The 55,893-nt window shown below is 63.7% G+C and carries 50 protein-coding genes and 1 tRNA gene (1 of these 51 only partly in view); 20 read left to right on the top strand and 31 right to left on the bottom strand.

Annotation, left to right across the window (positions count from 1 at the left end):
- Nucleotides 1–613 carry the 5' portion of an MOSC domain-containing protein gene (locus ACE191_RS08980; RefSeq protein ID WP_400191862.1) on the bottom strand. The gene continues 206 nt to the left of window position 1, outside the view, so the window shows 613 of its 819 coding nt (coding positions 1–613); the start codon lies at nucleotides 611–613; its stop codon lies beyond the left edge, outside the window.
- A gap of 111 nt (nucleotides 614–724) precedes the next feature.
- Between ACE191_RS08980 and ACE191_RS08975 the strand changes: the two genes are divergently transcribed.
- A complete protein-coding gene (locus ACE191_RS08975; protein WP_400191861.1) occupies nucleotides 725–1,525 on the top strand; it encodes a DUF3667 domain-containing protein in 801 nt (266 codons plus the stop codon).
- Between the two features lie 95 nt (nucleotides 1,526–1,620).
- Here the strand turns inward: ACE191_RS08975 and ACE191_RS08970 are convergent, their stop codons facing one another.
- From ACE191_RS08970 to ACE191_RS08955, 4 genes are all read right to left on the bottom strand, one after another.
- Entirely contained in the window at nucleotides 1,621–2,580 is a 960-nt protein-coding gene (locus ACE191_RS08970; protein WP_400191860.1) for a YitT family protein, read from the bottom strand.
- 262 nt (nucleotides 2,581–2,842) lie between these two features.
- Nucleotides 2,843–4,504 (bottom strand): S8 family peptidase, encoded by a 1,662-nt coding sequence (locus ACE191_RS08965; RefSeq protein ID WP_400191859.1) that lies wholly within the window; start codon nucleotides 4,502–4,504, stop codon nucleotides 2,843–2,845.
- Between the two features lie 749 nt (nucleotides 4,505–5,253).
- A complete protein-coding gene (locus ACE191_RS08960) occupies nucleotides 5,254–5,739 on the bottom strand; it encodes a hypothetical protein (protein WP_400191858.1) in 486 nt (161 codons plus the stop codon).
- 104 nt (nucleotides 5,740–5,843) lie between these two features.
- The gene (locus ACE191_RS08955; protein ID WP_400191857.1) at nucleotides 5,844–6,254 is read right to left on the bottom strand and encodes a MarR family transcriptional regulator; all 411 of its coding nucleotides are present in this window, start codon (nucleotides 6,252–6,254) and stop codon (nucleotides 5,844–5,846) included.
- A 420-nt stretch (nucleotides 6,255–6,674) separates the two neighbouring features.
- Here ACE191_RS08955 and ACE191_RS08950 point away from each other — a divergent pair, with 420 nt between their 5' ends.
- The 3 genes from ACE191_RS08950 (at nucleotide 6,675) to ACE191_RS08940 (ending at nucleotide 11,493) form a co-directional block, all read left to right on the top strand.
- Nucleotides 6,675–9,275: a PIG-L family deacetylase gene (locus ACE191_RS08950; protein WP_400191856.1), complete on the top strand. Its 2,601-nt coding sequence runs from the start codon at nucleotides 6,675–6,677 to the stop codon at nucleotides 9,273–9,275.
- 347 nt (nucleotides 9,276–9,622) lie between these two features.
- A complete protein-coding gene (locus ACE191_RS08945; RefSeq protein WP_400191855.1) occupies nucleotides 9,623–9,763 on the top strand; it encodes a hypothetical protein in 141 nt (46 codons plus the stop codon).
- Nucleotides 9,760–11,493, top strand: a complete 1,734-nt coding sequence (locus ACE191_RS08940) for a sodium:solute symporter (RefSeq protein WP_400191854.1) — start codon at nucleotides 9,760–9,762, stop codon at nucleotides 11,491–11,493. Before ACE191_RS08945 ends, ACE191_RS08940 begins: the two co-directional genes overlap by 4 nt.
- A gap of 128 nt (nucleotides 11,494–11,621) precedes the next feature.
- Here the strand turns inward: ACE191_RS08940 and ACE191_RS08935 are convergent, their stop codons facing one another.
- From ACE191_RS08935 to ACE191_RS08905, 7 genes are all read right to left on the bottom strand, one after another.
- The gene (locus ACE191_RS08935) at nucleotides 11,622–12,500 is read right to left on the bottom strand and encodes a DUF2911 domain-containing protein (protein ID WP_400191853.1); all 879 of its coding nucleotides are present in this window, start codon (nucleotides 12,498–12,500) and stop codon (nucleotides 11,622–11,624) included.
- A 145-nt stretch (nucleotides 12,501–12,645) separates the two neighbouring features.
- Complete coding sequence (locus ACE191_RS08930) at nucleotides 12,646–12,891, bottom strand: hypothetical protein (protein ID WP_400191852.1); 246 nt, start codon at nucleotides 12,889–12,891, stop codon at nucleotides 12,646–12,648.
- Nucleotides 12,892–12,895: 4 nt separating this feature from the next.
- Nucleotides 12,896–13,399 (bottom strand): hypothetical protein, encoded by a 504-nt coding sequence (locus ACE191_RS08925; protein ID WP_400191851.1) that lies wholly within the window; start codon nucleotides 13,397–13,399, stop codon nucleotides 12,896–12,898.
- Between the two features lie 7 nt (nucleotides 13,400–13,406).
- Entirely contained in the window at nucleotides 13,407–13,910 is a 504-nt protein-coding gene (locus ACE191_RS08920) for a YcxB family protein (protein ID WP_400191850.1), read from the bottom strand.
- Between the two features lie 57 nt (nucleotides 13,911–13,967).
- The gene (locus ACE191_RS08915) at nucleotides 13,968–15,818 is read right to left on the bottom strand and encodes an ABC transporter ATP-binding protein (protein WP_400191849.1); all 1,851 of its coding nucleotides are present in this window, start codon (nucleotides 15,816–15,818) and stop codon (nucleotides 13,968–13,970) included.
- Between the two features lie 101 nt (nucleotides 15,819–15,919).
- On the bottom strand, nucleotides 15,920–16,393 hold the full coding sequence (locus ACE191_RS08910; RefSeq protein ID WP_400191848.1) for an energy transducer TonB: 474 nt from the start codon (nucleotides 16,391–16,393) through the stop codon (nucleotides 15,920–15,922).
- Between the two features lie 98 nt (nucleotides 16,394–16,491).
- Nucleotides 16,492–18,012, bottom strand: a complete 1,521-nt coding sequence (locus tag ACE191_RS08905) for a sodium:solute symporter (RefSeq protein ID WP_400191847.1) — start codon at nucleotides 18,010–18,012, stop codon at nucleotides 16,492–16,494.
- 213 nt (nucleotides 18,013–18,225) lie between these two features.
- Here ACE191_RS08905 and ACE191_RS08900 point away from each other — a divergent pair, with 213 nt between their 5' ends.
- Nucleotides 18,226–18,480 (top strand): hypothetical protein, encoded by a 255-nt coding sequence (locus ACE191_RS08900; RefSeq protein ID WP_400191846.1) that lies wholly within the window; start codon nucleotides 18,226–18,228, stop codon nucleotides 18,478–18,480.
- Nucleotides 18,481–18,725: 245 nt separating this feature from the next.
- On the opposite strand, the gene ACE191_RS08895 is transcribed toward ACE191_RS08900, so the two are convergent.
- Together ACE191_RS08895 and ACE191_RS08890 are read right to left on the bottom strand one after the other, a co-directional pair.
- Nucleotides 18,726–19,223, bottom strand: a complete 498-nt coding sequence (locus ACE191_RS08895) for a ferritin-like domain-containing protein (RefSeq protein ID WP_400191845.1) — start codon at nucleotides 19,221–19,223, stop codon at nucleotides 18,726–18,728.
- 195 nt (nucleotides 19,224–19,418) lie between these two features.
- Entirely contained in the window at nucleotides 19,419–20,438 is a 1,020-nt protein-coding gene (locus tag ACE191_RS08890; protein WP_400191844.1) for an MBL fold metallo-hydrolase, read from the bottom strand.
- A gap of 264 nt (nucleotides 20,439–20,702) precedes the next feature.
- On the opposite strand from ACE191_RS08890, the gene ACE191_RS08885 reads away from it, so the two are divergent.
- Both ACE191_RS08885 and ACE191_RS08880 read left to right on the top strand, forming a co-directional pair.
- Complete coding sequence (locus tag ACE191_RS08885; protein WP_400191843.1) at nucleotides 20,703–21,437, top strand: Bax inhibitor-1/YccA family protein; 735 nt, start codon at nucleotides 20,703–20,705, stop codon at nucleotides 21,435–21,437.
- Between the two features lie 99 nt (nucleotides 21,438–21,536).
- On the top strand, nucleotides 21,537–22,196 hold the full coding sequence (locus ACE191_RS08880) for a hypothetical protein (RefSeq protein WP_400191842.1): 660 nt from the start codon (nucleotides 21,537–21,539) through the stop codon (nucleotides 22,194–22,196).
- Here the strand turns inward: ACE191_RS08880 and ACE191_RS08875 are convergent.
- Nucleotides 22,144–23,397 carry an MFS transporter gene (locus ACE191_RS08875; protein ID WP_400191841.1) on the bottom strand — a complete coding sequence of 418 codons (1,254 nt, stop codon included), beginning with the start codon at nucleotides 23,395–23,397 and terminating at the stop codon, nucleotides 22,144–22,146. The two genes, ACE191_RS08880 and ACE191_RS08875, sit on opposite strands and share 53 nt — an antisense overlap.
- 17 nt (nucleotides 23,398–23,414) lie before the next feature.
- Entirely contained in the window at nucleotides 23,415–23,648 is a 234-nt protein-coding gene (locus ACE191_RS08870; protein WP_400191840.1) for a hypothetical protein, read from the bottom strand.
- Between the two features lie 340 nt (nucleotides 23,649–23,988).
- Between ACE191_RS08870 and ACE191_RS08865 the strand changes: the two genes are divergently transcribed.
- The 3 genes from ACE191_RS08865 (at nucleotide 23,989) to ACE191_RS08855 (ending at nucleotide 27,563) form a co-directional block, all read left to right on the top strand.
- Nucleotides 23,989–25,326: a hypothetical protein gene (locus ACE191_RS08865; RefSeq protein WP_400191839.1), complete on the top strand. Its 1,338-nt coding sequence runs from the start codon at nucleotides 23,989–23,991 to the stop codon at nucleotides 25,324–25,326.
- Nucleotides 25,327–25,653: 327 nt separating this feature from the next.
- A complete protein-coding gene (locus ACE191_RS08860) occupies nucleotides 25,654–26,709 on the top strand; it encodes a sensor histidine kinase (RefSeq protein ID WP_400191838.1) in 1,056 nt (351 codons plus the stop codon).
- A 53-nt stretch (nucleotides 26,710–26,762) separates the two neighbouring features.
- Nucleotides 26,763–27,563, top strand: a complete 801-nt coding sequence (locus ACE191_RS08855) for a LytR/AlgR family response regulator transcription factor (RefSeq protein ID WP_400191837.1) — start codon at nucleotides 26,763–26,765, stop codon at nucleotides 27,561–27,563.
- A 241-nt stretch (nucleotides 27,564–27,804) separates the two neighbouring features.
- Here the strand turns inward: ACE191_RS08855 and ACE191_RS08850 are convergent, their stop codons facing one another.
- Complete coding sequence (locus tag ACE191_RS08850; RefSeq protein ID WP_400191836.1) at nucleotides 27,805–29,658, bottom strand: M61 family metallopeptidase; 1,854 nt, start codon at nucleotides 29,656–29,658, stop codon at nucleotides 27,805–27,807.
- 87 nt (nucleotides 29,659–29,745) lie between these two features.
- On the bottom strand, nucleotides 29,746–30,399 hold the full coding sequence (locus tag ACE191_RS08845; protein WP_400191835.1) for a methyltransferase domain-containing protein: 654 nt from the start codon (nucleotides 30,397–30,399) through the stop codon (nucleotides 29,746–29,748).
- A 102-nt stretch (nucleotides 30,400–30,501) separates the two neighbouring features.
- Here ACE191_RS08845 and ACE191_RS08840 point away from each other — a divergent pair, with 102 nt between their 5' ends.
- The 3 genes from ACE191_RS08840 (at nucleotide 30,502) to ACE191_RS08830 (ending at nucleotide 32,219) form a co-directional block, all read left to right on the top strand.
- Nucleotides 30,502–31,221 carry a phosphatase PAP2 family protein gene (locus tag ACE191_RS08840; RefSeq protein WP_400191834.1) on the top strand — a complete coding sequence of 240 codons (720 nt, stop codon included), beginning with the start codon at nucleotides 30,502–30,504 and terminating at the stop codon, nucleotides 31,219–31,221.
- Nucleotides 31,222–31,364: 143 nt separating this feature from the next.
- Nucleotides 31,365–31,446: transfer RNA gene (locus ACE191_RS08835), tRNA-Leu, on the top strand.
- 113 nt (nucleotides 31,447–31,559) lie between these two features.
- Nucleotides 31,560–32,219 (top strand): phosphatase PAP2 family protein, encoded by a 660-nt coding sequence (locus tag ACE191_RS08830; protein WP_400191833.1) that lies wholly within the window; start codon nucleotides 31,560–31,562, stop codon nucleotides 32,217–32,219.
- A gap of 14 nt (nucleotides 32,220–32,233) precedes the next feature.
- Here the strand turns inward: ACE191_RS08830 and ACE191_RS08825 are convergent, their stop codons facing one another.
- The 7 genes from ACE191_RS08825 to ACE191_RS08795 form a co-directional block, all read right to left on the bottom strand.
- Entirely contained in the window at nucleotides 32,234–34,576 is a 2,343-nt protein-coding gene (locus tag ACE191_RS08825) for a GAF domain-containing protein (RefSeq protein ID WP_400191832.1), read from the bottom strand.
- Nucleotides 34,577–34,671: 95 nt separating this feature from the next.
- The gene (locus tag ACE191_RS08820) at nucleotides 34,672–35,232 is read right to left on the bottom strand and encodes a hypothetical protein (RefSeq protein WP_400191831.1); all 561 of its coding nucleotides are present in this window, start codon (nucleotides 35,230–35,232) and stop codon (nucleotides 34,672–34,674) included.
- Nucleotides 35,233–35,459: 227 nt separating this feature from the next.
- Nucleotides 35,460–36,425: a T9SS type A sorting domain-containing protein gene (locus ACE191_RS08815; protein ID WP_400191830.1), complete on the bottom strand. Its 966-nt coding sequence runs from the start codon at nucleotides 36,423–36,425 to the stop codon at nucleotides 35,460–35,462.
- Between the two features lie 151 nt (nucleotides 36,426–36,576).
- On the bottom strand, nucleotides 36,577–38,133 hold the full coding sequence (locus ACE191_RS08810; protein WP_400191829.1) for a M16 family metallopeptidase: 1,557 nt from the start codon (nucleotides 38,131–38,133) through the stop codon (nucleotides 36,577–36,579).
- Between the two features lie 43 nt (nucleotides 38,134–38,176).
- Nucleotides 38,177–39,535, bottom strand: coding sequence for a M16 family metallopeptidase (locus tag ACE191_RS08805; RefSeq protein WP_400191828.1), 1,359 nt, complete (start codon nucleotides 39,533–39,535; stop codon nucleotides 38,177–38,179).
- A gap of 160 nt (nucleotides 39,536–39,695) precedes the next feature.
- Nucleotides 39,696–40,409 carry a hypothetical protein gene (locus tag ACE191_RS08800; RefSeq protein WP_400191827.1) on the bottom strand — a complete coding sequence of 238 codons (714 nt, stop codon included), beginning with the start codon at nucleotides 40,407–40,409 and terminating at the stop codon, nucleotides 39,696–39,698.
- Between the two features lie 245 nt (nucleotides 40,410–40,654).
- A complete protein-coding gene (locus tag ACE191_RS08795; RefSeq protein ID WP_400191826.1) occupies nucleotides 40,655–42,094 on the bottom strand; it encodes a dicarboxylate/amino acid:cation symporter in 1,440 nt (479 codons plus the stop codon).
- A 159-nt stretch (nucleotides 42,095–42,253) separates the two neighbouring features.
- On the opposite strand from ACE191_RS08795, the gene ACE191_RS08790 reads away from it, so the two are divergent.
- On the top strand, nucleotides 42,254–43,285 hold the full coding sequence (locus tag ACE191_RS08790; RefSeq protein ID WP_400191825.1) for a dipeptide epimerase: 1,032 nt from the start codon (nucleotides 42,254–42,256) through the stop codon (nucleotides 43,283–43,285).
- A gap of 79 nt (nucleotides 43,286–43,364) precedes the next feature.
- On the opposite strand, the gene ACE191_RS08785 is transcribed toward ACE191_RS08790, so the two are convergent.
- Nucleotides 43,365–43,952 carry a DUF6799 domain-containing protein gene (locus ACE191_RS08785; RefSeq protein WP_400191824.1) on the bottom strand — a complete coding sequence of 196 codons (588 nt, stop codon included), beginning with the start codon at nucleotides 43,950–43,952 and terminating at the stop codon, nucleotides 43,365–43,367.
- Between the two features lie 147 nt (nucleotides 43,953–44,099).
- Here ACE191_RS08785 and ACE191_RS08780 point away from each other — a divergent pair, with 147 nt between their 5' ends.
- A complete protein-coding gene (locus tag ACE191_RS08780; RefSeq protein WP_400191823.1) occupies nucleotides 44,100–44,549 on the top strand; it encodes a MarR family winged helix-turn-helix transcriptional regulator in 450 nt (149 codons plus the stop codon).
- 53 nt (nucleotides 44,550–44,602) lie between these two features.
- Nucleotides 44,603–45,244: a YceI family protein gene (locus tag ACE191_RS08775; RefSeq protein WP_400191822.1), complete on the top strand. Its 642-nt coding sequence runs from the start codon at nucleotides 44,603–44,605 to the stop codon at nucleotides 45,242–45,244.
- A gap of 90 nt (nucleotides 45,245–45,334) precedes the next feature.
- Here the strand turns inward: ACE191_RS08775 and ACE191_RS08770 are convergent, their stop codons facing one another.
- Nucleotides 45,335–45,886 carry a hypothetical protein gene (locus ACE191_RS08770; protein WP_400191821.1) on the bottom strand — a complete coding sequence of 184 codons (552 nt, stop codon included), beginning with the start codon at nucleotides 45,884–45,886 and terminating at the stop codon, nucleotides 45,335–45,337.
- 88 nt (nucleotides 45,887–45,974) lie between these two features.
- Nucleotides 45,975–48,197: a S9 family peptidase gene (locus ACE191_RS08765; protein WP_400191820.1), complete on the bottom strand. Its 2,223-nt coding sequence runs from the start codon at nucleotides 48,195–48,197 to the stop codon at nucleotides 45,975–45,977.
- 186 nt (nucleotides 48,198–48,383) lie between these two features.
- Here ACE191_RS08765 and ACE191_RS08760 point away from each other — a divergent pair, with 186 nt between their 5' ends.
- From ACE191_RS08760 to pta, 3 genes are all read left to right on the top strand, one after another.
- Nucleotides 48,384–48,665, top strand: a complete 282-nt coding sequence (locus tag ACE191_RS08760) for an ATP-dependent Clp protease adaptor ClpS (RefSeq protein WP_400191819.1) — start codon at nucleotides 48,384–48,386, stop codon at nucleotides 48,663–48,665.
- Nucleotides 48,666–48,760: 95 nt separating this feature from the next.
- A complete protein-coding gene (gene recR, locus ACE191_RS08755; RefSeq protein WP_400191818.1) occupies nucleotides 48,761–49,375 on the top strand; it encodes a recombination mediator RecR in 615 nt (204 codons plus the stop codon).
- Nucleotides 49,376–49,560: 185 nt separating this feature from the next.
- Nucleotides 49,561–51,654 (top strand): phosphate acetyltransferase, encoded by a 2,094-nt coding sequence (gene pta / locus ACE191_RS08750; protein ID WP_400191817.1) that lies wholly within the window; start codon nucleotides 49,561–49,563, stop codon nucleotides 51,652–51,654.
- A 135-nt stretch (nucleotides 51,655–51,789) separates the two neighbouring features.
- On the opposite strand, the gene ACE191_RS08745 is transcribed toward pta, so the two are convergent.
- From ACE191_RS08745 to ACE191_RS08735, 3 genes are all read right to left on the bottom strand, one after another.
- Nucleotides 51,790–52,239, bottom strand: a complete 450-nt coding sequence (locus tag ACE191_RS08745) for a hypothetical protein (RefSeq protein WP_400191816.1) — start codon at nucleotides 52,237–52,239, stop codon at nucleotides 51,790–51,792.
- Between the two features lie 209 nt (nucleotides 52,240–52,448).
- Nucleotides 52,449–53,093, bottom strand: coding sequence for a hypothetical protein (locus ACE191_RS08740; RefSeq protein ID WP_400191815.1), 645 nt, complete (start codon nucleotides 53,091–53,093; stop codon nucleotides 52,449–52,451).
- Nucleotides 53,094–53,413: 320 nt separating this feature from the next.
- Nucleotides 53,414–54,121: a DUF2071 domain-containing protein gene (locus ACE191_RS08735; protein ID WP_400191814.1), complete on the bottom strand. Its 708-nt coding sequence runs from the start codon at nucleotides 54,119–54,121 to the stop codon at nucleotides 53,414–53,416.
- Nucleotides 54,122–54,637: 516 nt separating this feature from the next.
- Between ACE191_RS08735 and ACE191_RS08730 the strand changes: the two genes are divergently transcribed.
- Nucleotides 54,638–55,840, top strand: a complete 1,203-nt coding sequence (locus ACE191_RS08730; RefSeq protein WP_400191813.1) for an acetate/propionate family kinase — start codon at nucleotides 54,638–54,640, stop codon at nucleotides 55,838–55,840.
- Nucleotides 55,841–55,893 lie beyond the last annotated feature (53 nt).

Below are 55,893 nucleotides of genomic sequence, written 5' to 3'. Positions count from 1 at the left end.
TCAGTTCGCCGATGCGGAAGTCCTGCCAGCTGTCCTCGGCGTAGGGCGCTGCACCGCTCACCACCAGGTTCGGGCGGAAGCGGTTCATGGGCAACGGGTGCTCGAGGCGGCGGTTTAGGTCGTCGAGCGAGGCCTGGCCGATGAGCAGGAAGGGGAAAGCGTCGGCGAAGCTTACCAGGCCGGGAGCCTCGCCACCGTCGGCCGAGCGCAGGGCCACGTCGGGCATAAACACCAGCCGGCAGCTCTGGCCCAGGGCCTCGCTCAGCCACTGATCCTGCTCCAGGGTACCGCGCACGGCAAACACCATGTCGTCCCACACCGTCACGAACTGGGTGCGGGTGCCGGTGGGCTCGAAGGGCACCAGCAGAGCCTTCAGCTCGGGCCGGCTGATGTGGCGGATGATAAAGCCGTTGTGGGCCAACTCCAGGTGCAGCAGGGCCATGGCGGGCGTGGTGCGCTGCGTCATGAACTGCCCGGCGGCGTCGACCACCAGCCAGCGCCGGTCGTGGCGGAAACCGCGGCCCTGCACTTCGGCCGAGGGCACCCAGAAGCCGCCCAGGGACTTCACGGGATAGAGGTAGAGGTCGGCGAGCAGCAGGGGAGCAGGGGACATGGCGGCAAAAAAATCGGGGCGAAGATAGCCGCGTCGCATGCACGAGCGGGTATTTCTGGTGTAATTACCCGCCGATCCGGAATTAGTGCCACCCGCAACCGTTTTTGCGCCATGCCTGCCGCTACCGCCACTGCCCCCGCCCCGGCCCCGGCTGCCGCGGCCTGCCCCAACTGCCAGCAGCCCCTGGCCGACGGACCCTACTGTCCCCACTGCGGGCAGCAGCGCCCGCACCGCCTCTCGGTGCCCCACCTGCTGCACGAACTGCTGCACGTGTTCACCCACGCCGACAAAAGCATCTTCGGCTACGCGGCGCAGGTGCTGCTGCACCCCGGCCGCGTGGTTGCCGACTACCTGGCCGGGCGGCGCAAGCGCTACTTCAACCCCTTTCAGTTCCTGCTCATCGCCGTGGGCCTGGTCACCACGCTCAACCTGCTGCTGAAGTTTTTCGAGGGCACCGCGGCGGGCGTGCAGCGCGGCTTCCGCGGCCGAATGCCCGCCGCGAACCTGGAGCGGGTGGGCGAATACTTTCACTACGTGGGCAAGTACTACAACCTGTGGTGGCTGCTGCTGCTGCTGCCCCTGTTTGCCCTGGTTACCTGGCTGGTGTACCACCGCCGGCTCAACTACGCCGAGGCGTTCTTCGTGCACGTAGTCACCGGCTCGGCCTTTCACCTGTGGTACCTGGCGGGCGTGTTTCCGCTGCTGTGGCTCACCCACGGCAACCCCGGCATCTACGCCAGCTCCTTTCAGAACCTGATGCTGCTGGTGTACCTGGTGCTGGTGGGGCGTCAGGGCCTGCAGCTGAGCTGGGCCGGGGCCATTTGGCGTGCTACGGCGGTGATGGCCCTGGGCATGGCCCTGAGCTGGGCCATCAACTACGTCGCCTTCCGCTGGTACGTGTTTGGGCAGTAGGGATTAGGTTTTAAGCTGTTAGGAATTAGGGTTTAGAGCTTAGGAGATTCAGTCATTTCCAAACATCCAAGCCCTAACAACCTAATCCCTAACACCTAATGTAGCGGCCGCTTCTTGATCAGGCCGCCGTGGGTGTCCTTGATGCTGTGCATGAGCAGGAAAGCCTGGTGGTCGATGGCCTCCACTTCGCTGCGCAGGCGCGTTACTTCTAGGCGGGTGACGGCGGTAAACACGATGTCCATCTGCTGCTGCTGGTGGCCGGCGGCGGCGTAGCCGCTGCGGCCCGCGTACATGGTCACGCCGTGGCCCAGCTTCTCAGTAATCATGCGCCGGATGGCGTCGCTGCGCTTCGAGATTATGGTCACGCCGGTGTACTCCTCCAGGCCGTCGATCATGAAGTCCACCGTTTTAGCCGCCGACAAATAGGCCAGAATCGAGTACATGGCCGTTTGCACCGATAGCACCCAGGCGGCCACGGCAAAAATCAGGATGTTGATGACCAGAATCACGTCGCCCACGCTCAGCGGGCTTTTGCGGCTGAAAAACACGGCCGTGATTTCGGTGCCGTCGAGCACCCCGCCGCCGCGGATGGTGAGGCCGATGCCCGCCCCCAGGAAAAACCCGCCGAACACGGCAATGAGCAGCTTGTCGTGGGTAAGCACCGGAAACGACACCAGCAGCAGCACCAGCGCCAGCCCCAGAATGGCCAGCAGCGTCTTCACGGCCACCACGCGGTCGAGCTGCCGGTAGGCCAGCAGCACGAAGGGCGTGTTGATGAGCACGATCAGCAGCGGCAGCGGCAGCCCCGTGAGCTGGGCCGTGAGCAGCGAAATGCCCGTCACGCCGCCGTCGATGAAGCCGTTGGGCAGCAGGAAGCCCTTTAAGCCCAGCGCCGCCGAGAAAATGCCCGCCACAATCAGCGCCGCGTTTACGAGCTGCCGCCGCAGCTGCCGCAGCAGCAGGTGGCCCATCAGGCGCTGCTGCTGCCGGGTGCTGAGGTGGTCGGTGGGGCGGGAGCCCAGGAGCAGGCGAAACAGCAGGCGCTTAAGCGGCATAGAACAGCGGGGCAGGGTAGACGCGGGAAAGTACGCGCAAACCCGGCTATTCGCTGCCCTGGCCCGTGAAGAGGCGTGAGTAGCAGCCGAAAAGTCACTCCAAACGTGTCATGCTGAGCCCCGCGAACCGAAGCTCAGCATGACGGGCCGTTGGGCTGCTGCCCTGCCGGACGCTTGGGCGGTTAGGGCGGGCCGGCCGGCGCAAAAAAAGGCCGCGGCACCAGCCGCGGCCTGTTGCCGGAATAGCCGCCGGGACCGGGGCTTACTTGCCCGCCGCCGACGAGCCGCCGCCCGCGGCCGAAGCCTGCGCGGCCAGCTCCACGGCCCGGTACAGGTTCACCACCCCGCCCGTGCTCGAAAGCTGGGCAAAGTCCACCGTCTTCTTGTCGCCTGGCTGGGGTACCTTGGTGTGCACGGGCTGAGCCGACTGCATGATGAGGCGCTTCAGCTCGGGGGCCGTGAGCTGGGGAAAGTAGCTTTTGAGCACCGCCGCCACGCCCGCCACCGTGGGGGCGGCCATGCTGGTGCCGCTCTGGCTGCCGTAGAGGCTGCCGGGCATGGTGGAGTAGATGGCTACGCCGGGCGCAAACACGTCTACCCGCTTGCCGTAGTTCGAGAAGTTGGCCACCAGCTGCGCGTCGTTGGAGCTGGCCGAGGCGCCCACGGTCAGGAAGTTGGGGTGGGCCGCCTTGCCCTTTTCCGGCACCGGGGCCGGGAAGTGAGTTTCCTGGTCGATGTTGCGCGACTCGTTGCCGGCCGCGTGCACCAGCAACACCCCCTTTTGGGCAGCATAGCGAATGGCGTCTTCCACGGCGTCGCGGTCGGGCGAGTAGTACTTGCCGAAGCTCATGTTGATGATGCTCGCCCCGTTGTCGACGGCGTAGCGAATAGCGTTGGCCACGTCCTTGTCGCGCTCGTCGCCGTTGGGCACCGCCCGCAAAGCCATGATGCGCACCGGCGCGTCGGCCACACCCAGAATGCCGAGGTTGTTGCGGCGGTCGGCGGCGATGATGCCCGCTACGTGGGTACCGTGGGTGGCGTCGGGGCCGGTTACGTCGGCGTTGCCGTAGTGGCGCTCCTTCACGTTGTCGGCGTTGTCGCCCACGATGCCGCGGGGGTTAAAGTCCAGGTTCAGCGAGTACTTCAGGTGGTTCTGGGCTTCCGACGACGCCTCCTGCAGCTGCTTCACCACGGTTTCCATGTCGGGGGCGCCCGAGGCTTTCAGGCTGCCGTACAGCTCGTCGGTGAGCTGGCGCAGGTTGGGGTCGTTCACCGGGGGGCGGCGCAGCACGGCCGTGTCCAGGCGCTCCACGCCCAGCACCTGCTTCAGCTGCCCCGTTATGCCAGCCAATTGCTCAGCCAGCGGGCCCAGCTCCTTGGCGTGGCGGGTTTCCTCGGCCACCTTCTTGTCGTAGTCCTTCTTCACGCGCTGGTAGAGGTCAAACTCGGCCTGCTTGGCCTTGGAGAGCGAGGCGCGGCTTTTGCCTTCGTAGAGGGGCTTCAGCCGGGCCACCAGGCGGGTTTCCTCGTAGGTGTCCACGTCCACATTGCGGCCGTCTTTGCCGCCCAGAAAGCTCCAGCCGCGCACGTCGTCCACGTAGCCGTTGCCGTCGTCGTCCTTGCCGTTCCCGGCTATTTCGCGCGGGTTTTTCCACAGCACGCTCTTCAAATCGGCGTGGGCCGTGTCGATGCCCGAGTCGATGACGGCTACCACCACGGGGGTGGGCGTGCGGCTCTTCAGCAGCTCGGCGTAGGCGCGGTCGGTGCTGATGCCCATCACGCCGTTGGCCTTGGGGTCGAGGTGGGTCCACTGCTGGGGCGCGGCGGGCGCAGCCGGGGCCGCGGTTTGGGCCGAAGCCGCCAGGGGAAGCAACAGGGCGAGGCCAAGGGTGGCCAGCCACGGACGACGGTGCAGTACGCTCATGCAAAAGGGCGCCGCTGCGGGCGCGTTGGGGTGAGTGGGGCAGGTGGTAGGCTACGGACGAAGTTCCGGCCGAAGCGTTGCCCGCCCGGGCGGCTTTTTCCGCCCGCCACCCTAAACCCCTTGCCCGCCCGCTCCGTTCCCGGCCGGGTTTTGGGATAACATCATAGAACGTCATGCTGAGCGAAACCGAAGCATCTCTACTGCTTCGGCGCATACAAGGACATGATTGCGTTCTGGATAAATATATATTCAGCTGTTTACCCGAACTAGCTATTTCACTGCTTGTATTGAATAACGTCGTCCTGGGAATAGACCATAAACTCATCCCGGGTTTGTGGGATGATGTAAATTTCCTTTCGGTTGTCACTGTACGTGATGCTCCTGTAAGTATCCTCTAGGGTTTTAGGTAGTAGATGCAGGACTTCAATCGCGCCGACTTTGCAGTACAGGGTCGATTGAACGGCTGCAGTCTTGTTGAGGACAATATTTTGACTGTGTACTTTCCCCACTGTCCATATAGTGTCGATTACCACGGCGCCATTATACCTTACCAATACCGGTGATGCCGTGTGCACTCTGCCGTATAGCCTTATATGCATAGCCTCCACGGGTACCTTGGGCTTATCGGCACATGAGGTACAGGCAATAGGAGCCAATCCAAGGCCGATTAAGACGCAAGCAGTTTTTATCACCTTCAATTGGGGTTGGTATTCCTGGGGAACACAGGCAGGTCCGTCAGCGAAACGCCCTCAATAAATAGTGCCTTTATGATCGAAGGTCACGGTGAAGCCGTCGAAGCTGCTGATAAGTTTTATCTGCCCGATTCTGCCATCAGCAGTGCGCACCGAGCCCAAATCGGCAAACGCAAGGTCGTGGTCAAAGAAGACGGGCAGTAAGCGGTTGTTGCCGAGGTCAACGTGTCTGTTCGACTTACTGATAATTCGGTTATATAAAAGATCATCCTTCCGTTTCCCCGAATAAAAGTCCCAGATGCCTATGTGGTATTTGCCGTCCGCCCGGATGTAAAGCTTGCATGCATACCGAACAGTATCCCGTTCGCCTGAGACTTTATCCAGGTAGTCGTTTACTTTCCGGGTTACGGCTTCGGGAAACTGATACACGATACCGGCTGGTACCGCGCTTTTCTCCACTACCGCCGATTGCGCATGCAGCGCAATCGACATGGCGAACAGCAGAGCCAACAGGCAGCAGGCTTTCCATGTGGGGTTCATCATGCTATTCGGAATGGCAGGTTGGGTGAGTAGGGTGGTGGCTTTTGCACCTGCTTCGAGCAGTGCGCGCGAGGCAACGCCGCTACGAAGCTAGGATCATCCGCCTCTCACCCCACCCCCTGCGCCCGCGGCAACACCCAGTCCTCGCCCGCCCGGCTTAGCCGCTGCTGCCGTACCCGGCGCCGCCGCGCCGCTACGTAGCGCACCTCCACCAGCCCCGCCCGCGCCAGCTCGTCGGCCACGCGCTGCGCCCCCGCCACCGAGCGGCCCATCGCCGCCGCCAGCTGCGCGTTCGTCAGCCAGGGCTCCGCCATCAGCGCATACAGCAGCCGCCCCAGCGTCTGCTGCCGCCGCGGGTCCCTGCTGCCCAGCTGCGCCGCCAACGCCTCGCCCAGCCGCTGCTGCACCGCGGCCGGCGTCATCAGCACCGGCTCCGGCACATCGCGGGCCGCCACCCGCTGCGCAAAACGCTCCAGCACGGCCTCCGCCGCCCCGGGCAAATCCTCCGATTTTCTCACCGCCTCATGCATAACCAGCCTAAATCAAGCGCGGCGCACCCTGCGCCCCACCAAAAGGTAGCCAACCCCTTCCGCATCCGCCGCCCCTCACTACGATAAATTCCCGTGTCGATGCGACGTACTGCCCCTCTGTTGCGATAAAGACCGCCGCCGGCACTACAAAACCTCTTGCCGATACGATACTAACCTACGCCGGCACGATATAACCTGTGGTAGATACGATAAAAACCGTGGTTGAAAAGAAAAAAACGCAAGCCGATGCAATAAAACCTCCTTCCGATAAGAAAAATACCCTCTCCGCCGCGACGAAACCCCTCCCCGGTATGCCCCGCGCAACCCCCGTTCCCCGTTTTGCGCCTCTGCCCAAACCCCGACCGCCCCCTGGCCGGTTATCTTCACGGCCTCAACCCGCTCCACCGCATGCACCTTCTTCGTCGCCTCACCCGCGCCGCCCTGCCGGCCCTGCTATTCACGCATTCACTCATTCACTCATTGACCGCTTCGGCGCAGGCGCCCAAAACCTACTCGTCGTCGGAAATCCTGCTGGGCCTCAAGAAGCTCAACGTCCTCGGCTCGGCGCTCTACATCGCCGCCCACCCCGACGACGAAAACACCCGCCTCATCGCCTACCTGGCCAACGGCCGCCTGCTGGAAACCGGCTACCTGAGCTGCACCCGCGGCGACGGCGGCCAGAACCTCATCGGCCCCGAACTGCGCGAGCAGCTGGGCGTCATCCGCACCCAGGAGCTGCTGGCGGCCCGCCGCATCGACGGCGGCCGGCAGTTTTTCACCCGCGCCAACGACTTCGGCTTCTCGAAAACCCCCGACGAGACCTTCACCATCTGGGACCGGGAGCAGGTGCTGGCCGACATGGTGTGGGTTATCCGCCAGCGCCGCCCCGACGTGCTCATCACCCGCTTCCCGCCCGATGCCCGCGCCGGCCACGGCCACCACACCGCCTCGGCCATGCTTGCGCTGGATGCCTTCGACGCCGCCGGCGACCCGAAGCGCTTTCCCGAGCAGCTGAAGTACGTGGAGGTATGGCAGCCCAAGCGCCTGTTCTGGAACACCGGCTCGTTCTTCGTGAAGCCCGGCGAAAGCATGGACGGCTACCTGAAAGTGGACGCCGGCCAATACAATGCCCTGCTGGGCCAGAGCTACGGTGAAATTGCCGCCCGCAGCCGCTCGCAACACCGCTCCCAGGGCTTCGGCGCAGCGGCCACCCGCGGCGAGGCCATCGAGTATTTGCAGCAGATGAAGGGCGACAAAGCCAAGGCCGACCCCTTCGAGGGCGTGGACCTGAGCTGGAACCGCGTGAAGGGCGCGGCCGTGCAGAAGCTCATCGACGACGTTATCAAGAAATATGACCCAGCCAATCCCTCGGCCTCGGTAGCAGGGCTGCTGAAGGTGCGGGAGACGCTGATGCGCATGGCGCTGCGGGATGCGCCAGCCAACGAGAACCTCGCTTCATACACCGACGAGGACTTTTGGGCCCGGGAAAAAGCCGGGGAAGTGCAGCAGCTGATCGGGGCGTGTCTGGGGTTGCACCTGGAAGCTATAGCCGCAAGTCCCAGCGTAGCCGCCGGCCCGAGCGCCACGCGCGTTTCAGTGGAAGCCCTCAACCGGTCGAAGGAAACGGTAAAGTTTACCGCCATCCGGAATTGGAAAGAGACGTCCTATGAGCAGAATCCTTGGGGAGCCGGGCCCGGGGAAGGGGATACAACCATCAACAAGGTACTGGTACAGAATGCCCCGCTGGTCATCAAGACGACTTTGCCAATGGGTAGGCCGCTCACCGCAACGTCACAGCCCTACTGGTTGGTCGAGCCTGCCACTACCGGCATGTACGGGGTTAGTGCGCAGCTGCAGCGCGGTGAGCCGGAAAATAGCGCGGCCCGGAGCCTGCGCTTTGTGATAGAGGTGCAGGGCAAGTCATTAAGCTTCGATGTTCCCGTCCAGTTCAAGCGCACCGACCCCGTGTACGGCGAGCTGTACCGGCCGCTGACGGTGGTGCCGCCCGTGGCCGTGAACATCGGCGGCCGCGCCTACGCCTTTGCCGACCAGCAGGCCAAAACCGTTCCTGTCACCCTCAAGGCCGGCCGCGCCGATGCCCGCGGCACCGTGGCCCTGCAGGTGCCCGCCGGCTGGAAAGTGGAGCCCGCCAGCATTGCTTTCGACATCAAAAACAAGGACGAGGAGCGCACCGTCAGCTTCCAGCTCAGCCCCAACGGCGCCGCCCTGGGCGCCGGCGAGCTGCGCGCCGTGGCCACCGTCGACGGCCAGGCCTACACCCGCGGCATTCAGCGGATCGATTACCCCCACATTCCGGTCCAGACGCTGTTTCCCGAAGCCGTAGCCCCGCTCGTCAAGCTCGACCTCAAGCGCCGCGCCGACGAAATCGGCTACCTCATGGGCGCCGGCGACGAGGTGCCCGACGCCCTGCGCCAGCTCGGCTACCGCGTCAGCCTGCTCGGCCCCGACGACCTCTCGGCCGACAAGCTCAAGCGCTTCGACGCCGTGGTGCTGGGCGTGCGCGCCTACAATACCGTGGACCGGCTGCGCTACCAGCAGAAAGAGTTGCTGGAATACGTGGAAAAGGGCGGCAACCTGGTGGTGCAGTACACCGTGAGCCGCGGCACCGTGCTGCCCGACATCGGTCCCTATCCCCTGAAGCTCAGCAACGAGCGCGTAACGGTGGAAAACGCCCCCGTGCGCTTCCTGCGGCCCCAGCACCCCGTGCTGAACGTGCCCAACAAAATCACCAGCCAGGACTTCCAGGGCTGGCAGCAGGAGCAGGGCCTCTACTACCCCAGCTCCTGGGATGCCAAGTACCAGTCCATCATCAGCAGCAACGACCCCGGCGAAACGCCCAAGGACGGCGCCATCCTGGTAGCCGACTACGGCAAGGGCCACTACATCTACACCGGCCTCTCGTTTTTCCGCGAGCTGCCCGCCGGTGTGCCCGGCGCCTACCGCCTGTTCACCAACCTCATCGAGCTGGGCAAGCAGAAGGTGAACTAGCGCCCGGCTTCATGAGCTGAAAAAGAACGTCATGCTTCATCTGGCGTCCGCGCAGTCGAAGCATCTCGCCCGTTTCGTTGCACCTCACCCCGGCCCCGGTTCGCTTGATGCGCGAAGCCTTGGGGAGGGGGAGCCAGATGAAGCGGGAGGGATGCTTCGGCTACGGCTGCGCCTTCGCGGCCGCCAGATGAAGCATGACCGCTCTTTTGGCTCAGCATGACAAAGCTCCTTGGCTTTGCGTGTTGACCTGGGCGTTGGCCCCATCACCGCGAATGCCGTCCCAGACGGCACCCCGCGCAGCTTCTGGCCGTAGTTGCCGTTCTTGCACCAGCATCCGCTTTTCCCTCATGCCACACCGTTCTTCCGCCAGCTCCGATACGTCTCCGCCCCTGCTGCCCACCTGGCGCGCCTGGTACGCCCTGGTGCTGGCCGCGCTGGCGGCCGAAATCGGGCTGTTTGTGTGGCTTAGCAACTCGCTGGGCGCATGAGCAGCTTCGACTGGCTGGTGCTGCTGGGCACCCTGGCCCTCATCGTCGGCTACGGCGCCTGGCGCACCCGCAAGGCCGGAAACTCGCTCGACGGCTACCTGCTGGGCGGGCGCGAAACCCGCTGGTGGGGCGTGGGGCTGAGCATCATTGCCACCCAGGCTTCGGCCATCACCTTCCTGAGCACGCCCGGCCAGGCCTACGCCGACGGCATGCGCTTCATTCAGTTCTACTTCGGACTGCCGGTAGCCATGGTGCTCATTGCCATCGTGGCCGTGCCCATCTACCACCGACTGCGCGTCTACACCGCCTACGAGTACCTGGAAAGCCGCTTCGACCGGCGCACCCGCACCCTGGCGGCGGGCCTGTTTCTGCTGCAGCGGGGCCTGAGCAACGGCCTCTCGCTCTACGCGCCGGCGCTGGTGCTGTCGGCGGTGCTGGGCTGGAGTCCTTCCATCACGGTGTGCTTGCTGGGCGCGCTCATCATTGCCTACACCGTGAGCGGGGGCACCCGCGCCGTTACCATCACCCAGCAGTGGCAGGTGGCGGTTATTTTCTGTGGCATGGCCACCGCGGGCTACCTGCTGGTGCGCTACCTGCCGGCCCAGGTGGGCTTCAGCGACGCAATGCACGTGGCGGGCCGGCTGGGAAAGATCAACCTGGTCAACTTCGACTTCAGCTGGACCGACCGCTACAACTTCTGGACCGGCATGACCGGCGGCCTGTTTCTGGCCCTCTCGTACTTCGGCACCGACCAAAGCCAGGTGCAGCGCTACCTCTCGGGCCAGAGCGTGACGCAGAGCCGCCTGGGTTTGCTCATGAACGGGCTGGTGAAGGTGCCCATGCAGTTCGGCATTCTGCTCATTGGCGTGCTGCTGTTCGTGTTTTATTTGTTTCAGCCCGCGCCCATCACCTTCAACCGGCCGGTGTACGAGGAAGTGATGCGCGGCCCCGCCGCCGCCGATGCCCGGCAGCTGGAGCAGCAGCACCTGACCCTGCAGCGCGCCCAGCACGCGGCCACCACCTCGATGGCCGCGGCCCAGCGGGCCGGCAACCCCGTGGCCGAGGCGGCGGCCCAGCAGCGGCTGCTCACCACCCAGGCCGCCCGCGCCGGCATCCAGCAGCAGTGGCTGGGTTTGATTAAGCGCACCAACCCCGGCCTCGACGCCAAGGCCGTGGAAGCCAAGTCCAAGGACACCGACTACGTGTTCATCTCCTTCGTGCTGCGCTACCTTCCGCAGGGGCTGGTGGGCTTGCTGCTAGCCGTGGTGCTGAGCGCGGCCATGAGCAGCGCCGCCGGCGGACTCAACTCACTGGGCTCGACCACGGTGGTAGACCTCTACCGCCCCACCGTGCGCGGCCGCACCGCTTCCGATGCTCACTTGGTGAAGGCCTCGCGCTGGCTCACCGTGGGCTGGGGCGTGCTGGGCGTGGGCTTCGCTTTGTTTGCGGCCCGCATGGAAAACCTGATTCAAGCCGTCAACATCCTCGGCTCGCTGTTCTACGGCACCATCCTGGGCATTTTCGCGGTGGCCTTTTTCCAGAAGCACGTGCAGGGACGAGCCGTGTTCGTGGCGGCCGTCATCACCCAGGTGGCTACCCTGCTGGCGTTCTGGCTGAGCGACATTGCCTACCTGTGGTACAACATCCTGGGCTGCTTCATGGTAGTAGTACTGGCCGAGGCTGCCCAGCGGCTGTGGCCCGCGCTGAAAGAAGAGCTGGTGGAAGCCTAGCCGCTCCCGCGGCAGCGGGTGCTGCAACACCTGGAAAACAAAACAGCCGCCGGCCCTCAGGGCCGGCGGCTGTTTTGTTGAGGCTTCTGGCTAACTCGCGCTGGGCGAGCGGGCCGGAAAGCTGCGGCCTACTTGCCTTTCTTGGCTTCGGCAATCAGGTCGTCGTTCATTTTCACGTAGTCGGCGTTCTTGGCGTCGAGGGCCAGCTTGCGCGACTGTTCGGCCGAGGCGGTGGCGCCCTTGTAGTCCTTCAGCTTCAGCTTGATTTTGGCTTCGGTGTGCACGTTCCAGAAGCGGGGCTCGGTGGCGTTGGCTTTCTGAATCCACTCCAGGGCCTGCTTCAGGTCCTTGTTGTTGTCGTAGTAGTACACCGCGGCAGCAGCCATGTCGTTGGCGTTCGGCGAGGTGTTTTTCACCACTTTCTCGTCGATCTGGGCCATTACCTTGGTGTCGACCTCGCCGGCTACCTTGAACTTGGCGCCGGTCAGCTCCCACATCATGTCCACGTTGGCGGTGGCCGGAGTCAGGTCCGAAAAACCGATGGTGAAGGTTTCTACCTTGTTGCCCAGCTTGTAGGGCTTCACCGAGAAACGGGCCACGTCCTGGTCGTCCTTATAGCCGTCGGTGTCGCCGCCCAGCTTGGTGTTCTTGTTGAAGACCACCGTCCACTCAGTCTTGTTGGGGATGGTGTAGATGGCGTACTCGCCGGCCGGCACCTTCTTGCCTTCCACGGTCACGTCGTCGGAAAACTTGATGGTGGTGGCGTTGTTGGCGCCGGTACGCCAGCGTTTGCCCCACTGCACCAGCGTTTTGTCGCCGAACACCGCGCGGTTCTTGGCGCTGGGGCGCGAGTAAGTGATGGTGACGTCGGTGAGGCCCACGCGCTGGGTAACGGTGCTGCGGGGGCTGGGCTGAGGCGTGCTGAGCTGGGCCTGGGCGGCCGGAGCCGAGAAGAGGAGGGCGGCGGCCAGGGCCGGGGCGGCCAGCAGCGAAGTCCGGTTGAACATGAGGAAAAAAGTAAAAAAGGATGGTGATGCTGGCGGTAAAAGTACGCGTTTCGCTCAATGCGCCCAGCGCTGCCTACCAACTGGCTTGCAGCGAGTGAAACGGCATATACAGACACTCCCGCCGCTCACAGGTTGCTCTTGAGCTTTAGCTATACAGTCGACCGTCGACCAGCAGGCGGGCAAACGAATCGTGGTGGTGCAGCAGGCGCCGGAAGCGCTGCAGCGACAGAGCGGAGTAGCGGCCATAGAGCGTGAAGGTTACTTCGGCGGGCGCCGGGCTCCAGCCGCGGCTGAAACGCGCCCCGGCGTCCATGGCCTCGTAGAACAGCTGCTGCACCGTGGGCACGTCGAGGTAGTTGGGGTTGAAGGTGACGCGCAGGCGGGTGGGCATGGTTTTACCGCACGTCGACGCCGTGATGCCTAAGCAGGCGCAGCACCGTATCAGCCGCATGGGGCCCCTGTACACAGTCCAGGTTCAGGAAAAAGCCCTGCTGCTGGCCCGACAGCAGCACCAGCCACGAGCCGAAGCGGTAAGCCCGCGGCACAACCGACCAATCCAACTGCACACGTTGCGTAGGGTTGTCGACTTTCAGTCCGGCGTCGCTCAGGTCGTAGGAAGTACAGCTGTTGAGCAGCGGCGTCTGCCGGTAGGTACGCGCCATCTGAACCGGTACCATCAAGAAGATGGCGAGCAGAAACCAAAAGAACAGCGTACCCCCGCTAAACCAGCTGGCAAAGGGAATAGCCCCGGTAAGCAGCTGCCCCACGAAAAGCACCACGGGAAGCAGGGGAAGTACGATAACCCATATCAGGGGATTGGCCTTGAGGGTGAAGCGCCAAGCCAGATAGAAATACCGCCAGAACGAAAGGCGCACCGCGGATACGGCAATGGAGTACATAACGGGGCTATTTAAGCAGGTTGCGGCCACGAAGCAGCTGCGTGACTTCCGCTGCCGTGGCGGGCGGCTGAATGCGGGCCGCGTCGAGCAGAAAGCCCGCGCCGCTGGCTTGCAGATACCACCAGCCCGGCAATTCCGTAGCGCGCTGGATGGCCGACCACTGCAGCTCAGCTTGCACTTCGCTGCTGAACATGCTTACTCCTTCGTCGGAAAGAATGTACGTGGTAGGGGCCAGAAAGCTTTTGCCGTTGGCGTAGACCCGGCGCACTGCCCGCTTGAAGATGAATAGCTGCATGACGGTAAAGGCCACCGTTATCAGCGCATAAAACCCGATTGAGGTCGGATTTAGCGAGCCCCCACGCTCAGTACCGGAATCTGCCCAGAAAAAGTATCCAAACACCAGTGGGGCCATGAGTAGTATCAGCAGCCGCCGTCTGCCGGATAGCTGCCGATGGATGTGGGCAAATTCTTCAAAAGTTACCGTGACTTCGGAAATAACAATCGGTTGCATGGGACCAAGTTAGCCCCGTGCAGCCGATTGCTGAGCGGATAATGAAGTGGCCAGCTCTTACGTCAGCTCGAACTGCAGCTTGAGCAGGTTGGCGTACAGGCCATTTTCGTTGTCGCTCAGTTCGTCGTGGCTGCCCTGCTCCACAATGCGGCCGCCGTCGATGACCAGGATCTTGTCGACTTTGCGGATGGTGCTCAGGCGGTGGGCAATGATGATACTGGTGCGGTTCTGCATCAGCTCGTCCATGGCCTGCTGCACCAGCTTTTCGCTTTCCGAGTCGAGGGCCGAGGTGGCTTCGTCGAGCAGCAGGATGGCCGGGTTTTTCAGGATGGCGCGGGCAATGGCCACGCGCTGGCGCTGCCCGCCCGAGAGCTTGATGCCCCGCTCGCCCACCACCGTCTCCAGTCCCTCGGGGAAGCTTTGAATGAACTGCCAGGCGTTGGCCCGGCGGGCGGCGTCGATAACGTCGGCCTCAGTGGCACCGGGGCGGCCGTAGAGGATGTTTTCGCGGATGGTGCCGCCGAACAGCATGGTTTCCTGGGGCACAATGCCGATGTGCTGGCGCAGCTCCGTCAGGTCGAGCGAGTTGATGTCGCGCCCGTCGATGCTGATGCGGCCGGCCGTGAGCGGATACAGGTGCATCAGCAGCTGCACGATGGTGCTTTTGCCCGCGCCCGAGGGCCCCACCAGCGCCACCTTCTCGCCGGCTTCGATGCGGAAGGTGATGTCCTGCAGCACTGGTAGATCGGGGCGCGTGGGGTAGCGGAACTCCACGTGCTCGTAGGCAATGTTACCGCGCAGGCGCAACGGCGGCGTGCCCGCCGGCCGCGGCTGGTGCACCGGCTCCGACTCCTCGTCGAGGATTTCCAGAATGCGCTCCGAAGCACCCAGGCTGCTTTGAATCTTGCCGTACATCTCGCCCAGCCCGGCCACCGAGGCGCCGATGAACATGGTGTAGAGGATGAAGGCCACCAGGTCGCCCATGTCGAGGTGGCGCGGGTCGGTTTTGGGCAGCTCCACGTAGGTAGCACCGCGCCAGAGTACCAGGAAGATGCCGCCGAAAATGGCCACGATGATAAACGACACGAAGGCGCCGCGGTACACGCTCGATTTCAGGGCGGCCTGCACCGTGCGGCTCAGGCCGGCGCCGTAGCGGCTCACCTCGTGCTGCTCGCTGGCAAAGGCCTTCACTGAGTTGATGCCCTGCAGGGTTTCCTCCACGATGACATTGGTTTTGGCCAGCTCGTCCTGGGTTTGCTTGGAGAGCTTGCGGATGCTGCGCCCGAACAGGAAAGCCAGCAGCACCAGGGGCGGAAACGTGGCCAGCATAAACAGCGACAACCGCCACGACTGCCACATGATGAAGCCCACACCGGCCAGCAAGGTCAGAATCTGGCGCAGGAACTCGGCCAGCGTGAGGGTAAACGTGTCCTGGATGTTGGCCACGTCGGAAGTCAGGCGGGAGGTGATTTCGCCCACCCGGCGCTGCTCAAAAAACGGGATGGGCAGCGTGACGAGCTTCTGGTAGAGGGTGCGGCGGATGTCGCGCACCGAAAACTCGCTGACCCGCGAAAAGAAGTAGATGCGGAAAAACGAGAAGATGCCCTGCAGCAGCACCACCCCGAAGAGCAGCAGCGCAATGCCGGTAATGGTCTGGGGCACGAACGGCGGCAGCGCGTCCACCTCGTGGTTGGCCACGTTCACGATGTAGCCCAGCATTTTGGGCATCACCATGGTGGATACGCTGCTGAGCAGCAGCAGCAGCAGGCCCGCCATAAACGGCACCTTGTAGGGCAGCACGAAGCGGAAAATCCGCCGGCCGCGCTGCAAATTCTCCTTGGTAAGCTTGACTTTGGGCACGTCCGCATCGGTCGTGCCGCTGGTATTCAATCCGCTTCTGGCTGCCATTCTCTTGGTATAGAACTTAGATCGGAGAGCTTAGAACTGAGCTGACTGCGCCTATCCACTTCTAAGCTCTTGGTTCTCTTCTCTGAGTTCTAAAGACTCGTTTACTCGAATTTTACTTTGCCCTTCTCCACAATCAACTCGCCGGAGTTGCCGAAGGGCACGGCCAGGGTTACCTCGGCGGCCACCGGCTGGCCCTTGCGGGTGGCGGGTTTCCAGGCCGGCATGAGGCCCAGCAGGCGCAGGGCTTCGGCGTCGCAGTCGGGGGTAAAGCCTTTGTCAACCTTCAGCTCGCGCAGGCGGCCGTCTTCGCCCACGGTGAAGCTGGTGAACACGATGCCCGACTTGCCCTGCTCCCGCACGGCGGCCGGCGTCTGCACGTTATCCTGAATAAACTGGCTCAGGGCGGGCTGGCCGCCGGGAAAGGCCGGGGCCACGTCGGGGCGGTTGGGGCCGGGCTTAAGCTGCGGGCGCATGCGGTCGGCGCGCATCACCACCGGGCCGCGGGCACCGGGGCGCTGGGCCCGGGCCAGCGGGGCCACGCCCAGCAGCAGCACGAACAACAGGAGATATTTCACGGACGAAAAGGCGGATGGGGTGGGACGCCGCCGAAAGGAGCGCCGCGGCAACCGGGCGCTCCTTTCGGCGAAGGCGCAACAAAGCGCGAAGGTACGGCCTAGCTAACCAATTCGGCGGCAGCGGGGTTCACCGGCGCGGCTACGGCCTGGCGGCTCGAAATCAGCCACAGGCCGGCGAAGGTGAGCAGGCCGTTGTAGATCAGCTTCTCGAAGCCAATTTCGTAGCCTCCGAACCAGGCCGCCGAGTTCTTGACCAGCATCCAGGTAAGCAGGGGCGAGAGCACGCAGATCAGCGGCACCCAGCGGTCCTGGGGGCGGCGCCGGGTGTAGAGGCCAAAGGCGTAGAGGCCCAGCAGCGGCCCGTAGGTGTAGCCCGCCGCGTCGAACACGGCCGACACCACGTTCTGGTCGTTGAGGGCGCGGAAGATCAGGATGATGGCAATGAGCACGCCGGTGAAGGCCAGGTGCGTCATCTGGCGCATGGTTTTCTGCCGGGCCTCGGGGTAGCGCGAAATGCCCAGGAAATCGACGCAGAAGGAGGTGGTCAGTGCCGTCAGGGCCGAGTCGGCCGAGGCGTAGGTAACGGCAATGATGCCCAGCACGAACACCACGCCGGCAAACAAAGAGAAGTGGTTGGTGGCCAGGTAGGGAAATACCTTGTCGGTGTCGAGGTTGCCCTTCAGGTTCAGCAGCTGGGGCAGCTGGTCGAGGGCAATGCCCTTCACTTCGGCGTATTTGAACAGGAGCACGCCCAGCGAGAGAAACAGGATGTTGACGAACACCAGCGTGAGCGTAAACCAGAACATGTTTTTCTGCGCGTCGCGGATGTTGCGGCAACTCAGGTTCTTCTGCATCAGATCCTGGTCGAGGCCGGTCATGGTGATGGTAATGAACATGCCCGCCGCGAACAGCTTCCAGAAATACTTCTTGTCGTTGGGGTCGGCGAAGAAGAAGGTTTCCGACAGCGGCGACTCGCGCACCGTCTGCACCAGCCCGGCCCAGCCCAAATTCAGCTCCTGCCCGATGAGGCCGATGCTGACCACCACGCAGATGAGCATGGCCAGGGTCTGAAAGGTGTCGGTCCAGAGAATGGTTTTGAGCCCGCCGCGGAAGGTGTAGAGGTAAATCAGCAGGATGCTGACGGTAACCGTGACGGCGAAGGGCACGCCCAGCGCGTCGAACACCACCAGCTGCAGCACGCCCGCCACCAGAAACAGGCGGAACGAGGCGCCGATGGCCCGGCTCAGCAGAAAGAAGAAAGCCCCGGTTTTGTAGCTCCAGAACCCGAAGCGCTGCTCCAGGTAAGTGTAGATGCTCACCAGGTTGAGGCGGTAGTAGAGCGGCAACAGTACCGTGGCAATGACGGCGTAGCCGGCCACGTAGCCCAGCACCATGCCCATGTAGCTCCACTGCCCGGTGAGCACCTGCCCCGGCACCGACACGAACGTGACGCCCGAGAGCGAGGTGCCGATCATAGCGAAGGCCACCATGTACCAGGGCGCATTGCGGTTGGCCACGAAAAAGGACTCGCTCGTGGCTTTGCGCGAGGTGAGCAGCGCAATGATGACGAGCACGACGAAATAGCCGGCAATCAGGCTCAGAACCAGGGTGGGCGACATAGGCGGGGAAATAGGGGGGCAAAGATAAGATCTGGGGGATAGGTAACAGGTGACAGGTGACGAGGGAACAGGTGAAACCTGACAGGAGTGGGTGAACAGTTGAGGGAGGGTGCGCATGGTGGCCGGGCGAGGCGGCGCCAACTCGACCAAAACAGCCCGGGGGCCGGACCGTACTACTCCCAAGCCACCAGAACCCATTATTCCCGCCAGCCCATGCCCCTGCATCCCGACCTCGACAAGAAGCTCAGCAAGAAGTTTGAACCCAAAACCCGCATCGACGACGTGTTTAAGGGCTACGACATCACCTTTGTCACCAACGAGCACGGCGAGCCGGTGCTGCTGTTTTTCGGCCGCCGCCGGCCCAACGGCGCCATTGCCGGTGAGCGGTACACCCGCACCATCAAGCGGGAGCCCGGTAGCCTGGAAGTGAAGCACAGCCACTGGGACTTGCAGGGCAAGATTCGGTAGGGCTGTGTGCGCAGGCTGCTCGGCCCCGCTGTCATTGCGAGCGAAGCGAAGCAATCCTTCCTCTCGCGGCACGGCGGCAAGAGTAGCACAAACCGAAAAGTCGTCAGCACGAAAACAGCCCCGCCCGAAACCTGGGTTACTGGTTTCGGGCGGGGCTGTTTTCGGTCAGTAGGTATTATGGCGTCGGTGCTACTAGAGGAAGGATTGCTTCGCTTCGCTCGCAATGACTGCTGCCCGAACCGGCGCTATTCCGCTTTCTGGTTGAGGTAGTTCTTGGCCAAGTCGTTGAGCTTGGTATCGGTGAACTTTTCCTCGTCCAGGGTTTTGCGCAGCAGCTCGGCGGCGTCGGCGTAGCCCAGGCGCTCGGCGTAGTGGGCGGCGGTGCCGTAGCAGGCAATTTCGTAGTGCTCAATTTTCTGCGAGGCGCCAATCAGGGCCGCGTCCATCACCTCGTCGGTGGCCCGCTCCGACATCAGCTTCTGGCCTTCCTTGATGAGCCCCTGCATGGCCACGCAGGTTTCGCCGCCCAGGTCAAGGTCCAGGGACTTGCCGATGCGCTCCAGGCGCTGAACCTGCTCCTCGGTTTCGCGCAGGTGGCGCTCGAAGCCGCGGCGCAGGCGGCCGTCTTTGGCAGCGGCGGCCATCTGGGGCAGGGCTTTCACCAGCTGGGTTTCGGCGCTGTACAGGTCTTTCAGGCACATCAGCAGCAGGTCGTCGAGGGTTTCGAGTTTGTCGAACAGCATAGCAGAAGAAGGTTGGGTAAGGCGTAGGGCTGGCTTATCCAGCGTCCCCGGGGCTTACGCGCTGCCCGGACCGATGTTAAGGCCGAGCTTGTCAGTTGCCAGTTGCCAGTTGCGAGTTTCCAGTTGCCTGTCACCTGTCACTTGTTACGTGTCACCTGTTACCTGTCACGTGTCACCTCATCACCTAATACCTATTCACTCCAGCCCGGCCAGGGGCAGCGGCTGGCCCACGGCCAGTGCGTGCAGCTGGGCGCCCAGCCAGCCTTCGTGGGCAATCTGCTCGAGCAGGCGCAGGGGCTCCGAGGCGGGCTCATCCGACAAGTCGTAGGTGCCGTGGTGCATGGGCACGAGGTGGCCGGCGCGCAGCTGGTTGGTGGCCTTGGCCGCTTCGTGGGGCGTGAGGTGGCTGCGCCGCATCATGAAGGCGGGCTTGTAGGCGCCGATGGGCATGATGACCACGTCGAGCGGGCCGAATTGCTCCTCGATTTCGTAGTAGTGCGGGCCCTCGGCCGAGTCGCCGCCAAAGTACAGGGTGCGGCCGCTGGCCACGTCGCGCAGCAGAAACGAGCCCCAGAGCACGGTGTTCAGGTCGGCTAGGCCGCGGCGGTGCCAGTGGCGGGCCGGCAGGTAAAAGATTTCCAGCGGCGCGGCGGGGCCCAGGTCGAACTGCTGCCACCAGCCGGCCTGCTGCACCGGCAGCGCCCCCGTGACGCCGCGCAGCACGTTAGCCACGCCCAGTGGGCCAAGCACCTGCGCCTGGGGGTTCTGGCGGGCCAGCAGGCGCAGCGACTTTTCGTCGAGGTGGTCACGGTGGCCGTGGGAGAGCAGCAGCAGGTCGAGGCCGGTGAGGTCGTGGGGCGCGCAGGGCAGGGCGTGGCGGCGGCGCATGAGGGGCAGGTCGAACAGCAGCGGGTCGAACAGCATGTTCAGGCCACCCAGGCGCAGCCAGAAGGTGGCGTGGCCCAGCCACACCAGCGTATCGGCGGGGCGCTGGCGCAACAGCTCGGCGCAGGGCTGCACGGCGGGAACCCAGGTGTCGCGCTTCTTTTCCGCGGCCTGCGGGTTTTTGGTCAGCAGCTTCCAGCGCAGCACGTCCGAAAATTGTGGGGTGTAGAGCGCGTCGCCGTTGGCGAACTGGCGGCCGATTTTCAGGTTGCCGGGGTAGCCGGGGCGAATGGTAGGCAGCGCGGGGTTGCGCACGTACTGGCTTTTCATTGATCAATTATCATTTAACATTTATCAGGAGGGCAATGAGCAATCAACAATGAACAATTAGCAATGAACAATTATCAATGGAGAATGGCCAATGAGCAACGGAAAGCGGGGAATGGAACAATGGCGGCGTGCGGGGTCGGGTACAAGGGAACGATGATAGATGGTAATTGATCCATGACACGGGTTGGCGGCCGGGGCGCAAACAACTACTTTGCCCGCGCTTTTGCTTAACCTCACCCTTGGCTACCCCTGCTACCGCGCTTGATGATGGACGAAACCATACCCCAGGAAGTCAATCAGCAGCCCCCGCAGCTGTTGCTTACGGCCGAAGAAGCCGCTGCCATTCAGGCCCGGTTCATGACGCAGGTGTACGGCTGGATGGCTGGCGCGCTGGCCCTGACCGGCGGCGTGGCCATGGTGGTGGGCGGCTCCGCCGAGCTGCAGGAGCTGGTGTTCGGCAACCGCCTGGTGTTTTGGGGGCTGCTGCTGCTCGAGGTGTTTGTGGTGGGCTGGCTGTCGGCGCGCATCTTCGCCATGCCGGCCCGGCAGGCAGTGGGCGCCTTTGCCGCCTACTTGGTGCTCAACGGTCTCACGCTGGGGCTGGTGTTCATGGTATACACCACCGGCTCGCTGGCTTCCACGTTTTTCGTGACGGCGGGAACCTTCGGCGCGATGAGCCTCTACGGTTACTTCACCCGCACCGACCTCAGCAGCTGGGGCAACCTGCTGTTCATGGCGCTGATCGGGCTGGTCATTGCCTCGCTGGTGAATTTGTTTTGGGCCAACGAAATGCTGTACTGGATTACCACCTACGTGGGCGTGCTGCTGTTTGTGGCCCTCACGGCCTACGACACCCAGAAGGTGAAGCAGCTGGCCTTCATCGGCCTCGACGACGAGGAAACCGACCGCAAGGCTGCCGTGCTGGGGGCCCTCACGCTGTACCTCGACTTTGTGAACCTGTTTCTGTACCTGCTGCGCCTGTTTGGCCGGCGCAAGTAGGGCCTGGCTATTTGTGCCTAACCCGCACGCGCCTCCCTGGTAAACTTGTGTGCTTTTGTTAACCTCGCCCAGGCTCCAATCACCTGCCTCGAAAGTTGTATGAATGATGGTTTCCTGACCTATCAAAAATTTCTTTCCCTTGAAGCATCTCAGGGCTTACTGAGCTTGTTACAGGAACACAACATCCCTTACGAAACCGTTTTGGTGCAGCCGGCGGCTGACCCAAGTTTTGCTTTCAATGAGGTGCACCGGCACTGCGAGGTAAAATTGCGGGGGCAGGATTTTCCCCGCGTCCACCAGCTCGAAGAGCAGGCCAATGAGCAATTGGCTGCTTCCGTGGATCCTGACCATTACCTGTTTCGGTTCACCGACGACGAGCTGATGGGCATCTTGGTGCGGCCCGATGAATGGAGCAAGCTAGATTTCGTACTGGCCCAACGCATTTTACGGGACCGAGGCCACGACCTGAACCCTGATACCGTGCAACTACTCCTGCAACACCGCAATGCGGAGCTGGCCAAGCCCGAGGAAAAACAGCCCATCTGGATTATGCTGGGTTATGTTTCGGCGTGTGTAGGCGGACTGCTTGGTATCATCATTGGCTGGCATCTCTACTCGCACAAGCGCACTTTGCCAAACGGCGAGACCGTACAAGCTTTTTCCGCTGATGATCGGGTGCATGGCCTCCGTATTACCATCCTTGGCGTCATATTTCTGATTCTATGGGCGGCGGGGCGGCTTCTGCTGTGGGAGAAGTAATAAAGAACCGCGAAAGCCAGGCTACGCCGGCCAGGCAGAGGGCAAACCAGGCCCAGGGCAGGCGCAGATCGACCACCGACAGGAGACCGAAGACGAGGGTGCCGGCGAAGCTGGCCAGGCCCTGCACGGCCTGGTTGAGACCGAAGATTTCGCCGCGGTCGGCCTCGGTGGTGCGCTGGGCGAGCAGGCCTTCGAGCAGGCCCTGAATGAGCGAGAGCGTGAGGCAGTCGAAGGCGACGATGACGTAGAGCGCGACCTGGGAGGAGCCCACCAGGCCGTAGGCTACCAGCACGGGCACGCCCAGCAAGGCCAGCCAGAAAATGGCGCGCCGCTGGTTGATGCGGTCGGCCACGTAGGTGTAGAAGAGGTAGTTGATGGCAATGCTGGCCGTGCCGAAGGCCATGAAGAAGTAGCTGATGGCGCGGGCATCCATGCGCAGGGCGCTGAGGCTGGCGAAGGGCACGAAGTAGAAGTAGTAGCCAATGCTGAGCGTGAACAGGGCCTGGGTGAGCACCAGGCGCAGCAGGCCGGGGTGAGCCTGGTTTTTGGCCTGCAGCCGCTGCCAGATCAGGTGCACGTTCACGGCTTCGAGCAGGGCGGCGCGCAGCGCGGCGGAACTCACGCCGCGGCGGCCGGCGTGGGTTTCGCGCAGGGCCAAACTAAGGCCGATGTTGAGGGCGGCCAGCGCCACGGCAAAGCCGGCCACGTAGGCGGCCTGCCGGCCCTCGGGAATGCGGTAGAAGGTGAGCAGCAGGCCTGAGCACATGGGGCCCAGCACGAAGCCCAGGGAGATGATGGCGCCCTCGATGCCCAGGTTTTTGAACACGCGCTCGGGCGGCGACAAGTCGGTAATGGCCGAGCGGGCGGCGGCGTACATGCCGTTGGTGAAGCCGTCGGAGACGCGGTTGGCCAGGTAGAGGCCGGTGCGCACGGGCAGCAGCAGGCAGTTGGCCAGGAAGGTGCCGGCCGCGGAGAGAATGAAGACGGGGCGGCGGCCGTAGCCATCGGAGAGCTTGCCCAGCAGCGGGGCGGCCACCAGCTGAATGCCGAGGAAGATGCCGGTGCCCAGCGTCAGCCAGAGCTGGGGGTAGGCTTTGCCGCGCACGTACTCGGGCAGGATGGGCCCCAAGGCGGCGCCGGCCACTACGTCGACGAAGATGACGGCGTAAATCAGGCGGAGCCGGCGGGTGTCATTGGTCATTTATCAATTAACATTTATCAATGAGCAATGAGGATTGGGGGCAAAGCTACGGATGTGCTGGGTGCCTTGGATGGAGGGGCGACGATGCAGGAGACAAGGCTTGGTGGCAGGTCGTCATTGACGGGTGTAAGGGCGTCAATGGCCGGTGTAAGAAGGTGAATGGCGGGTGTCGAGGTGACAATAACCGGCGTCAAGGCGTCATAGGCTTTGGTCGTAGTGGCAATGGCCTTGGTCGAGGTGGCAACGGTCATGTGCAAGGTTGGCATTGACCCTGGTCATGGCGACATGGCGTTTGGTCGTAGTGACATTAGCCTTGGTCAGCGTGGCAAGACGCTTGGTCGAAGTGACATTGACCTTGGTCAGTGTGGCAAGGGCTGTGGTAAAGGTGACAAGGCGTTTGGTCGAAGTGGCAAGGCATAGGTGCAAAGGTGACATGGCACTTGGTCGAGGTGACCTGAGCGAAGGGTAGCTGCTCGTGGGATTTTTGCCGGGGTTCAGCGGGTTTTTGCGGCGGTTCGGGGGAAGAGGTTTCCGATAGGGGCGGGGCGGGGCGTGGTTTGGGGCAGTTCTCACCGCTAACCCTTCTTCGCCATGCTTTTCTGCCCTGCTTTCCGCCGCCTGCCCCTGCTACTTTCCGTCGCCCTGCTTGGCTATGTCCCGGCTTCGGCCCAACCCACTGCCTCCGCGCAAGCGCCGGCCGCCGCCACGGCCGCGGTGCTGCCGCTAGACTCGGTGTTTGCCGGGGCGCCGCGCGAAACCCTCGACCTGCCGGGCACGCCGGCGTTCCGGCTGTTCGACGAGGCGTTTTACCAGAACCAGCTGTTTCTGCTGGGCGAGTCGCACGGGGTGCAGCGGCCCCAGGAAATCGACTTCGCGCTGCTGCGCCACCTCAACGAGCGGGCCGGGGTGCGCTACTACCTGGCCGAGGTTGACTGCGCCAAGGCCCACTACCTGAACGCCTACCTGGGCACCGGCGACGCGGCCACGCTGCGCCGGGTGTTTGCCAGCTGGGTACGCCAGCAGGCACAGTGGGGGAACGAGGATTTCGTGCGCAAAGTCCAGCGCATCCGGGCGCTGAACCAGACCCTGCCGGCCGCGCGCCGCATCCGGTTCGTGGGCATCGACGGGCTGCAGGACTTTGCCCTGGCGGCCGACTACCTGGCGGAACTGCGGGCGGGCAGCAAGCGGTTGCCGGCCGGGCTGAACGGCCGCCTCGACTCGGTGCAGGCGGCGCTGCGCGGCGCGGAGCCGCAGGCGTTTGCCGGAGTGGCCCTGCGCACTCAGCAGGCTTTGGGGCAACAGGAGCGGGCGGCGCGGCGGGCGCTGGGCACGAACTACGGGCTGGTGCAGCACCTGCTGACCAACGCCGCCTACGCCCGCACGCTGCCCTCGCGGGAGGCGCAGCTGTTTGCCAACTACCAGGCCGTGCTGCCGCTGCTGCACCTTGAGAGCGAGAAGCTCTACGGCATGTGGGGCACGGGACACGTGCTGCAAAGCCCGGCGCTCGGCGGGCACGTGGCCTTCGCGGCCCGGGTGCGGGCCAGCACGCTGCCGGCCCGCGACAAGGTGGTGTCGCTGCTGTGCACCTACTCCGGCTCGCGCATGATGTACGCCTCAGCCCAGCTGCCGGCGCCTTTCCGCGCCGCGGGCCAGGCCTACACGGCCGCCACGCAGTTCAACCACGACGGGCCGCTGGTAATGTTGCAGGGCATTGAGGCGCTGAAAGCTGCTACCCAACCCGGCAGCACCACTCTGCTGAAGCTGGACGCGCCCACGGCGGCGGCGCGGCGCCTGCCGGTGCAGGTGCGCTACGCCCCGGGCCTGCCCGCCGCCCAGCAGCTGCGCTTCGACCCGGCGCTGCCGGCCACGGCCTACGTGCAGTACCTGCTGCTGGTGCGCGACTCGGGCATGACGGAGCCGCCGCGGTAGGGACCTCCTCCCGGCCCCCTTTCCTCGCTCGATGCGCGACACGGGGGAGAGGGGGAGCCAGGCGACGTAGGGCCGAAGTGCCAGGGCATCAGGCTGAGACTGGCGTCCGCGTAGCCGACCCGAGAGGCGCCGTAGGCAAGTTCTGCTCCTGCTTCGTCTGGCTCCCCTCTCTTCTGGAGAAGGGTCGGGGGGGGAGGACCAGATGCTTGGGCCAGCTCAGTATGTCCTCTCTTTTTCTTTCGGCAGACTGGCTGGAGTACTGTTGCGGTTGGGGCCGGACCGCCGTTTCGCTTACCTTCACCGGCCGCATTCAGGCCCCAGTTGTATATGCTTGCTTGGTTGTTTCGTGGAGCTTTTGGGCGCTGGGTGGGGCGCTCCGACGCGGGCGTGGTGCTGGTGTACTGGCTGGTGGTGGCGCCGCTGCTGCTGCTGGAGTACGTGCCCGAATTTGGCTGGGCGCGGGCCGTGCCGGGGACCGTGTTTACCATAGCACTCGATACGCTCACGGTGCTGCTGGCGGTGCGCGGACTGCTGCCGCGGCTGCTCACGCCGGGGCGGCGGGTGGGTGGGCTGGCGCTGCTGGCGGGCTTTATCGGGCTGAGCGGGGCGGCTTACCTGGCGGGGCTGGTGTGGGTGTTTGGGCAGCCGCTGAAGTGGAGCGGGCTGGCCCTGCTTTACGGGGCCGTGAGCCACGCCCGCAGCTACGGACTGCTGGCGGTGGTGCTCACCGGCAAGCACTACCACGACGCGCAGCAGCGGCTGCTGGGGGCACAGAAGGCCCAGGCCGAAAGCGAGCTGCGGGCTTTGAAGGCGCAGATCGACCCGCACTTTCTGTTCAACAACCTCAACATCCTGCACGTGCTCATCGCCCAGGATGCCGACGTGGCCAGCCACTACCTCGACCGGTTTGCGGGCCTCTACCGCTACCTCATTCGCCACAAGGACGCCGATTTTGTGCCGCTGGGCGAGGAGCTGGCCTTTTTCGACGACTACGTGTATTTGCTGCGCCACCGCTTCGGCGAGGCCTACGCCTTTGAGGTGGAGCTGACACCGGGCGCCGACCCGGCCCGGCTGCACGTGGTGCCGGGCACGCTGCAGATTCTGATTGAAAATGCCACCAAGCACAACCGCGGCGACGACGACGAGCCGCTGCGGGTAGTGGTGCGGGTGCAGGCCGAGGCGCTGCAGGTGAGCAACCCGGTGCGGCCCAAGCGTCGGGCACCCGAGTCGGGCGGCACGGGCCTGCTGAATTTGCAGGCGCGCTACCGCATTCTCACCGGCCAGGTGGTGCAGGTGCAGCGCGGTACCGATTTCGTGGTGCGCGTGCCGCTGCTGCGCCAAACCCAGCGCCGCCCGGCGGAAGCACCGCTGCTGGTCGGCTAAGCCGGGCAAGCACGTTTGCTAAGCCCTAAAACCTAAGTCCCTAAGCCCTAATCATGCGCCTGCTCATTCTGGAAGACGAAGCGCTCACGGCCCAGCAGATTTGGCGGTTTGCCGCCCGCTACGGCCTGCCCACCGACGACGTGCACGAGGTGCGCAGCGTGGAAAAAGCGCTGAACTGGTTCCGGGAGCACGCCATGCCCGCGCTGGTGTTTTCCGACATCGAGCTGCTCGACGGCAACGTGTTCAGCCTCTACGAGCAGGTGGCCGTGACCTGCCCCATCATCTTCATCACGGCCTACGACCAGTTTCTGCTGCCCGCGTTCCGGGCCAACGGCATCGGCTACCTGCTCAAGCCCTTCAACTACGAGCAGTTTGCCGCGGCTCTGGGCAAGTACGAGGGGCTGAAAGCCAGCTTCGCCGCGCCTGAGCCGGCCCCGAGCGAGCCGGCAACGGTAGGGGCAGGGTTGTCGGCGGCCGTGGTGGAACAGCTGAGCGCGGCACTGCGGCGTCAAGCGGTGAGCTACCGGCAGCGCCTGACGGTGCGGCAGCGCAACAGCTTCTACCTGCTGGCGGTGGACGAGGTAGCGTATTTGCAGGCCGAGGAGGGGCTGGTGTTTGCCGTGGACCGGCAGGGCGGGCGGCATCCGCTCACCGGCAGCCTCAGCGAGTGGGAAGCCCAACTCGACCCGGCGCAGTTTTTCCGGCTCAACCGCAGCGAGCTGCTGCACATCGGGGCGGTGGAGCGGGTGGAGCCCTACTTCAACAACCGCCTGGCCGTGAAGCTGCGGCAGGGAGACACGCTCACCAGCAGCACCGCCCAGACGCCGGCTTTGCGCCGCTGGCTGGAAGGGTAGGGGCAGCGCCCCTCCACGCCGGCTTGGGGCGATGAAAGCCCACGACAAAAGCGCCGCCGGGTAATTACCCGGCGGCGCTTTTGTCGTGGGCTTTCATCGCCCCAAGCCGGCGTGGAGGGGCGCTGCCCCTACCCTTCCAGCCAGCGGCGCAAAGCCGGCGTCTGGGCGGTGCTGCTGGTGAGCGTGNCCGGGTAATTACCCGGCGGCGCTTTTTGCTTGATTACCTGAAAACGGAAGCCTGTTACTGCTTGGCCTTGCTGCCCAGCCAGGCGGCGCGGAAGGCCAGCTGCTCGGGCGTGGGCTGCTGGCCGGCCAGCTCGGCGGGCACCACTTCCAGGTTGGGGTCGGGCACCAGGGCAATGCTCACGGTGCGCACCTGCCCGCGCGAGCGGTACTCCAGGGGCACGGTGTCGCCGGCCTTGTGCTTTTTCAGGATGTTGGCCAGGGCTTTTTCGTCCTTAAGGGGCTTGCCGTCGAGGCGCAGCAGCTCGTCGTCGCGGTCGAGGCCGGCCTGGTAGAGCGGGGTGCCCACCAGGGTGTTGAATGCCAGCACGGCGCGGCCGTTCTGGAAGCTGAGCTGGCCGGCGCGGCCCAAAGCAGGCGCGGTGGAGCGGGGGCGCAGCACCATGCCGGCGGGGGCCAGCAGCTCCTGAAAGTTGTGCAACTGGTGGCCGTGGATGTGGCCTCGGAAAAAGCTGCCGGCAAAGGCCGTGTCGCCGCTTACCTGACCCAGCACCCGCTGCAAGTCAGCCAGGGAGTAGGGGCTGGTGGGCGCGTAGTTCTGCTGGGGCTTGCCGTGCTGCTGCCACACGATGCGCATGAAGGCGTCGAGGTCGGTCTTGTACCGCTGGCGCAGCAGCAGGTCGAGGGCCAGGGCGTTGGCGCCGCCCACGGTGTAGTACGACTGGTAGGTGTTGAGCCGGTTGCTGGGGTCGATGGACTTGGCCGCGTCGACGAAGGGGGCTTGCTGGCTCATGTACACGGCCGAGTTGCGCGCCGGCCCCGGCCAGGTGAGCAAGGTGTTGACGAGGCTGTTGAGTGACTCCTGGCAGTACTGCTGGTCGGAGGTGAAGACGCCGGAGCGGCGCAGCAGCAGGTCGCCGTAGTACTGGGTAAAGCCCTCGGCAAACCAGAGCGAGTTGCTCATGTTGGCCCGCTCGAAGTCGAAGGGCTCCAGGTCGCGGGGGCGGATGCGCTCCACGTTCCAGGCGTGGAACAGCTCGTGCGAAACGGTGCCCAGGTTGTCGAGGGCGCCGGGGCCGCCCAGGGAGCGGGGCGCGGTGAGCGAGGTGGAGTTGCGGTGCTCCATACCGTCGCCGCTGGCCTGGGGCAGGTAGTTGGCAATAAAGGTATAGCGGCCGAAGTCGAAGCGGGGCAGCTCGCCAAACACGGCTACGCCCTCCTTCACCACCTTTTTGGTTTGCTCGGTGAAGCGGTCCAGGTCGGCCTCGGTACCGGGGTGCAGCACGGCCAGCTCAATGGTCTGGCCGCCTTCCGTCCAGCTGCGCACCTGCTGGGCGCCCAGCGAGGTGGGCGAGTCCATGAAGTACTGGAAGTGCGGGGCGCGCCACACCGGGCCGTCGGGCTGCAGCTGCGAGGCCACGCGCCAGCCCTCGGGCAGCTCGAAGCGCACTTCCACCGGGCGCTGGTCGAGGCCGCGGGCAAACACGAAGGTAGCCGGGGCGTTGAGGTGGGCGTGCTGGGCGTCGATGCCGGCGTAGGTGCCGTCGGTCCGGTCGCCGTACAGGGTGTAGCTGAAGCGCACGGTGCCGTCGGGGCCGGGTGTCACGTCCCAGCCGTAGGGGTCGGGCTGCACCAGGGCCAGGGGCTTGCCCTGGGCGTCGGTGGCCTGCACGTCGTATACGTTCTTGGCAAACTCGTGCAGGGCGTAGCGGCCGGGCGAGGAGCGGGCCATGCGCAGGCGCAGGGGCTGACCGGCGGGCACCTGGCTGAAGGTGGCGGTGATGCGGGCCTCGTGGTGCACGGCGTTGGGAAACCCAACTTGGTACTGCACCGGCGCCTGGGCGCGCAGCACGAGCGGGGTGGCAAGCAAAGCAAGGCCCAGCAGCAGGTGGGCGGGCAGGCGGAGCATCATGGCAAGCGGGGAAAGTGGCGGCCGAAAGTACGCCGCGCCCAGCAGACGCCGAAATGCGGCGGGCGTTGCGCCCAACCGGAGAGGCTGCTAGTGGTCAAGCGGCTGCTCGCTCCACACGGCGGCTTCTACCAGGCCATCAACCCACAGCTGCTGCCAGCGGCGCTGCAAGCCCAGCCGGTGCAGGGCGGTGGCCACGTCGGGCAACTGCCGGGCCGCCACGCCCGAGGCCAGGCCGAAAAAGCGGTACATGAGCGCGTGCAGGCCGCGCTGCCAGCGGCGGCGCGGCGGGGCAAAGTCGGCCAGCAGCCAGCGGGTACCGGGGTGGGTGTGCGGGTGCAGGCGTTTGAGCAAAGCGGCCAGCTCGGGCGCGGGAAACAGGTCGAACAGGAAAAAGGCCAGCAGTGCGTCGCAGGGCGGGCTGGGGGGCAGGTCGGCCTCGGTGCCGTGCACGAAGGTTACCCGCGCCGCGGCTTCAGGCAGCTCCCGCCGCAGGTGGCGGCGGGCGCGGCGCAGCATTTCGGCCGAGGCTTCCACGTACAGCACCTGCGCGCCGGGGCAGCGCCGCAGCACTTCGGGCAGCACCCGGCCCGTGCCGCCGCCGATAAACAGCACCCGGGCTGCAGCCGGCGGCAAACCCGCGAGCAGCACCGCCTGCTGGGCCCGCAGCAAGGTGCGGCCGAACACGAAACGGGCGAGCGGGTCGTAGAACGCGGCCACGGAGTTGAAATCGGGAGCCGGCATGGGCAGCGGGGCGGGGGGCAGGGGCGCCGGGCGGCAAGGTACGGCACATCCTTCGGGGCGCGGTTTGCGTTGCGGGAAGCAAACCTCCCCGTTTCCCTGCGCATGACTGTGTTTTTTCGCCGCCTCGTGGCCGGGGCCGCGTTGTTCGTCACCGAGTTTGCCCTGATTCTGCTGGTGGGCACCGTGGGCATCGTGATTTTCCTGGCCCTGGGCCGGCAGGTGCTCGGCGACGGGCAGGTCGGCTTCGACGAGGCCGCCTTCAGCTGGTCGCACGCGTTTCTGGGCGAAGACAACCGCGGCTGGGTTGATTTCATGACCTTTCTGGCCTCGCGCAACTTCATCGTGGTAGCGGCCCTCACGGTTATCGGCTACTTCCTGGTCATTCGGCGGCACCGCTGGTACTCGCTCAAGGTACCGGTGGTGGCCCTGGGCAGCATCACCCTGAACCTGCTGCTCAAGAGCTTTTACAACCGCCCCCGGCCCGCGCTGCCGCTCACCTCGGCTTCGGGGCTGAGCTTCCCGAGCGGGCACGCCATGATTTCGGCCTCGTTCTACGGCCTGCTCATTTACCTGGTGTGGCAGCACGTGGAAAACCGCTCGTTGCGCTGGCTGCTCACGGTGCTGCTCACCACGCTCATCCTGCTCATCGGCCTCACGCGGGTGTATCTGCGGGTGCACTATGCCTCCGATGTGCTGGCCGGCTTGGCGGCCGGCCTGCTGTGGCTGCTTATTGCGCTGCCCTTGCTGCGGCGGCTGGAGCTGTTTACCAAGAAGCGCGTGCGTCCCGAGCACGGCTCCGGCCCGGTTATCGACGTGCATTGAAAAATTTGGGCCTGATAGTCAGTTGGGAAGCCGAAGCCAGTCAGGTTTTTTTGCCCCCGGGCTTGACAGCAACGCCCCCGCGCCCTACTTTTGTATCACATTTCAACTCCCGGTAAGCGGGACGCCAACTGAAATGCTTCGTTGCGGTTGTGGCGAAATTGGTAGACGCGCTGTCTTCAGGCGGCAGTTCCGAAAGGTGTGAGAGTTCGAGTCTCTCCGACCGCACAACATAGAAAGCCGGTTCCGCAAGGGCCGGCTTTCTTGTTTTTCGGGCCCGGCGGCTTTGTTCGGGCTGTCGGGGTAGGTTTTGGGGCGGCCCTTGGCTTACTTCGCCGGGTATGAACCGCCTTTCTGCCTTTCTGCTGCGCCTGCTCGGGCAGCTCTCCGCCGAGCTGGTACTGGCCATGGTGGCGTTTGCGGCCTCGTTTGCGGGCTTTCTCTACCTCACGCGGCTGGTGTTCTACGCCGGCCCCGAGCAGTTCGATTCGGCCGTCTTCGCCTGGTTCGACCAGCTGCGCGCCGCCCGGCCCGGCCTCACCGACTGGGTGCGGGGCGTCACGTTTTTCGGCTCGGCGCGCTGGTTTGTGGCCGTGGCTTTGCTACTGCCGGCGCTGCTGTGGTGGCGCAAGCTGCGCCGCGAGGCCGTGGAGGTGTTTGCCGCCGTGGCGGGCGCGGCGTTGTTCAACCAGGGCCTGAAGCTGTACTTCGGCCGGGTGCGCCCCGACACGGCCCTGCTGCCGCAGCCGGGCCTGAGCTTTCCCAGCGGCCACGCCATGATTGGGGTGGCGCTTTACGGCATGCTGGCCTGGCACCTGTGGCAGCACGGCCGCCGGGTGGGCGGCATGGCGGCACTGCTGCTCTGGGCCTTGCTCATCGGCCTCAGCCGCATCTACCTGCACGTGCACTACCCCACCGACGTGCTGGCGGGTTTCGCCGCCGGCACGCTCTGGGTGGTAGTGGTGCGCCTCACGGTGCAGCAGCGGCTGAAGCGAGACTAAACCGGGCGCAGCGCTTAGTCCAGCTTCACCTTCACGCGCAAGGCCAGCAAACCCTTGGCCCCCTGCAGCTCTTCCAGCTCCAGCTCTTCCAGGCCGGGCTCAAGCAGGTGGCGGTCCTGCAAATAGTCGATGTACTCGCGGTATTCGGCGCCTTCGCGGGGCTGGGCATACACCAGGGCAATGTAGCCGGGCTGGGTGAGCCGCTCGCCGGTGCCCAGCACGGTGGCCTTGTCGATGCGCTTCTTGATGATTTCGTAGCGGATGTTGTAGGCCCCGTCCACGTCGAATTGCCGCTCGTCGGCGCGAAAGCGGATACTCAGCGACTGGCTGTGAATGAGGATGAGCTGGGTGGTTTCGAGCGGCAGCGACAGCGTGTCCCGGAGGCGGTGGGTCAGGCGGGTTACCTCGCAGGTGACCAGCAGCTGCCACAGACGCAGGTTTTTCAGGAAGATCAGGTCGAAGGGCTTGTCGTGCACCAGCGAGGCGCCTACGTACACGTTGAACTCCACGCCGTCGGTTTTGAAGCGCTGGAAGTAGTGGGGGTACATCAGCTGGGCCTTGCGGTCTTCCTCGTCGAGGTAGTCGCTCACCGTGTCGTTGAGGCGGGTGATGCTTTCCTCGAAGGCCTTGCGGCGCTTGTAGAGAATGCCCAGCTCAGGGTCGATGTTGTTCCAGTACTCGCCAATGACCGGCCGCAGCTCGGGCGTGTGCTGGGCCAGGTACTGAAACAAGGGCTCCACCTCCGATTTCAGCGACTCAAAAATGCTCACTTCGTCGCCCGACAATATGCCCTGCTTGAGGCGGCGCAGGTTTTTGGTGACGTAGAACTTGAGCTCGTCGAGGATGGGCAGGGCCTGAAACTCGGTGGCTTTCTTGAGCACGCGGTTGGCTAGGGTCAGGTGCTCGATGAGGTCGGCCTGAATGGCCTCGTTGCGGGCCGTGCTGGAGCCGCGCACGTCGAACGAGCCGTAGAGCGGGTACACGTCGTGAAACACGATGGGCTCCATTTCGGCGTTCTTGTTGCCCTCGTCGATTTTCTCGAGCAGGTTCAGGGCCGCGTCGGTGAAGCGCCACTCCAGGCTGGGGTGAATGGCGGTGAAGCGTTCCTTGATGACGGCCTGCACGCGCGTCTGCAGCTCTTCGGCGTTGCGCTTCACGGCCACGGCAAACAGGGGCTGAAACGCCGATACCTTGTCGAGGTCGAACTGCGTCAGGTCGCCCGCGGTGGGGGAGCCTAGCTCCAGCAAACCCACCGCGTCGTCGCCGTAGGGCAGCAGCGCCAGAATCATCGAGCGGATGCCCATGCCCAGCAGCTGCTCGCGCAAATCACCGGGAATGTCGGCCGTCTGCACGTCTTCCAGCACCAGGGGGCGGCGCTCCTGCAGGAGCTGCTGGTACACCCGCCGGAAGCCCGAGGTGGCATGCTGGCGCTGCAGCTGCTTCATCAGAAAGGAGTGGTTGATGCGCCGGCCGAAATCCACGAAGGCCTTTTTCTTTTCGTCGTAGGCGGCAATGCCCAGCTGCAGGGCCGGGCGGCCGAAGAGCACGCGCAGCTTTTCCTGAATCTGCTCGAGGCGGTCGGCGGCCTGCAGCACGTCGCGCTCGAGCAGGTCGTACTTCAGCTCCGAGAGAATTTCCTGGTCGGTGACGTCGGTCAGGTGCAGCAGGTTGAAGCCCTCCAGTACGAAATTTTCGGGGGGCAGCAGCTCGCTCCACAGCTCCAGGCTGCGCGGGTTGCGGGCCAGCTGGTCGAGCTGCTCGGCCGACAGCTCGGGGCGCTGGCCCACCACGTGCACGTCGAGAAAGGCCGAGTCGAACACCACCGAGTAGTGCCGGTACAGGCCCATGCCGTAGTCGGGCACGGTAAAGATGATGTTGCCCGCGTCGGGCATCTCCACGCCGTAGAGCTTTTCCATGATCAGGAAATACACCATGTGTACCAGGTGGCGCTCCATAGTGGCCACGTCGATGTTGAGCGGCTGCTTCACGCGGTGGTCGGCGCCCAGCAGCACCTGGGCAAAGCGCGGGGTGTGGTAGAAGCTGTAGCGCTGAAAGGGCGGAACGGCCCCAATGATGTCGGTGGCGAAGGAGGCCGGCGGAAACACGGCCACCATCAGCGACTCGATGAGCTGGCTGGCCCGCGGCGACAGGTTCTGGGGGTCGGCCAGGGGGCCGCGCAGCTCGGGCTGCTGCTCCACCTCGCGCAGAATGCCCCGGGCCAGCAGCGCCAGGCCGGGGTTGGCGTCGTCGGCCCGGGCCTGCCACCAGGCAATGATGGGCTCGAGGCTGAGCGTGGTAGTAAAGTAAAAAGCGGGCGGCGCGGGGGCCGTCGAAGTATCCTTGGCAGGGGTCGGCATGGTGGGCAGCAGTGGCAGCAGCGGTACGGAATGCCGTACCCACCGCTATACGCAGGCGCCGCGCCCGGGGTGGCTTTTTCCGCTGACCGGTCGGCTTAGCGCGGCAGCACCGTCACCACGGGCGCGGCGCCCGGCGGGCTGTAGGCATTCACCACCCGGCTGCTGCCACCGGGCAAGCCCAGGCGCAGCGACTTGGCCGTGTTCTCGTAGCAGGTGCAGCAGCCGTCGGTGTCGAGCCGGCCGTCCACGCTGAGCTCGGTGAGCGTGTAGCGGCGGCGCACCGGGGAGCGGCGGCGCGGGCCGGGCAGCACAATGTGGTAGCGGTAGGCGTCGAGCTTGCGGCCGGCCCGCGCCGGAAAGGGCGTGGTGTTGTCGAGTACCAGCGGCTCGAAGACCTGGGCCGCGGGCCGAATCAGCCGGGCCGTATCGGGCACGGTACCCCGCACCGAATCCTGGGGCAGCACGCGGCGCACCAGCAGCACGGTGTCGACCTCGGCGGCGCGGAAGCCGGTGCCCCCGGTCGAGTCAGCGCTGAAGCGCAGCAGCAGGGCGTCGTCGCGCTCGTCCTGACAGTCGCAGGATATGGCGCCGCAGCAGCCCGCCAGCAACAGGGCAGAAAGCAGCAGGGAGCAGGCGGCAAGCAGCAGTCGAAGCACGAATCAGCGGATTTAGAAAATGGGCCGGGTCGGATAAACGGGTTCGGGCCCGGCCCCGGAAGAGAGTACGCACAGCAACGTGCCCGGCGTAAAAATAGGGGTGCCGGCCCGCAAATTCCGCCCGAGCCAATTCCAGCTGCCCAGCGGAATGGAAAAAGCCAGGCGTAAAAAAACAGCGCCCCGGCCGAATGGGCCGGGGCGCTGCTGCGGGAAGGGGTGCTGGGCGCTTATTCCTTCACGAAACGGCGGGTTTCGCTCAGGTTTTTGCCGGTGATTTTGTAGTAGTAGGTGCCGCGGGGCAGGTCCGAGAGGTTGACTTCCAGCGTCTGTGGGCCCTTGGCCTGCTTGGCGTCGAGCAGGGTGCGCAGGGTTTTGCCGCGCTCGTCCTGCAGCTCCACCTTCACGCTGCCTTCCTTCTTCACCTCGTACTCCAGGCGCTGGGTGGCGCCGGCCGGGTTGGGGTAGAGGGCCGCGCGGCCGCCGCGCTCCGTACGCTCTTTTTTCAGCGGAGCGGTGGGGCTCATCAGCAGGAAGCGGGCGGGGGCGAAGTAATTCTGGCCGCCGGGGCCTTTGCCGTCCTTACGGCCTTTACCATCCTTGCCGGCCAGCTGCTGGCGCTGCTGCATTTTCTGCTTTTGCTCGGGCGTCAGGCTTTTCTCGCGCAGGGCCTTCAGGTCGGCAGTCCACTGGTCGCGCTGGGGCTGCACTTCGGCGGCTAGTTGCTGGATAGTGGCCTCGTACTTGCTGGCTAGCTGCTGCACGTTCTGCATGATGGCGCGCTGCTCGGTGCGCAGCTGCTGCAGCTGCTGCTTCTGGGCGTCGGTCAGGGCTGGGCGCTGGCCTTTCTCGGGGCGGGCGCTGCCGGCGGCCGGGCGCAGGCTTTGGCGGAAGGCCTGGTTTTTCTCGCGCAGGGCCTTGAGCTGGGCGCGGTAGCCCTCGAGCTGGGTTTTGTCGGCGGCCGAGAGCTGGGCGTCGAGCTTCTGGCGCTGCTGGCGCACCACGGGCAGCACGTTCTGCTGCCGGTAGGCGCGCATTTCGGGGTTGCCTTTGTGGCCCTTGCCGCCGCGGTGCTTGCCGGGGCCGCCCTGCTCAAAGGCCGCCGGTTCCTGCCCGAGGAAGGCACTGAAGGCCGGGGCGACGGGCAGCAGGGCGCAGGAAAGCGCCAGGGTTTTCAGCCAGGAGGAAGTCTTCATGTTTATGCGAGTAGTGGGGGTTGGTGGTTTCTGCTCTCATAGATGCCGGCTACCCGGCCGGGTTTAACCGGCGGGCCAAAAGAAACCCGCCGCGGCCGGGGCCGGGCGGGTTTCGGGCAGAGTAAAAAGTCCGGTTGAAGCCGGGAAACGCCTATTTGAACGTGTCCTTGGTGTCCACGATTTTCACCTCGCTCACGTTCAGCTTGAAGCCGGCCACCTGCTCGTCTTCGGCCAGCACTTCCTTGGGCAGGCCTTCGCGCACCACCTTGGCGTAGCTCATGGGAGAAGGGGTGTTGTTCTTGAGCACGTCGGCCAGGGGCTGGGCTTCGCTGTCGTCGGTTACGATGGTGACGTACATGTTCTGCGTCTGCCAGTGCTTCTTGATAGCCTTGTTCACGTCGGCCAGGGTGAGCTTGGCCAGCTGCGCGTCCAGCTCGCCCAGCCAGTCTTTGCGGCCGTAGTACTTCGAGTCGAGCAAAAAGCCGAGCTGCTTGGCGGGCGTCATGCCGTAGAGCTTGGTGTAGGAGCGCAGGAAGGTGCGCGTCAGCTCAAATTCCTCCTGGGTCAGGCCGTTCTGCACCAGGTCGTCCATCTCGCGCAAGGCCAGGCGGAAGGCAAACGGGGCGTGACCCACTTTCAGCGTGCCCAGCTCGTCGGGGTACTGCTTGCGCAGGCCCTCGGCAATCTGCACCGGGCGCAGCCAGATGCTGGCGTAGTTGGCTTTGCGGGCCGTGCCGGGCACGGGCAGCATGTTGGAGCCGCCGGCCTCGTACCACTCGATGTAACTGTAGTCGCCGTAGTTCATCGAGCGGGTCGTGCGGATCTTTTCGTAGAGCTTGCCGTAGCTCTTGCGGTGCTCCCCCAGGTAGGAGTTGGCCACCATCAGGGCCACAAAGTCGTCCTTGGCGCGGGTGGTTTCGATGGGGAAACCGGCGTACACGGCTGAGCCCAGGGCGTCGGGCTTGCTGATGATTTCCACGCGCATGCCCTTGGGCGCCGCCACTTTAGGCACTTCCGGCTTCACCGTAGCCGTAGGCAGCTTTTCCAGATCGTCCTTCAGGCGCTTGGCAAAGGCGGCGGGGTAGTTGCCGGCCAGCCCGATGGTGAGGTTGTTTTTGCCGAAGGCCCTGGCGTGGTACTGCTTCACGTCGTCGAGCGTGAGGCTTTTCACGCCGGCCGCGGTGCCGCGCGTCATGTGCTGGTAGCGGGTGCCGCGGAACAGCTGATCTTCCAGCGCCATCTTGCTGTAGTCCTCGTCCGACGAGGCCCGGATGAGCTGGTCCACGTAGTTGAGCTGGTTGGACTTGAGGCGGTCGAAGTCTTCCTGGGTGAACGAGGGCGTGAGCATCAGGCCCTTGAGCACCGGGTAAAACTTGTCGAGGTGGTCGGGGTGCACCTGGAAGGTGAAGGTGGTAACCTCTTTATCCGTCTGGGCGCCGTACTGGGCCGCCATGGGGTAGATCAGGTCCTTGATCTGGGCGGCCGTGAGGTCCTTGGTGCCGCTTTCGGTTACCAGCTGGGAGGTGAGGTAGGTGAGGCCTTCCTTGCCCTTGGGGTCGGAGGCCGAGCCGTTGTTGAAGCGCAGCATCACCACCACTTTGGCGGCTTTGGGCTGACGCAGCTCCACTACGTCGGCCGCGGTGGCCGGCCGGGCCAGCGAGGCCGCGCCCAGCAGCAGAAAGCCGGCGCGGAGAACGATATTTTTCATCGAAAGCAAAGTCAAAATCGAAAAGGGAAAACGCGGGCGGCGCCTACTGCACGCCGCCGGTGGCGTTCGGACCGATGGTGCCCACGGTGAGGTGCTCGGGCACGAAGTACTTCTTGGCCACGGCCTGCACGTCGGCCGCCGTTACCTGGTCGTACAGCGCCAGGTAGCGGTTCAGCGACTGGGCGTCGCCGGTGAGCCAGATGTATTCGGCCAGGGTGTTGGCAATGCGGTCGGGGCTGTCGAGGCTGGTGAGCAGCCCGTACTTCAGCGCCGACTTGGTATCGGCCAGCTTCCTGGCGTCGAGCGGCTTGTTTTTCACGTCTTCCAGGGCCTGCGTCAGGCGCTGCTTCACGTAGGGCACGTCGTCGGCTTTCACCACCGAGGCCTGCACGCTGATCAGGTTCGGGTCGCGGGTGTTATTGGCGCCGCCGCCCACGAAGCGCACTTTCTGCTCCTTCACCACCAGCTGCTGGTAGAGCGCGGAGTTTTCGGCAAACAGCATGGTGGTCAGGATGTCCAGCGCGGCCAGGTCCTTGGTCTGGTCGGAGAAGGCCGGGCCCTTATAGTTGAGGCTCAGCATAGGTGGGAAGCTGGCTTTCTGCACGTGGGCGTAGCGCGTGGCGGTCTGCTCGGGCTCCACCGGCATGTTGGGCACGTAGGAGCCGCGCTTCCAGCCGGCAAAATATTTCTGCGCCAGCTGGTTTACCTCGGCGGCTTTCACGTCGCCCACCACCAGCAGGGTGGTGTACTCGGGGCGGTAAAACCGGTCGAAGAACACCTTGGAGTACTCGTACTGGTTGGGCATGTCCACCACGTCCTGGAAGAAGCCCATGGTGGTGTGCGCGTAGGTGTGCTTCTCGAAAGCCGTCGAAACCGTCTTCTCGTAGAGCTGCTGGTAGGGCGAAGCCGAGTTCTTGGTGTACTCGCCCTTCACGGCACCGGCTTCGGTTTTGAAGTCGTGCTCGGAGTATTTCAGGTTCTGAAAGCGGTCGGCTTCCACCTCAAACATCTTCTCCAGCATGCGGGCGTTGCCGGTCATGTGGTACACGGTGCGGTCGAGCGAGGTGTTGGCGTTGGCGGCCGCGCCCAGGCTCTTGAGCACCTCGTCGTACTTCTCCTTGCTGTACTTGTCGGTACCGCGGAACATCACGTGCTCGAAGAAGTGGGCGAAGCCGGTTTTGCCGGCCTCCACTTCGTCGCGCGAGCCGGCGCGCACCACCAGGAAAAACGAAGCCAGCCCGGGCGAGTCGTAGGGCACGGTCACCACTTTCAGCCCGTTGGGCAGGCTGGATTGCTCGATGGGGTAGGGAAACGGCGCGGCGGCCGACTGCGCTACAGCTTGCGGGGCGGCCGCCGTGAGCAGCGCGGCCCCGAGCAGCAGTGCCCGAAACGTGTGTTTCATGGAGTAATGGGAAAGTTGAGGCGGGGTAACAGGCGGCGTGCCGCGTTGCGGCAAAGTAACGGCGCGGGGCCCAAGGTTGCAGCCCGGGGCCGCAAAAGCCAGCGGCGCCGAACCCGGGGGCCGGCGCCGCTGAAGGCAGGGCAATCTGAAAACGCTGGGTTTATTTCTCGCTGCTGGCCGGCTCGCCCAGTAGCCGGGTTTCGGCACTCGTGGTACTGGGCTCATCATCCTGGTCGGCATCTTCCGCGGGCTCTGCCACGGGAGCCACGGGGCCGGCGGCCAGCAGCTGGTCGCGCAGGCGGGCGGCGTCGAGCGACACCTGGGGCTTGATCTGGGCCAGGGCCAGGCGCAGGGCTTCCACGTCGGCTAGGCGCGGGGCCTGGGTCTGGGAGTAGCCGTGGTACATGGCCACTTTAATGCGCGATTCGCCGGTGCCGGTATAGGTACCCAGCACTTCACCCCGGGCGTCGACAATCTGCATTTCGGCCTTCAGGGTAGTGTGGTACCACTCCAGCGGCACGCCCAGCACCGAGGGCGTCATCAGGGTAATCAGCTGCAGGGCCTGCAGAACTTTGCCCTGGCGGTCGGTACTCACTTCGGTAATCAGCAGCTTGGCGTAGCCGTAGCGGAGCGTGTCCTCGGGCTCGGTCATGTTCATGCGTACTTCGCGCTCAAACAGCTTCTGCGGGTCGTCGGGCCAGGCGCCGTCGGACTGGGCCAGCGGACCGTTGTCCACCGTCACTTCCAGCGAAGGCAGCCGGTCGGCCAGGGCCGCGGGCGTGGGCTGAAACAGCACCTTATCGACCGACTTGCACCCGGCCAGAAACCAGGTGGGCAACGCAGCGAGCAGCAGCAAAAGCAGGGAGCGGGTCATACGGGGGACCTAAAGGTAGGCAGACTCTGAGCGTGAAGGAATTGCTAAGCCCGGTGATAAACGCGACTAGGCTGGCAAGTATAACTTTATTTCTAAAATATATAACTATTGTGGAAAAATTTATTGGACTTTCCAGTTCGCCAACCAGCGTCTACGCAGAAAAGTGCAGGAAGCTGGGTTTTCGCCAAAAAGAAAACCGCCGGCCCACGGGTGAGCCGGCGGTTGCCAGGGGCCGCAAGGCCCAATCAGCGGTGCAGCTCGACTGGCTCCGACTCGGGCTGCACGTGGTAATCGAGCACGGCCTCGCCGTGGTAGTTGTCGACGAACTCGCCTTCCCAGCGGGCAATGACGGCCGAAGCCAGGCAGTTGCCGATGACGTTCACGGCCGTGCGGGCCATGTCCATCAGCGCGTCGATGCCCAGGATGATGAAGACCGGCCAGGAGGGCAGGTTAAACGACGCTACCGTAGCCAGCAAAATCACCAGCGAGGCGCGCGGCACGCCGGCCACCCCTTTGGAGGTCAGCATCAGGGTGAACACCATCACCAGCTGCTGGCCCAAAGTCAGCTCGATGCCGGCGGCCTGCGCCACGAACACCGCCGCGAGCGAGAGGTAAAGCGTGGTGCCATCGAGGTTGAAGGAATAGCCCGTGGGCATCACGAAGGCCACCACCCGGCGCGGCACGCCGATGCTTTCCATGGCTTCCATGGCGCGGGGCAGTGCCGCTTCCGACGAGGTAGTGGCGAAGGCAATGCTCACCGGCTCGGCAATGGCCTGCACGAAGCGCTTCAGCGGAATGCGGGCAATGAGGGCCACCGGCAGCAGAATCACGATGATAAAGGCAATAAGCGCCGCGTACAAGGTCAGCAGCAGCTGGGCCGCGTTGATGAGCGGGGCAAACCCCATTTTACCCACGGTGTAGGCAATGGCGCCACCCACGCCCAGCGGGGCGAAGAACATCACCACGTTGGTGAACTTAAACATCACTTCCGACAAGCTTTCCGTCCACTCCAGCATGGGGCGGCGGTGCTTTTCGGGTACCATGGCCAGGCCGATGGCGAAGATGATGGCGAAGACGACTACCTGCAGTACCTGCCCTTCGGCAATGGATTTGGCAATGTTGTCGGGGAAGATGTGCAGGATGATGTCGGCTACGCTCTGGGTGGGCGCGGCGGCCAGGGTATCGTCGGTGGCGTTGCCGGAGCGGGCTGCGGCCAGCACCTCGGGCGCCAGGCGGCCGGCTTTGGTCAGGTTGATGGCCGCCAGCCCGATAAACAGGGCGAAGGTGGTCACGACCTCGAAGTACACCAGGGCCTTCACGCCCATGCGGCCTACTTTCTTCAGGTCGGCGTGGCCGGCAATGCCCACCACCAGGGTGGCAAATACCAGCGGTGCGATGATGGTTTTGACCAGGCGCAGGAACACGTCGGACAGTACCTTGAAGTTCTGCGCGGTCTGCGGGAAATCGGCCCCCACTTCGGCTCCGACCAGCATGCTCACCACGATCCAGAAGGTGAGGGAGCGGCGGCGGGCCGCCCAGTACACAAAGGCGCCCAGGGCCAGCCAGCGGGCGGCCAGGGGTACCATCGGCGGCAGGGCCAGTACGCCGTAGTAAGACAAAGCGGTGAGCAGGGCAGCCAGCAACAGCAGGCCCAGCGCCGGTACGGCCACGCGGGTCAACTTCATAGTAAGAATGATTCGAGCGTTTCCGCCGGCGGCAGGCCGGCGCAAGTAGGCAAAGATAGCCGTTTGGCCGGCAGCCCAAGTAGCGCCGCGCCGCCGGCCCCAAACGATGCCGAAGAATTACGGCCGAATCCTTAATTATGGGGCCCCGAACCCGCTCCCATGCTGCACTGGTCCATTGAGTCGCGCGAGCTGCCGCTGCGCTTTACCTGGAAAATCTCGCGCAACGCCTCCGACGCCAAAACCAACCTGCTGGTGCGCGTGGCCGACGCGCCCACCGGGCCGGCGGCCTGGGGCGAGGCCGCGCCCAACGTGCGCTACGGCGAGTCGCCCGGGCTGCTGCTGGGGCAGTTTGCCGCCCTGCAGCCCGAGCTGAGCCGGGTGGGCAGCGTGGCGGAGCTGGGCGCCGTGCTGGCGGCGGCCCGGCCGGCCCAAGCCCTGCGGTTCGCGCTGGAGTCGGCCTACCTGCACCGGGAAGCCCAGCGGCAGGGGCTCGCGCTGCCCCAGCTGCTGGGCGTGCCCGCGCCCGCGGCGGCCGTACCCACGGCGTTTACCTTGCCCATTATGGCGCCCGAGGCGGTGGCCGCGTTCGTGCAAGAGCACGGCCTGGGCCGCTTCGCGCTCCTCAAGGTGAAGGTCAACCAGGAAGGCGGCCTGGAGCTGCTGCGGGCCCTCACGCGCGAGCTGCCCGGCCACCCGTTGCTGGTCGATGCCAACGAAGCCTGGCGCGACGCCGATAGCCTCTTGTGCTTTATCGAGCAGGCCGGGCAGCTTCCGGGGCTGAACGTGCAGCTGCTGGAGCAGCCCCTGCCCGCTACCTGCGCCGACGATTACCGCTACCTCCACAGCCGCACGCCCTGGCCACTGATTGCCGACGAATCGGTAACCGACGAAGCGGATTTCGCCGCCATCAGCCGGCAGTTTCACGTGGTGAACATGAAGCTGATGAAGGCCGGGGGCTACCTCAACGGCATTCGGCTGCTGCGCGAGGCCCGCGCCCACGGCCTGCGCACCATGATCGGCTGCATGGTCGAAACCTCGCTGGGCATCTGGTCGGCGCTGCAGCTCAGCGGCCTGGCCGAAGTCTGCGACCTGGACGGCTTCCTGATTGTGCGCGACGAGCCCTTTGGCCTGGTGCATGAACGGGAAGGGCACCTGACGGCCCTGCCGCAGCTGCCCCAAATCGACTGCTAGGGTGTCGGAGCTGGGTTAGGGAGTTCAGGTTTTCGGCCGCTCAGGCAACCACAGCCCGCAAACAACATACGCCTAATCCCTATTTCACCGCCCGCAGCTGCTCGTCGAGGCCTTTGATCTGCTGGTCGAGCTGGCTGGTGTCGGGGGCTTTGGGGTGGCCTTGGCTGAGCAGCGAGATTTTCTGGTTGAGCAGCTGCACTTTCTGGGCCATCAGCTCCACGCGGCGGTTCAGGTCGGCGAGGCGGGCGTCTACGTCGGCGCTGGTGACGGGCGCGGTACCGCGGTCGACCACCTCGCCAAACTTTGCGTCGGCCGGGGCGGTTTCACCGCGGGCGGCGGCGGCATTCTGCGGCGTGGCGAAGATGATGCCGCCGTCGGCTTTGACGTAGTCGCCTTCCTTGAGGGTGGTGATTTTGCCGGTGGGCAGCTCCACGATGCCGCTCTTCACGTTCACCTTGGTGCCGTTGGGCAGGCGCACGTTCTGGTTCAGGCCGTAAGTCTGGCTGCCGCGGCGCTTCACTACGGCGCCGTTCTGCATCACAAACTGGTCGCCGTTCTGCAGGTCGTTGGTAGCGGCCGCGGCGGGGCGGGCCGGGCTTTGGGCCTGGGCCCGCGGCGCGCCGAGCAGCACCGCGGTCAGCAGCAGGAGGAAGGGGAGGAGTTTCATGGCAAAAACTGGTCTGGTTTCTGCCCTGCGCATACGGCATCGGGCCCTTCGAGGTAAGGCCCGGACCGTTATCTGAAAATTTTTTGAACCAATGTTGTTACATTAAATGTATGTACATATATTTGCAGCGTCATTCAAGCTATGAGAATGAAGATCGAGGACGAAATCCAGCAGCGCACCTTCAAGGACCCCTACCAGAAAGCCTACATCAACGTGGTGTACACGGCGGGCTGGCTGGGCCAGCGGCAGGCCTGCGCCTTCCGGCCCTTTGACCTGACCCTGCCCCAGTACAACGTGCTGCGCATTCTGCGGGGCCGTCATCCCGAGCCGGCCACGGTGAACCTGCTCATTGAGCGCATGCTCGACAAAACCAGCAACGCCTCGCGCATCGTCGACAAGCTGGAAGCCAAGGGGCTGGTAACCCGCAAAACCTGCCCCAGCAACCGCCGCGCCGTCGACATCCGCATCACCGACGCCGGCCTGGAGCTGCTGGGCCGCATGGACGAGTTTGCCAGCCCCGCGCACCTGGGCCTGCACAACCTTACCCCCGAAGAAGCCACCCAGCTCAGCGACCTGCTCGACAAGATTCGCGGCTAACTCCCGACTCCACCCCGTTTTCCTTTTTGACTTTTCCGTTTCCTTACGTTCCCATGAAAAAATTCATCCTGCCCCTGCTCGTAGTTGGCGCCCTGATGGCCGCCCCGGCCCAAGCCCAGAAAATCGATGCCAAGCCCACCAAGGCGGTAAAAGCCAAGGGCAACGCGCCTTACCAGGTGCAGCCGCAGCTGAGCACCCTGGGCTGGCTGGGCAAAAAAGTAGGTGGCCAGCACAACGGCACCGTGGCCCTGAAAGACGGCCAGGTGCAAGTGAAGGGCAACCAGATTGTGGGCGGTACCTTCACCTTCGACATGAACTCGATCAAGGTGGAAGACCTGACCGACCCCGGCTACAACGCCAAGCTGGTGGGCCACCTGAAGAACGACGACTTCTTCGCCGCCGACAAGTACCCCACCGCCACCTTCGTCATCACCTCGGTGAAGCCCATCAAGGCCGACGCCAACGGCAACAACGCCCAGATTGCGGGTAACCTGACCATCAAAGGCAAAACCCACCCGGTAACCTTCCCTGCCAAAGTGGGCGTGAAAGATGGCGTGGCCGCCGCCTCGGGCGTGGCCACCGTCGACCGCACCAAATACGACGTGAAGTACGGCTCGACTTTGTTCGGCGCTGCTGCCGACAAGGCCATCGAAGACAACTTTACCCTGAGCTTCAACGTGGTAGCCAAGCAGTAAGCTGCTCAGGCACAGCCCTTGGCTGAATCATTAAAAAAGCCCCGCCGGTTTTGCCGGCGGGGCTTTTTTGTGCCCTGAAAGTACCTCCGCTTAGCCCGGCAGCTCCAGCTCCCGGGGCAGCGGGTCGCGCAGCTGGCGGTGCTTTTCGTGCTGGCGCAGGCTGGTCAGGATTTCGTCGAACTCGGGCTTGTACTCCAGCCACAAATCCTCGTGCAGCTTGGGAATGAGCTTGCCGGTGCGCAGCAGCAGGCGCACGGCGGCCACGTAGAAGGCGTACACGAACCCGTCGAAGTAGGCGCTGTACTCGTCGAGCACCAGGCGCAGGGTATACAAATTCAGGTCTACTTCCAGGCGCTTATCCTTGGTGATGCGCTTGGCGCGGGCTACTTCCTTGTTGGCCTTGCCGAGCTGGCGGGCCAGGGCGCGGTTCATCACCCGGCCGTTGGCCTTGGCCAGCAGCGCGGCAATGCGCTCGGCGTGCTCGTCCTGCACCGTGCGCAAATCCACCTCGGGCAGGATGTCGTAGCGCAGCAGGTCGTAGAGCTCGGCGTCGCGGCGCACGGCCTTGAGCAGCAAATCTTCCTTTTCCTTGTCGGAAAGCTGTTTCAGGGCGCGCTTGAAGTCGGCGGAAGGAGCAGGCATGAGGTCATTGATCATTTAACATTTATCATTGATCATCTACCAGTGGAATTCCCAACTGATAAATGATCAATGATAAATGCCCCCTGAGTTACTGGCCGTTGCTGCCGGCAGCCGCGGGGGCCGGGGCTTCGGGCTTCAGGTAGAGGTCGAGGTAGTTGGTGATTTTGGTGTAGAGGTGCACGCGGTCCTTGCCGCCTACGTTGTGCGGGTGGCCGGGATACACGAAGTAATCCAGCTGCACGCCCTGGTCCACCGCGTTTTTGAGGTAGCTCAGGCTGTGCTGCCACACCACCACGTCGTCGACGGTGCCGTGAATCATCAGCAGCGGGGCCTTCAGGTTCTGCACGTGGCCCAGCAGGTTGGCCTGCTGGTAGCCCTCGGGGTTTTGCTGGGGCGTGTCCATGTAGCGCTCGGTGTACATCACCTCGTAGAGGCGCCAATCGATAACCGGGCCGCCGGCCACGCCCACCTTAAAGGTGCCCTGCGGGGCGCGGGTGAGCAGCGTGGTGGTCATAAACCCGCCGTAGCTCCAGCCGTGCACGCCGATGCGCTGGCCGTCCACGTAGGGCAGGCTCTTGAGGTAGTCGACGCCCTTGAGCTGGTCGGCCATTTCCTGGGTGCCGAGCTGACGGAAGGTGGCCTGCTCAAACGGCAGCCCGCGGTTGCCCGAGCCGCGCGAGTCGACGGTAAACACCACGTAGCCCTTCTCGGCCATGTGCTGCATCCACAGGTTGCCGCCGCCCAGCCACGAGTCGGTTACCAGCTGCACGTGCGGGCCGCCGTACACGTAAATCACGGCCGGGTATTTTTTGCTGGCGTCGAAGTTGGGCGGGGTGATGAGGCGGCAGTACAGGTCGGTCTGCCCGTCGGCGGCCTTGATGGGAAACAGCTTCATCTGGCCCAGCGCGTAGCCGGCCACCGGGTTGGGCGCGTTCAGCAGCTGCTGGCGCGGCTTGCCGTCCTTGGTAGCCACCAGGCTGATGGTGCGCGGGGTGGTCTGGCTGCTGAACACGTCGAGCAGCAGCTCGCCCGAGGGGCTGAGCGTGCCGGTGTGGGTGCCCGCGTTCTGGCTGATTTTGCGGGCCTTGCCGCCGCCCAGGCTCACGCTGTAGAGCTGGCGCTGCAGGGGGCTGTCCTGGTTGCTGGCGAAGTACAGGTTCTTGGCTTTGGCGTCGAAGCCCAGCACGTCGGTTACCAGCCAAGGGCCGCTGGTGAGCTGTTTCAGCAACTTGCCGCTGGTGTTGTAGAGGTACAGGTGATTGTAGCCGCTGCGCTGGCTTTGCCACACGAACTGGTCGGGGCGGCCGGGCACGAACTGCAAAGGGTGCTGGGGCTCCACGTACTCCTGGTCGGTTTCTTCAAACAGCGTCTTCACCAGCGCGCCGGTAGCAGCGTCGTACTGGCGCAGCCACATATGGTTCTGGTCGCGGTTGAGCACGGCCACGTACACCGATTGCTCGTCGGGGCTCCAGCTGATGTTGGTCAGGTACTGCTCTTTCGGCTCGCCGGTTTGCAGAAACACGGTTTTGCCCGAGGCCACGTCGTACACGCCCACGGTTACCTCGTGGCTTTTGTCGCCGGCCATGGGGTACTTGATGGGCGTGGCCTGGGCCGGGAAGGGCGCAATGCTCACCAGCGGGTAGTCGCTGACCATCGTCTGGTCCATGCGGTAGTAGGCTAGCTTGCTGCCCTTAGGGCTCCAGAACGTGCCCTTGGTGATGCCGAACTCCGAGCGGTGAGCCGCCTGCCCGTTCACAATGGCGGGGTTGGCTTCCGAGGTCACCGCCACATTTTCCTTGCCGGCCAGGCTGATGAACAGGTTCTGGTCCCGGGTGTAGGCTACGCGGGTTTTGCTGGGGTCCAGCTCCACGTTTTCGGCCCCGGCGGCAAAGCCAAACAGCCGGCTGGCCTTGCCCTCAGCCACCGAATAGCGGAACACCTCGCGGCTGGGCATGGTCACCACGAACGCGTCGGGGCCGGTCCACTGCACGGTAGGAAACGCACTGGCTTTCACGGCCGGGGCGCCGGCGGCCTGCAGGGCCTGGCTGAGCTGGGCCAGCGTCACCACCGGGCGCAGCGGGCCGGTGGCACCGCCGCGCGCCAGCTCGTCCTGGCCGTTTTCGGTGCGGGCCAAGCTGAACTCATCCTTCGAGCCCGGAATCCAGGTCAGTTGTTTCAGCGAAGCGGGCTGCAGGCTGCGGTTCAGGTAGGCATCCTCCATGGTCAGGAGTTTCTGCTGGGCGGTGGCGGGCAGGCCCAGCAGGCCCAGCAGCAACAAGGGCAGCGCCGCGCGCCGCGAAAAGCTATGCATAAGCGGAAAAGCGAGAAGTGAGCAAAGGCTACGGTCGGCGAAAATTACGCCCAAAATTTCACTCCGGGCCCCGGCATAAAGCCCTGAGCGCAGGCAACTATTCGCCCCGGGGCGGGGTTATACAAAGCCGCGGTTGAGGAGGCCGGCCCCACCGGTTTTGTGCCACGCTATCCGTATTTTTACGCCATGAACACCAAACCTCAGTTTGCGCCCGACGAAGACGTTCTCCTGCTGGAAGAAACCACCGACCTGCGCGACCTTATCGTGTACAACGACGACGTGAACACCTTCGACCACGTTATTCGCACCCTCATCGACGTGTGCGGCCACGAACCCGAGCAGGCCGAGCAGTGCACCCTGCTCATTCACTACAAGGGCCAGTGCGCCGTCAAGCTCGGGACCTATGACGAGCTGACGCCCCTGTGCTCCGCCATCCACGACCGCGGCATTTCCGCCGACGTTGTTTAACTGAGTTGTCAGGTGCGGGTTGCCAGTTGCCAGTCTCGCAGAACGATTGGCTTCGCTGACTGGCAACTGACAACTGACAACTGGTAACTCATTGCATGGAATTTCCCTCCAAACTGATTGAAAACGCAGTGGGCGAGCTGGCCAAGCTGCCGGGCATCGGCCGCAAAACGGCTTTGCGCCTGGCCCTGCACCTGCTCAAGGCCGAAACCGAGACGACCAGCTCGCTGGCCGAGGCCCTGGCCAAGATGCGCTACGACATCCGCTACTGCCAGACCTGCTTCAACATCTCCGATACCGAGCAGTGCTCCATCTGCGCCAACCCCTTGCGCGACCAGAGCACCGTGTGCGTGGTGTCCGACATCCGCGACGTTATTGCCATTGAAAACACCGGCCAGTACCAGGGCGTGTACCACGTGTTGGGCGGCGTCATCTCGCCCATCGAGGGCATCGGCCCCGCCGACCTGCACATCGAGCCGCTGGTCGACCGCATGAAAGGCGAGGAGAGCGAGGTGAAGGAAGTGATTCTGGCCATCAGCCCCACCATGGAGGGCGACACCACCGCCTTTTACCTCACCCGCCGCCTGCGCGAGTTTCCCGAGGTGCACATCAGCTCCATTGCCCGCGGCATTCCGGTGGGCGGCGAGCTGGAGTACGCCGACGAAATTACTCTGGGCCGCTCCATCGTGGAGCGCCAGCGGCAGGCGCGCTGACCTTCAGAAACGCCTTGAGTTGAAGCGCCCCGGCCGACAGGTCGGGGCGTTTGGCGTTTCGGCCGCCGCTTCGGCAGTAGCTTGTCGGCAATCAGCCGCCCGGCCGCTCCGGAAAAACTTCCGTAGTTACCGCCGAAGGCCGCCCTGCGTGGTTGTTTTGCTGTTCCCCGAATGCTCCTGCTGGTATGACCAAAACCGTCTTCATTGCCTCGGCCGAACCCTACAGCGGCAAGTCGCTCGTGACGCTGGGTCTGGTAAACATGCTGCTGCGCAAGGCCCAGAAAGTCGGCTACTTCAAGCCCGTCATCAACACTGGGCCCGACGGCCGCCGCGACGCGCACATCGACACCGTGCTGCGCTACTTTCAGCTGCCCACGCCTTACGAAGACACCTTTGCCTACCCCGGCGCCGAGGTGCTGCACCTGATCGAAACCGGGCAGCAGGGCGAAATGCTCGACACCATCATTCACCGCTACAAGCAGCTCGAAGACGTCCACGACTTCGTGGTGGTGGAGGGCACCGACTTCGTGGGCCAGGGCACGGCCTTCGAGTTCGACCTGAACGTGACCATTGCCAAAAACCTGGGCGTGCCCGTGGTGCTGGTGACTTCGGGTGAGGGCAAAACCACGGCCCAGATCATCAGCAGCACGCTCACGGCCCTGCGCGGCTTCGAGGCGCGCGAGGTGCCGGTGCTCACGGTGGTGGCCAACAAGGTGCCACCCGCCCAGGTAGCCGACGTGCAGGCGCTGCTGCGCGCCCAGCTGCCCCCGGAAACCATCCTGTCGGTGATTCCCCAGGACCAAGCGCTGCTGAGCCCCACCATGCAGGAAATCCACGATGCGCTGGGCGGCAAGCTGCTCTTCGGCGAGGAGCTGCTCGGCAACCAGGTCGACAACTTCGTGACCGGCGCCATGCAGGTGCCCAACTTCCTGAACTACCTCAAGGAAAACGTGGTCATCGTGACGCCCGGCGACCGGGGCGACATCGTTATCTGCGCCATCCAGGCCAACCTCTCGGCCAGCTACCCCAAGGTGGCGGGCGTGGTACTCACGGCCGGCTGGGAGCCCGAAGAGCCCATTCTGCGCCTGCTGCGCGGCTTGCAGGGCGTCATGCCCATTCTGGCCGTGCCCACCGGCACCTTCGAAACCAGCGCCCGGCTCGCGGCCGTCAAGTCGCGCCTCACCCCCGACAACCCCAAGAAAATTCAGCTGGCTTTGCGCACTTTCGAGCGCTACGTCGATCTGCCGGCCCTCGACCAGAAGCTGGCCAGCTACCAGGCCGAGGGCATCACCCCGCACATGTTTCAGTACCGGCTGCTGCAGTGGGCCAAGCGCCAGCGCCGCCACATCGTGCTGCCCGAGGGCAACGACGACCGGATTCTGCGCGCCGCCGCCCAATTGCTGCAGCAGGACATCGTGGACCTCACCATCCTGGGCAACCCCGCCGAAGTAGCCGCTTCGGCCAAGCGCCTGGGCATCAACCTACCGGTAGGCCACCTGCGCGTCATCGACCCCGCGCACAGCGCGTACTACGACGACTACGTGCAGACGTTCTACGAGCTGCGCAAGTCCAAGGGCGTGAACGAGGACATGGCCCGCGACCTGCTGCGCGACGTATCCTACTTCGGCTCGATGATGGTGTACAAGGGCCACGCCGACGGCATGGTGTCGGGTGCGGTGCACACCACCCAGCACACCATCCGGCCGGCCCTGCAGTTCATCAAAACCAAGCCCGGCATCTCGCTCGTCTCGTCGGTGTTCTTCATGTGCCTGCCCGACCGCGTGGCCGTGTTCGGCGACTGCGCCGTGAACCCCAACCCCACGGCCGAGCAGCTGGCCGAAATTGCCGTGTCCTCGGCCGAAAGCGCCCGCCGCTTCGGCGTGGAGCCCCGCGTGGCCATGCTCTCGTACTCTTCGGGCACCTCGGGCGAGGGCGCCGAGGTCGACAAGGTGCGCCGCGCCACCGAGCTGGTGCGCCAGCTGCGCCCCGATTTGCCCGTGGAAGGCCCCATTCAGTACGACGCCGCCGTCGACCCCCTGGTGGGCCAGCAGAAGCTGCCCGGCTCGGCCGTGGCCGGGCAGGCCAGCGTGCTCATCTTCCCCGACCTGAACACCGGCAACAACACCTACAAAGCCGTGCAGCGCGAAACCGGCGCCCTGGCCATCGGCCCGGTGCTGCAAGGATTAAATAAACCGGTGAACGACCTGAGCCGCGGCTGTACCGTGGATGATGTGTTTAATACGGTGGTTATTACGGCTATTCAGAGCCAGGATATTTAACGTTTTACAGCTTTCTGATGCCAAGGCATTTTGGGCACTTCGCTTCATTTCTGTTCTTCCGTTCATTAAAGTTATATTATGTAAATGATGTTCTTCAGCCTTGGTTTTAGAAAGCTGATGTTGGCGGCATATTCTTTATTCAGGAGTTTCAATATGTTTTATTTCGTTTACCTGATTATGTTCATATTTAATTTCCAGCTTATGGAATATCATACTAATTTTTCCGCTCATTCCTAAATGGTAAACAAACGAAGATTCAGTTCTGTGGTTCGGTTCCCCTAAAATTTCCTTAATATGAATTGTGTCTTTTCGCAATAAGAGTTTACTATGAATAATATCGTCTGCCATTAAAAAGCGGGTATTCTTTTCTTCAAACCATTTGGTGGAACTAAACTTGAGCTTTACTTCCTCTTCCTGATTACCATATAAAAAGACAATAAATCCATAGCCAAGGGTAAATAGTGTAATTAAGGTTGTAAAAAGGGAAATCAAAACTCTGTTTCGATAAAAAATTATCCTTTTTGAAAATAGCCAAAGCCAGAACAAATACAATGGAATTGAAAAAAGAATAAGAACGATTAACATAAGTTATGCTTGATTGACTTGCATTTGATCATAGCCGCTAACGGAAAACGGCTTTGCGATGTGGTGGCATTCCGTGTTCGGTCAGCTTATATGTATTGATAAAGTTGAACAAAGTTTATTGGTTCAGCACTTATTCATCAGCCATCATAGTGCAAAACCGATGTTACCAGCAGTTATTTCCGTATCTCTATAGTCGTCTCCCTAACGGTTTAATATGTGTCTAATTTGATAGGTTTTGCCTTGTTTGTGTCCAAGATTTCAGTGAAGTTTCTACCTGGAAAGTATTCATCATTCATATCGGGTTTAGTTCCAATCTTGAAAGATAAACTGTGAACTTCACGTTTGCCTATGCAGCAACTTTTCCTCTTTCCAAAAAATGTTGACGGATTGAACCCGATTAAATAAGCGTCAAGATTTTTGCCGTCAATTTGTTCAACCTTTGGTCTCGTATATGTTTTATTAAAAGTCCATTCAGTTAAATAACCGATACCGTTGCTATCAACTGTCAGTATATTTTCATCTACGTTTGATAAAACAAGGTTGATTTCTCCTTTATACCCGTTAGGGACTTTAATTGTCAATGTAGGTGAATACAATTGATAGTGAAATGCTATGAAGGAAATTGTTGTTGTGATGAAAAATATTGCCAGAAACGAGGTTCGCTTAAAAAGCAGTCTCATAATTCCTGTCAAGAGTAAACAGCCAAGAATAATTCCAACTATCATCATTCCTCCTAAAAAAAGTCCAGACAAAATCATGCCACCTGGAACATTTGACAGCTTAAAAAGCAAACTTGTCAAAAGTCCAACCGATAAAAGTCCGAAGATGATTTTTAGTTTACGGTCTGTCGTCATAATTGCTGGCAACATCTGTATTGGCGCTACTCAGGACCTGTGCGCAGTAGCGCCAATCTATCCTTGGTACGCAAGTTGAGCGCCAATATAGCTACCGTTGGAATGATTGGCGCTACCGGCCTCTTACAGCCCCAGGTCATCAAGGGGAGAGGCGGGGCGCTTGTGCTGGGCCACATGGGTGTAGATTTCCGTGGTTTTGATGCTGCTGCGCCCAGGTATATCCCGGGTGTACCGACTTCCAGCAAGCGTACGGCGACCCACCGGCCCAAGCCGGAACATCAGGCGCACATCTTCCCCAGGTGCGGAAAACTGAACCCCCATTACTTCGGCGCGGCGCCTTCCCACTCGTGCTCAATGTTGGTCATCAGCAGCGCGTGGTCAAACGTCACCGAGCCATTGGGAAACACGGCCTCGTTCTCGAAGTAGCTGGATTTCACCTCCGCCACGTCCAGCGGCCTCACGTTCCAGTGGTACGCCTTCAGCCGGAGCCCGTCGAACCGCTCGTGGTTGGGCGAGTAGCCCAGCTCGCCGGCCTCAAAAAAGGCCGAGGCATTTTCCAGCGTTCGAAAGATCGAGTTACCGTTCAGGGCAGCGGCTTCGGTCGCGGCAATAGACAGCTCGGTCTCGTCGGCGCTGCGGAAGTGGATGCGGTAATTCCCGCCTTGCTCGGTCACCGTGAATTGGGCATAGTGGTGCCGGCCCGGGAAGAGGCGTCCGCCCACCAGCGTATTCAGCTTCAGCGAAGTGTCGCGGCGCGGAATGTACACGCCCGATTTCACCGCTCCGTTTTCATCCCACTCCACCGCAATCCGGTGGGCGCCGTTCTCCGAGCTTACCCCCATGAAATCGGGCAGGCCCTTGGGCTTGATGTCCTTCAGCCGGATCAGGCAAATGCCGATAATAGCTTTGCCCTCGTACAGCTTCGGCCGGAAAGGCGGCGGGAGGATACCGGCCACCACCCGCGGATCCGCCGTGTAGTTGATCAGAATGCGGCGCTCGATGTAGCCGTGAATGGTGGGAAGTTTCATGGTCGGCTGCGGTTTGTCGCGACTGTCATCAACCGCGAGGTTCACTCCCGGCCAAGGTCGGCAATCCGGCCCCGGCCCGCACCCCGGCCGCGGTAAACCGGCGCGCCCGAACCCCAGCCCTCAGGCCGCCCGGCGCAGCGCCACCGGCTCTGTCGGCTGGCCAGCAGCCCGTTGTGTCACCGGCACAAACGCCGGCCCGCCGCCCAGCAGCGCGCACAGCCGTTGCTCCCGGTCCCGGCAGGTGAGCGAGCTGGCAAAGTCGTACCAAAAGGGAGCGGGGTTGGCGGCCCGGCGGCCAAAACGCTTCACGAAACGAGCCTCCTGCGTGCGGCGTACCATAAAAATAACGGCTGAGGATGACGCCGCGGCGGCTAATGGCCCCGCAGCAGTAATTTCCCCTTAACTAGCGCATATCCCGGCACAAAATCAACCCCAACTGCGCCGCCGTGGCTCCCCCTCTCTCCCCTGTCGCGCATCAAGCGAGGGGAGGGGGCGGGGGGTGAGGCCCACCACCGCATGAACATCTTCGTCGTCAACTCCGGCAGCTCGTCCATCAAGTACCAGCTCTTCCGCTGGCCCCACGAGCAGCCCGTCTGCGCCGGCCTCATCGAGCGCATCGGCCTGCCCGAATCCGTCATCACCCACACCGTCTTTGCCCCCGACGGGCAGCCGCACAAACAGCAGCACGTGCTCGATCTGCCCGACCACGCCGCCGGCCTGCGCGAGGTCGTCGGCCTGCTCACCGCCCCCGCAACCGGCGTCGTGCAAAACCCGGCTGATATTCACGTGGTGGGCCACCGCGTGGTGCACGGCGGCGAAGCGTTTGCCGCCACCACGCGCATCACGCCCGCCGTCAAGGCCAAAATCAAGAGTTTGTTTGCCCTGGCCCCCCTGCACAACCCCGCCAACTACCTCGGCATCGAAGTCGCCGAGGAGCTGTTCCCGCAGGCCCACCAGGTCGCCGTGTTCGACACCGCCTTTCACCAGACCCTGCCCGAGCACGCCTTCCGCTACGCCCTGCCCGCCCCGCTCTACCACCAGCACGGCATCCGCGCCTACGGCTTCCACGGCACCAGCCACAAGTACGTTTCCGCCCAGGCCGCGGCCTACCTACAGAACGCTGAAGCGCGCCTCATCACGGTGCACCTGGGCAACGGCAGCAGCATCACCGCCGTGCAGGGCGGCCGCTCCCTCGATACCAGCATGGGCCTGGGCCCCATGGGCGGCCTCGTGATGGGCACCCGTGCCGGCGACATCGACCCCTCCATCATCTTCCACCTCATCCACCAGCTCGGCTACTCCCCCGACGAGGTCAACACCCTGCTCAACAAGCACAGCGGCATGCTCGGCCTCACCGGCCACAGCGACATGCGCGACGTGGGCCAGGCCGTAGCCGCCGGCGACCCCGCCGCCATCCTCGCCCTGCAGCTCTACGCCTACCGCATCCGCAAATACCTCGGCGCCTACGCCGCCGCCCTCGGCGGCCTCGACGCCGTCGTGTTCACCGCCGGGGTAGGGGAGAACGACGCCGCCGTGCGCCGCCTCGCCTGCCAGGGCCTCGAATTCCTCGGCATCCACCTCGACGACGCCCGCAACCAAGCCTCCGCCCGCGGCCTGCGCGAAATCAGCACCCCCGCGTCTCCCGTCAAAGTCCTGGTCATCCCCACCAACGAAGAGCTGGAAATAGCCCGCCAGTGCGCCGAACTGCTCAGTGAGTAAAGGGCCTGCGGATGGAAGCAGCGGCGTGGTGCCACGGCTCAAAGCCGTGGCAC

It is taken from the genome of Hymenobacter sp. B81 (assembly GCF_044628455.1).
Classification (GTDB): Bacteria; Bacteroidota; Bacteroidia; order Cytophagales; family Hymenobacteraceae; genus Solirubrum.
Note: the sequence above shows the minus strand (reverse complement) of the source record. Positions and strands in the feature narration are given on the sequence as shown.

Coding starts and splice junctions, on each gene's coding strand:
- ACE191_RS08975 (WP_400191861.1), top strand. CDS start 725: ATGCCTGCCGCTACCGCCACTGCCCCCGCCCCGGCCCCGGCTGCCGCG.
- ACE191_RS08970 (WP_400191860.1), bottom strand. CDS start 2,580: ATGCCGCTTAAGCGCCTGCTGTTTCGCCTGCTCCTGGGCTCCCGCCCC.
- ACE191_RS08965 (WP_400191859.1), bottom strand. CDS start 4,504: ATGAGCGTACTGCACCGTCGTCCGTGGCTGGCCACCCTTGGCCTCGCC.
- ACE191_RS08960 (WP_400191858.1), bottom strand. CDS start 5,739: ATGATGAACCCCACATGGAAAGCCTGCTGCCTGTTGGCTCTGCTGTTC.
- ACE191_RS08950 (WP_400191856.1), top strand. CDS start 6,675: ATGCACCTTCTTCGTCGCCTCACCCGCGCCGCCCTGCCGGCCCTGCTA.
- ACE191_RS08945 (WP_400191855.1), top strand. CDS start 9,623: ATGCCACACCGTTCTTCCGCCAGCTCCGATACGTCTCCGCCCCTGCTG.
- ACE191_RS08940 (WP_400191854.1), top strand. CDS start 9,760: ATGAGCAGCTTCGACTGGCTGGTGCTGCTGGGCACCCTGGCCCTCATC.
- ACE191_RS08935 (WP_400191853.1), bottom strand. CDS start 12,500: ATGTTCAACCGGACTTCGCTGCTGGCCGCCCCGGCCCTGGCCGCCGCC.
- ACE191_RS08930 (WP_400191852.1), bottom strand. CDS start 12,891: ATGCCCACCCGCCTGCGCGTCACCTTCAACCCCAACTACCTCGACGTG.
- ACE191_RS08925 (WP_400191851.1), bottom strand. CDS start 13,399: ATGTACTCCATTGCCGTATCCGCGGTGCGCCTTTCGTTCTGGCGGTAT.
- ACE191_RS08920 (WP_400191850.1), bottom strand. CDS start 13,910: ATGCAACCGATTGTTATTTCCGAAGTCACGGTAACTTTTGAAGAATTT.
- ACE191_RS08915 (WP_400191849.1), bottom strand. CDS start 15,818: ATGGCAGCCAGAAGCGGATTGAATACCAGCGGCACGACCGATGCGGAC.
- ACE191_RS08905 (WP_400191847.1), bottom strand. CDS start 18,012: ATGTCGCCCACCCTGGTTCTGAGCCTGATTGCCGGCTATTTCGTCGTG.
- ACE191_RS08900 (WP_400191846.1), top strand. CDS start 18,226: ATGCCCCTGCATCCCGACCTCGACAAGAAGCTCAGCAAGAAGTTTGAA.
- ACE191_RS08895 (WP_400191845.1), bottom strand. CDS start 19,223: ATGCTGTTCGACAAACTCGAAACCCTCGACGACCTGCTGCTGATGTGC.
- ACE191_RS08890 (WP_400191844.1), bottom strand. CDS start 20,438: ATGAAAAGCCAGTACGTGCGCAACCCCGCGCTGCCTACCATTCGCCCC.
- ACE191_RS08885 (WP_400191843.1), top strand. CDS start 20,703: ATGATGGACGAAACCATACCCCAGGAAGTCAATCAGCAGCCCCCGCAG.
- ACE191_RS08880 (WP_400191842.1), top strand. CDS start 21,537: ATGAATGATGGTTTCCTGACCTATCAAAAATTTCTTTCCCTTGAAGCA.
- ACE191_RS08875 (WP_400191841.1), bottom strand. CDS start 23,397: ATGACCAATGACACCCGCCGGCTCCGCCTGATTTACGCCGTCATCTTC.
- ACE191_RS08870 (WP_400191840.1), bottom strand. CDS start 23,648: ATGACCGTTGCCACCTCGACCAAGGCCATTGCCACTACGACCAAAGCC.
- ACE191_RS08865 (WP_400191839.1), top strand. CDS start 23,989: ATGCTTTTCTGCCCTGCTTTCCGCCGCCTGCCCCTGCTACTTTCCGTC.
- ACE191_RS08860 (WP_400191838.1), top strand. CDS start 25,654: ATGCTTGCTTGGTTGTTTCGTGGAGCTTTTGGGCGCTGGGTGGGGCGC.
- ACE191_RS08855 (WP_400191837.1), top strand. CDS start 26,763: ATGCGCCTGCTCATTCTGGAAGACGAAGCGCTCACGGCCCAGCAGATT.
- ACE191_RS08850 (WP_400191836.1), bottom strand. CDS start 29,658: ATGATGCTCCGCCTGCCCGCCCACCTGCTGCTGGGCCTTGCTTTGCTT.
- ACE191_RS08845 (WP_400191835.1), bottom strand. CDS start 30,399: ATGCCGGCTCCCGATTTCAACTCCGTGGCCGCGTTCTACGACCCGCTC.
- ACE191_RS08840 (WP_400191834.1), top strand. CDS start 30,502: ATGACTGTGTTTTTTCGCCGCCTCGTGGCCGGGGCCGCGTTGTTCGTC.
- ACE191_RS08830 (WP_400191833.1), top strand. CDS start 31,560: ATGAACCGCCTTTCTGCCTTTCTGCTGCGCCTGCTCGGGCAGCTCTCC.
- ACE191_RS08825 (WP_400191832.1), bottom strand. CDS start 34,576: ATGCCGACCCCTGCCAAGGATACTTCGACGGCCCCCGCGCCGCCCGCT.
- ACE191_RS08815 (WP_400191830.1), bottom strand. CDS start 36,425: ATGAAGACTTCCTCCTGGCTGAAAACCCTGGCGCTTTCCTGCGCCCTG.
- ACE191_RS08810 (WP_400191829.1), bottom strand. CDS start 38,133: ATGAAAAATATCGTTCTCCGCGCCGGCTTTCTGCTGCTGGGCGCGGCC.
- ACE191_RS08805 (WP_400191828.1), bottom strand. CDS start 39,535: ATGAAACACACGTTTCGGGCACTGCTGCTCGGGGCCGCGCTGCTCACG.
- ACE191_RS08800 (WP_400191827.1), bottom strand. CDS start 40,409: ATGACCCGCTCCCTGCTTTTGCTGCTGCTCGCTGCGTTGCCCACCTGG.
- ACE191_RS08795 (WP_400191826.1), bottom strand. CDS start 42,094: ATGAAGTTGACCCGCGTGGCCGTACCGGCGCTGGGCCTGCTGTTGCTG.
- ACE191_RS08790 (WP_400191825.1), top strand. CDS start 42,254: ATGCTGCACTGGTCCATTGAGTCGCGCGAGCTGCCGCTGCGCTTTACC.
- ACE191_RS08785 (WP_400191824.1), bottom strand. CDS start 43,952: ATGAAACTCCTCCCCTTCCTCCTGCTGCTGACCGCGGTGCTGCTCGGC.
- ACE191_RS08780 (WP_400191823.1), top strand. CDS start 44,100: ATGAAGATCGAGGACGAAATCCAGCAGCGCACCTTCAAGGACCCCTAC.
- ACE191_RS08775 (WP_400191822.1), top strand. CDS start 44,603: ATGAAAAAATTCATCCTGCCCCTGCTCGTAGTTGGCGCCCTGATGGCC.
- ACE191_RS08770 (WP_400191821.1), bottom strand. CDS start 45,886: ATGCCTGCTCCTTCCGCCGACTTCAAGCGCGCCCTGAAACAGCTTTCC.
- ACE191_RS08765 (WP_400191820.1), bottom strand. CDS start 48,197: ATGCATAGCTTTTCGCGGCGCGCGGCGCTGCCCTTGTTGCTGCTGGGC.
- ACE191_RS08760 (WP_400191819.1), top strand. CDS start 48,384: ATGAACACCAAACCTCAGTTTGCGCCCGACGAAGACGTTCTCCTGCTG.
- recR (WP_400191818.1), top strand. CDS start 48,761: ATGGAATTTCCCTCCAAACTGATTGAAAACGCAGTGGGCGAGCTGGCC.
- pta (WP_400191817.1), top strand. CDS start 49,561: ATGACCAAAACCGTCTTCATTGCCTCGGCCGAACCCTACAGCGGCAAG.
- ACE191_RS08745 (WP_400191816.1), bottom strand. CDS start 52,239: ATGTTAATCGTTCTTATTCTTTTTTCAATTCCATTGTATTTGTTCTGG.
- ACE191_RS08740 (WP_400191815.1), bottom strand. CDS start 53,093: ATGACGACAGACCGTAAACTAAAAATCATCTTCGGACTTTTATCGGTT.
- ACE191_RS08735 (WP_400191814.1), bottom strand. CDS start 54,121: ATGAAACTTCCCACCATTCACGGCTACATCGAGCGCCGCATTCTGATC.
- ACE191_RS08730 (WP_400191813.1), top strand. CDS start 54,638: ATGAACATCTTCGTCGTCAACTCCGGCAGCTCGTCCATCAAGTACCAG.